The organism is Streptomyces sp. NPDC043427 (assembly GCF_056436655.1).
Genome location: NZ_JBWKCC010000024.1, coordinates 115428 through 157303, shown reverse-complemented (window position 1 = coordinate 157303; position 41876 = coordinate 115428). Strand labels below are relative to the sequence as shown.

Annotated in this window: 44 protein-coding genes (1 of these 44 only partly in view); 21 read left to right on the top strand and 23 right to left on the bottom strand. The window is 70.1% G+C overall.

Features of this window, described 5'->3' with window-relative positions; genetic code table 11:
* Positions 1-360 precede the first annotated feature (360 nt).
* Entirely contained in the window at positions 361-1002 is a 642-nt protein-coding gene (locus AC067M_RS31670) for a DNA-3-methyladenine glycosylase (protein ID WP_478700469.1), read from the bottom strand.
* A gap of 152 nt (positions 1003-1154) precedes the next feature.
* On the opposite strand from AC067M_RS31670, the gene AC067M_RS31665 reads away from it, so the two are divergent.
* From AC067M_RS31665 to AC067M_RS31655, 3 genes are all read left to right on the top strand, one after another.
* A complete protein-coding gene (locus tag AC067M_RS31665; RefSeq protein WP_478700468.1) occupies positions 1155-1937 on the top strand; it encodes a sporulation protein in 783 nt (260 codons plus the stop codon).
* Between the two features lie 42 nt (positions 1938-1979).
* Positions 1980-2519, top strand: a complete 540-nt coding sequence (locus AC067M_RS31660) for a YbhB/YbcL family Raf kinase inhibitor-like protein (protein ID WP_478700467.1) — start codon at positions 1980-1982, stop codon at positions 2517-2519.
* Between the two features lie 195 nt (positions 2520-2714).
* Positions 2715-3221: an HNH endonuclease gene (locus AC067M_RS31655; RefSeq protein WP_478700466.1), complete on the top strand. Its 507-nt coding sequence runs from the start codon at positions 2715-2717 to the stop codon at positions 3219-3221.
* Between the two features lie 88 nt (positions 3222-3309).
* On the opposite strand, the gene AC067M_RS31650 is transcribed toward AC067M_RS31655, so the two are convergent.
* The 3 genes from AC067M_RS31650 to AC067M_RS31640 all read right to left on the bottom strand — a co-directional run bounded on the left by AC067M_RS31650 (position 3310) and on the right by AC067M_RS31640 (position 5705).
* Positions 3310-4248 carry an SPFH domain-containing protein gene (locus AC067M_RS31650; protein WP_478700465.1) on the bottom strand — a complete coding sequence of 313 codons (939 nt, stop codon included), beginning with the start codon at positions 4246-4248 and terminating at the stop codon, positions 3310-3312.
* Between the two features lie 132 nt (positions 4249-4380).
* On the bottom strand, positions 4381-4812 hold the full coding sequence (locus AC067M_RS31645) for an NfeD family protein (protein WP_478700464.1): 432 nt from the start codon (positions 4810-4812) through the stop codon (positions 4381-4383).
* 95 nt (positions 4813-4907) lie between these two features.
* The gene (locus AC067M_RS31640; protein ID WP_478700463.1) at positions 4908-5705 is read right to left on the bottom strand and encodes an ABC transporter ATP-binding protein; all 798 of its coding nucleotides are present in this window, start codon (positions 5703-5705) and stop codon (positions 4908-4910) included.
* A gap of 151 nt (positions 5706-5856) precedes the next feature.
* On the opposite strand from AC067M_RS31640, the gene AC067M_RS31635 reads away from it, so the two are divergent.
* Positions 5857-6639, top strand: a complete 783-nt coding sequence (locus AC067M_RS31635) for a hypothetical protein (protein ID WP_478700462.1) — start codon at positions 5857-5859, stop codon at positions 6637-6639.
* Positions 6640-6820: 181 nt separating this feature from the next.
* Here the strand turns inward: AC067M_RS31635 and AC067M_RS31630 are convergent, their stop codons facing one another.
* The 3 genes from AC067M_RS31630 to AC067M_RS31620 form a co-directional block, all read right to left on the bottom strand.
* Positions 6821-7069: a chaplin gene (locus AC067M_RS31630; protein ID WP_478700461.1), complete on the bottom strand. Its 249-nt coding sequence runs from the start codon at positions 7067-7069 to the stop codon at positions 6821-6823.
* A gap of 139 nt (positions 7070-7208) precedes the next feature.
* Positions 7209-7850: a response regulator gene (locus tag AC067M_RS31625; RefSeq protein ID WP_478700460.1), complete on the bottom strand. Its 642-nt coding sequence runs from the start codon at positions 7848-7850 to the stop codon at positions 7209-7211.
* The gene (locus AC067M_RS31620; RefSeq protein ID WP_478700459.1) at positions 7843-8988 is read right to left on the bottom strand and encodes a GAF domain-containing sensor histidine kinase; all 1146 of its coding nucleotides are present in this window, start codon (positions 8986-8988) and stop codon (positions 7843-7845) included. The genes AC067M_RS31625 and AC067M_RS31620 overlap by 8 nt, the downstream gene beginning before the upstream one ends.
* Before the next feature lie 215 nt (positions 8989-9203).
* Between AC067M_RS31620 and AC067M_RS31615 the strand changes: the two genes are divergently transcribed.
* From AC067M_RS31615 to AC067M_RS31605, 3 genes are all read left to right on the top strand, one after another.
* Positions 9204-9902: an SDR family NAD(P)-dependent oxidoreductase gene (locus AC067M_RS31615; protein ID WP_478700458.1), complete on the top strand. Its 699-nt coding sequence runs from the start codon at positions 9204-9206 to the stop codon at positions 9900-9902.
* Positions 9899-10978 carry an S-adenosylmethionine:tRNA ribosyltransferase-isomerase gene (locus AC067M_RS31610; RefSeq protein WP_478700457.1) on the top strand — a complete coding sequence of 360 codons (1080 nt, stop codon included), beginning with the start codon at positions 9899-9901 and terminating at the stop codon, positions 10976-10978. The genes AC067M_RS31615 and AC067M_RS31610 overlap by 4 nt, the downstream gene beginning before the upstream one ends.
* A 304-nt stretch (positions 10979-11282) precedes the next feature.
* Positions 11283-12068 (top strand): transglycosylase SLT domain-containing protein, encoded by a 786-nt coding sequence (locus tag AC067M_RS31605; RefSeq protein WP_478700456.1) that lies wholly within the window; start codon positions 11283-11285, stop codon positions 12066-12068.
* An 84-nt stretch (positions 12069-12152) separates the two neighbouring features.
* On the opposite strand, the gene AC067M_RS31600 is transcribed toward AC067M_RS31605, so the two are convergent.
* Positions 12153-14696: an FHA domain-containing protein gene (locus AC067M_RS31600; protein WP_478700455.1), complete on the bottom strand. Its 2544-nt coding sequence runs from the start codon at positions 14694-14696 to the stop codon at positions 12153-12155.
* A gap of 246 nt (positions 14697-14942) precedes the next feature.
* Here AC067M_RS31600 and AC067M_RS31595 point away from each other — a divergent pair, with 246 nt between their 5' ends.
* Both AC067M_RS31595 and serB read left to right on the top strand, forming a co-directional pair.
* Positions 14943-17192, top strand: coding sequence for a streptophobe family protein (locus tag AC067M_RS31595; RefSeq protein ID WP_478700454.1), 2250 nt, complete (start codon positions 14943-14945; stop codon positions 17190-17192).
* Between the two features lie 444 nt (positions 17193-17636).
* The gene (gene serB, locus AC067M_RS31590; protein WP_478700453.1) at positions 17637-18863 is read left to right on the top strand and encodes a phosphoserine phosphatase SerB; all 1227 of its coding nucleotides are present in this window, start codon (positions 17637-17639) and stop codon (positions 18861-18863) included.
* 72 nt (positions 18864-18935) lie between these two features.
* On the opposite strand, the gene AC067M_RS31585 is transcribed toward serB, so the two are convergent.
* The 4 genes from AC067M_RS31585 to AC067M_RS31570 form a co-directional block, all read right to left on the bottom strand.
* A complete protein-coding gene (locus tag AC067M_RS31585; RefSeq protein ID WP_478700452.1) occupies positions 18936-19454 on the bottom strand; it encodes a SixA phosphatase family protein in 519 nt (172 codons plus the stop codon).
* A gap of 65 nt (positions 19455-19519) precedes the next feature.
* Positions 19520-19726 (bottom strand): hypothetical protein, encoded by a 207-nt coding sequence (locus AC067M_RS31580; protein WP_478700451.1) that lies wholly within the window; start codon positions 19724-19726, stop codon positions 19520-19522.
* A 257-nt stretch (positions 19727-19983) separates the two neighbouring features.
* Entirely contained in the window at positions 19984-20100 is a 117-nt protein-coding gene (locus AC067M_RS31575; RefSeq protein WP_478700450.1) for an SGM_5486 family transporter-associated protein, read from the bottom strand.
* 48 nt (positions 20101-20148) lie between these two features.
* Entirely contained in the window at positions 20149-21453 is a 1305-nt protein-coding gene (locus AC067M_RS31570; protein ID WP_478700449.1) for a CynX/NimT family MFS transporter, read from the bottom strand.
* An 81-nt stretch (positions 21454-21534) separates the two neighbouring features.
* Between AC067M_RS31570 and AC067M_RS31565 the strand changes: the two genes are divergently transcribed.
* Positions 21535-22224: a FadR/GntR family transcriptional regulator gene (locus tag AC067M_RS31565; RefSeq protein WP_478700448.1), complete on the top strand. Its 690-nt coding sequence runs from the start codon at positions 21535-21537 to the stop codon at positions 22222-22224.
* Here the strand turns inward: AC067M_RS31565 and AC067M_RS31560 are convergent.
* The 7 genes from AC067M_RS31560 to AC067M_RS31530 all read right to left on the bottom strand — a co-directional run bounded on the left by AC067M_RS31560 (position 22205) and on the right by AC067M_RS31530 (position 27081).
* Complete coding sequence (locus AC067M_RS31560) at positions 22205-22558, bottom strand: hypothetical protein (protein ID WP_478700447.1); 354 nt, start codon at positions 22556-22558, stop codon at positions 22205-22207. The two genes, AC067M_RS31565 and AC067M_RS31560, sit on opposite strands and share 20 nt — an antisense overlap.
* Positions 22559-22737: 179 nt before the next feature.
* On the bottom strand, positions 22738-23505 hold the full coding sequence (gene fabI, locus AC067M_RS31555; RefSeq protein ID WP_478700446.1) for an enoyl-ACP reductase FabI: 768 nt from the start codon (positions 23503-23505) through the stop codon (positions 22738-22740).
* Between the two features lie 5 nt (positions 23506-23510).
* Positions 23511-24215, bottom strand: coding sequence for a 3-oxoacyl-[acyl-carrier-protein] reductase (gene fabG / locus AC067M_RS31550; RefSeq protein WP_478700445.1), 705 nt, complete (start codon positions 24213-24215; stop codon positions 23511-23513).
* 173 nt (positions 24216-24388) lie between these two features.
* Positions 24389-24784, bottom strand: a complete 396-nt coding sequence (locus AC067M_RS31545; protein ID WP_478700444.1) for a type II toxin-antitoxin system VapC family toxin — start codon at positions 24782-24784, stop codon at positions 24389-24391.
* On the bottom strand, positions 24781-25065 hold the full coding sequence (locus AC067M_RS31540) for a type II toxin-antitoxin system Phd/YefM family antitoxin (RefSeq protein ID WP_478700443.1): 285 nt from the start codon (positions 25063-25065) through the stop codon (positions 24781-24783). The genes AC067M_RS31545 and AC067M_RS31540 overlap by 4 nt, the downstream gene beginning before the upstream one ends.
* 93 nt (positions 25066-25158) lie before the next feature.
* Positions 25159-26319, bottom strand: coding sequence for an SEC-C metal-binding domain-containing protein (locus tag AC067M_RS31535; RefSeq protein WP_478700442.1), 1161 nt, complete (start codon positions 26317-26319; stop codon positions 25159-25161).
* Between the two features lie 228 nt (positions 26320-26547).
* On the bottom strand, positions 26548-27081 hold the full coding sequence (locus AC067M_RS31530; protein WP_478700441.1) for an ATP-binding protein: 534 nt from the start codon (positions 27079-27081) through the stop codon (positions 26548-26550).
* Between the two features lie 167 nt (positions 27082-27248).
* Here AC067M_RS31530 and AC067M_RS31525 point away from each other — a divergent pair, with 167 nt between their 5' ends.
* The 5 genes from AC067M_RS31525 to tyrS all read left to right on the top strand — a co-directional run bounded on the left by AC067M_RS31525 (position 27249) and on the right by tyrS (position 32696).
* A complete protein-coding gene (locus AC067M_RS31525; RefSeq protein ID WP_478700474.1) occupies positions 27249-28103 on the top strand; it encodes a helix-turn-helix domain-containing protein in 855 nt (284 codons plus the stop codon).
* Complete coding sequence (locus tag AC067M_RS31520; RefSeq protein ID WP_478700440.1) at positions 28100-28300, top strand: DUF397 domain-containing protein; 201 nt, start codon at positions 28100-28102, stop codon at positions 28298-28300. Before AC067M_RS31525 ends, AC067M_RS31520 begins: the two co-directional genes overlap by 4 nt.
* A gap of 132 nt (positions 28301-28432) precedes the next feature.
* A complete protein-coding gene (locus AC067M_RS31515) occupies positions 28433-29956 on the top strand; it encodes a TldD/PmbA family protein (RefSeq protein WP_478700439.1) in 1524 nt (507 codons plus the stop codon).
* Positions 29953-31371: a metallopeptidase TldD-related protein gene (locus AC067M_RS31510; RefSeq protein ID WP_478700438.1), complete on the top strand. Its 1419-nt coding sequence runs from the start codon at positions 29953-29955 to the stop codon at positions 31369-31371. Before AC067M_RS31515 ends, AC067M_RS31510 begins: the two co-directional genes overlap by 4 nt.
* A gap of 56 nt (positions 31372-31427) precedes the next feature.
* The gene (gene tyrS / locus AC067M_RS31505) at positions 31428-32696 is read left to right on the top strand and encodes a tyrosine--tRNA ligase (RefSeq protein ID WP_478700437.1); all 1269 of its coding nucleotides are present in this window, start codon (positions 31428-31430) and stop codon (positions 32694-32696) included.
* A gap of 68 nt (positions 32697-32764) precedes the next feature.
* Here the strand turns inward: tyrS and AC067M_RS31500 are convergent, their stop codons facing one another.
* A complete protein-coding gene (locus AC067M_RS31500; protein WP_478700436.1) occupies positions 32765-33049 on the bottom strand; it encodes a GlsB/YeaQ/YmgE family stress response membrane protein in 285 nt (94 codons plus the stop codon).
* A gap of 50 nt (positions 33050-33099) precedes the next feature.
* Between AC067M_RS31500 and AC067M_RS31495 the strand changes: the two genes are divergently transcribed.
* Positions 33100-33633, top strand: coding sequence for a DUF3099 domain-containing protein (locus AC067M_RS31495; protein WP_478700435.1), 534 nt, complete (start codon positions 33100-33102; stop codon positions 33631-33633).
* A 178-nt stretch (positions 33634-33811) separates the two neighbouring features.
* Positions 33812-34036 (top strand): hypothetical protein, encoded by a 225-nt coding sequence (locus tag AC067M_RS31490; RefSeq protein ID WP_478700434.1) that lies wholly within the window; start codon positions 33812-33814, stop codon positions 34034-34036.
* Positions 34037-34091: 55 nt separating this feature from the next.
* On the opposite strand, the gene moaA is transcribed toward AC067M_RS31490, so the two are convergent.
* The 3 genes from moaA to AC067M_RS31475 all read right to left on the bottom strand — a co-directional run bounded on the left by moaA (position 34092) and on the right by AC067M_RS31475 (position 37226).
* Positions 34092-35081: a GTP 3',8-cyclase MoaA gene (gene moaA, locus AC067M_RS31485; RefSeq protein WP_478700433.1), complete on the bottom strand. Its 990-nt coding sequence runs from the start codon at positions 35079-35081 to the stop codon at positions 34092-34094.
* A 166-nt stretch (positions 35082-35247) separates the two neighbouring features.
* On the bottom strand, positions 35248-36873 hold the full coding sequence (locus AC067M_RS31480; RefSeq protein ID WP_478700432.1) for a solute symporter family protein: 1626 nt from the start codon (positions 36871-36873) through the stop codon (positions 35248-35250).
* Entirely contained in the window at positions 36870-37226 is a 357-nt protein-coding gene (locus AC067M_RS31475; protein ID WP_478700431.1) for a DUF485 domain-containing protein, read from the bottom strand. Before AC067M_RS31475 ends, AC067M_RS31480 begins: the two co-directional genes overlap by 4 nt.
* Before the next feature lie 248 nt (positions 37227-37474).
* On the opposite strand from AC067M_RS31475, the gene AC067M_RS31470 reads away from it, so the two are divergent.
* The 4 genes from AC067M_RS31470 to AC067M_RS31455 all read left to right on the top strand — a co-directional run.
* The gene (locus AC067M_RS31470) at positions 37475-39004 is read left to right on the top strand and encodes a S8 family serine peptidase (RefSeq protein WP_478700430.1); all 1530 of its coding nucleotides are present in this window, start codon (positions 37475-37477) and stop codon (positions 39002-39004) included.
* A 90-nt stretch (positions 39005-39094) separates the two neighbouring features.
* Positions 39095-40621, top strand: coding sequence for a S8 family peptidase (locus tag AC067M_RS31465; protein WP_478700429.1), 1527 nt, complete (start codon positions 39095-39097; stop codon positions 40619-40621).
* Between the two features lie 75 nt (positions 40622-40696).
* Positions 40697-41242, top strand: coding sequence for a hypothetical protein (locus tag AC067M_RS31460; protein WP_478700428.1), 546 nt, complete (start codon positions 40697-40699; stop codon positions 41240-41242).
* Positions 41243-41249: 7 nt separating this feature from the next.
* Positions 41250-41876, top strand: the 5' portion of a protein-coding gene (locus tag AC067M_RS31455; protein WP_478700427.1) for a CoA transferase. It continues 741 nt past the right edge of the window; the window shows 627 of its 1368 coding nt (coding positions 1-627); it begins with the start codon at positions 41250-41252; the stop codon falls past the right edge of the window.

Genomic DNA, 41876 nt, shown 5'->3' with positions numbered 1-41876 from the left:
GGAACGGACGCTTCCTTTGTACTCACCCGAGAGACTCTCTCAGGCTTTCCTCCGGGCGCTTCCCTTCGGTCTTGCGTTTCCGACTCTATCAGATCCTTTTTCGATCCGATTCCCTGTCGGCGGGATGTGTCTGAGGCTTTGGGCTTTCGCCCGGCGGCCTTTCGACATTCACTACGTTAGCCGATTCCCTCGGCAACTCATAATCGAGTTCCTGCGAGACTGAATTCGGGCATGCGGGCACGCCGAATTCGCTCCCGCTGAGGGGCGTCGTAGGTAGTGGGTTGGCCGCTCTCGGCTGCTGGCGATCGCCGTAACCGGTTCAAGCGGCTCGGACTACATTACGCACCTTGGCAAGGCGAGTCAACTTCGGCGGCGCCTAGGCACATGGGCCCGATAGGGGCTCACCGTCGGGTCGTTGGCGACCCAGAAGCGCCAGGGGTGGACGCCCCCGTCGCCGGCCACTCCGGTGCGCGGACCGTTGAGTACCTGGTCGGACGGGACAGCGGTGCCCGTAAGGATGCGTAGCGGAGTCTCCTCCTGGGTACAGGCGTCCGTGCCGTCGAGGGAGCGGTCGACGCCCAGGGCCGTGGCCAGGCGGGCGGGGCCTTTGGCCAGTTCCTTGTCGTTTCGGGCCGAGAGTCGACGTTTGCGGGCCAGTTCGGCGCCCTCGACGATCTCGCCGGCGCGGAGCAGGACCGCGCTCGCCGTGCCCTCGGGGCCGCACACGAGGTTCATGCAGAACCACATGCCGTAGGTGAAGTAGACGTACACATGGCCTGGCGGACCGAACATCACGTCGTTGCGGGCCGTGCGGCCGCGATAGGCGTGCGATCCGGGGTCGTTCGGGCCGTCGTAGGCCTCGACCTCCGTCAGGCGCAGGGCGATCGGACCGTCCGGGGTGGTGCGCACGAGGATGCGGCCGAGGAGGTCGGGGGCGACGTCCAGGACAGGGCGGTCGAAGAAGTTCCTTGGCAGGGGCGTACGGTCGGGGGTCGCGATCATGCCCTCCGAGCGTAGTGCAGTCGGGTGGGTGCGTCGGGGTGGCCGCGGAGCGTCCGGCTTGCCAGGGTGTGAGCGGAACCGGTCGCGGCCGGATCGCGTTTGTAGGGATCAGGGATCAAGCACCAGGGATCCACTCGTAACGAGGGAGAGTCATGGCGTTCAAGAAGCTGCTCGCGAGTCTGGGAGCCGGCGGGGCTTCGGTCGAGACCGAGCTGACCGAGTTCAACGTCGTGCCGGGCGGCGTCGTCCAGGGTGAGGTGCGGATCCAGGGCGGGTCCGTCAACCAGCAGATCGAGGGGCTGTCGGTCGGGCTGCAGGCCCAGGTCGAGGTCGAGGGCCAGGACTCGGAGTACAAGCAGAACATCGAGTTCACCAAGCTGCGGCTCGGGGGTGCGTTCGAGCTTCAGGCGAACGCGGTGCACGCCGTGCCGTTCGGGCTGGAGATCCCGTGGGAGACGCCGATCACGACGATCGACGGTCAGACGCTGCGTGGGATGCACATCGGTGTGACCACGGAGCTGGAGATCGCGCGGGCCGTGGACTCCGGTGACCTGGACCCGATCAACGTGCACCCGCTGCCGGCGCAGAAGGCGATCCTGGACGCGTTCATCCAGCTGGGCTTCCGGTTCAAGAGCGCGGACATGGAGCGCGGGCACATCCGGGGGACGCGCCAGAAGCTGCCGTTCTACCAGGAGATCGAGTTCTTCCCGCCGTCGCAGTACCGGGGTCTCAACCAGGTCGAGCTGAGCTTCGTCGCCGACGACCAGGCCATGGACGTCGTCCTGGAGATGGACAAGAAGCCGGGACTGTTCAGCGAGGGCAGTGACACGTTCCGCTCCTTCCAGGTCGGTCTGCACGACTACCAGGGGACCGACTGGGCGGCTTACCTCAACCAGTGGCTGTCCGAGGTCGGCAGCAAGCGCAACTGGTTCTAGGCTCGGAATCACTGACTCCAGAACCGATCAGGAGGTATTGAGGTGACCGAGCTCAAGAGGCGGCCGCTCCCCCACGACTTCCATCCGCCCGTGCCGTCGTTCACGGTCACGAGCGAGGATGTGCGGGAGGGGGCGACGCTCAAGGACGCTCAGGTCCACGCGGCCGGCAACACCTCGCCGCAGCTGCGATGGGAGGGCTTTCCGCCCGAGACCAAGAGTTTCGCCGTGACCTGCTACGACCCCGACGCCCCCACGGGCAGCGGGTTCTGGCACTGGGTCCTGTTCGACATCCCGGCCTCCGTGACGGAGCTGCCCGCGGGTGCGGGCGGCGGCAAGTTCGAGGGGCTGCCGGAGGGTGCCGTACACGCGCGGAACGACTACGGGTCGAAGGAATTCGGTGGTGCCGCGCCGCCGCCCGGCGACGGGCCGCACCGGTACGTCTTCACGGTGTACGCGGTGGATCAGGAGAAGCTCGGTCCGGGTTCCGACGCTTCGCCTGCCGCCGTCGGCTTCAACCTGCGGTTCCACGCGATCGCTCGTGCTCAGCTGATCGGTGAGTACGAGGTTCCCGCGCAGGGCTGAGTGAGCTCATCGTTCATTCAACGTTTGTCCGCCCCTGGTCTTGGAATTGATCAGGGGCGGGCATTTTTGTTGCCGGGGGTCGCGGGGGTCACCCCCCGTGAGAGCAGCAGATATTGCGTTGTCCATCTCGGCGTGCCCGGCCAGAGTTGATCCCAGCCCGCCAGGGGGTGGGCCGGTGCACGGGAGGTGGGCTGGATGCGGGACACGCTGGTACTGAACGCGAGCTTTGAGCCGCTGTCGACGGTGACGTTGAACCGAGCCGTCGTGCTGGTGCTCCAGGACAAGGCCGTCGTCGAGCAGGCCCACCCCGAACTGCGGATGCGTGGAGCCGCCGTCGACATACCGGCGCCTCGGGTGATCAGGCTGTGCAGGTACGTACGGGTGCCCTTCCGAAGACAAGCTCCGTGGTCGAGGCGGGGTGTTCTGGTGCGTGACCGGCACAGGTGCGCGTACTGCGGGAGACGGGCGACGACCGTGGACCATGTGGTGCCGCGGTCGCAGGGTGGTCAGGACACCTGGTTGAACACGGTGGCCTCGTGTGCGCAGGACAACCACCGTAAGGCGAACCGGACTCCGGAGGAGGCGGGGATGCCGTTGCTTCGGGAGCCGTTCGAGCCGACGCCCGCGGATGCGATGTTGCTGGCGCTGGCCCAGGAGGATTTGGCTGTATTGCCGGGGTGGTTGGCTTTGGATGCGGCTTAGTTCTTCGGCTGCGGGTTGTGTGTGGCTGGTCGCGCAGTTCCCCGCGCCCCTTTAGGGCGCGGGGGTGCTCTGCGTTCTGAAGCGTCTCTCAGTCGATCTTGGGCGTCTCTCGGCGTTCCGTGCCGTTGTTGCCCTTCGAGCCGTTGCCGCCCATGGAGCCGAAGTTGCCCATGGCGCCGGAGAGGCCCTTGAGGGCGTCGCCGATTTCGCTGGGGACGATCCAGAGCTTGTTGGCGTCGCCTTCGGCGATCTTCGGGAGCATCTGGAGGTACTGGTAGCTGAGGAGCTTCTGGTCCGGGTCGCCGGCGTGGATCGCCTCGAAGACAGTACGGACGGCCTGGGCCTCGCCCTCGGCGCGCAGGGCGGCGGCCTTGGCCTCACCCTCGGCGCGCAGGATCTGGGACTGCTTCTCGCCCTCGGCGGTGAGGATGGCGGCCTGGCGCGTACCTTCGGCAGTGAGGATGGCGGCGCGCTTGTCACGGTCGGCGCGCATCTGCTTCTCCATCGAGTCCTGGATGGAGGTGGGCGGTTCGATCGCCTTGAGTTCGACGCGGTTGACGCGGATGCCCCACTTGCCGGTGGCCTCGTCGAGGACGCCGCGCAGGGCCGCGTTGATCTCCTCGCGGGAGGTCAGGGTCCGCTCCAGATCCATGCCACCGATGATGTTGCGCAGGGTGGTGACCGTCAGCTGCTCGATCGCCTGGATGTAGCTGGCGACTTCGTAGGTGGCGGCCCGTGCGTCGGTCACCTGGTAGTAGATGACGGTGTCGATGTTGACGACCAGGTTGTCCTGGGTGATCACCGGCTGGGGCGGGAACGGCACGACCTGTTCGCGCAGGTCGATGCGGTTGCGGATGGTGTCGATGAACGGGACGACGATGTTGAGGCCCGCGTTGAGTGTCCGCGTGTAGCGGCCGAAGCGCTCGACGATCGCGGCGCTTGCCTGCGGGATGACTTGGATCGTCTTGATCAGGGCGATGAAGACCAACACCACCAGAATGATCAAGACGATGATGACCGGTTCCATCGTCGGCTCCCCGTACCCTTCTCCGCCTCGGCGTTTTCGGAAGATCTTATGGTTGTTGAAGATCTTGCTGCTCGAGTCTGACAGACCGTCGCGTAAGTCGTGGCTCGTTCGCTTCAGTTGCGTAGTACGAGGTCACATGATGATCGCCGTGGCTCCCTCGATGTCCACGACGTCGACTTCCTGGCCTACCTCGTAGGCCCGGTCGGTGTCGAGAGCGCGGGCCGTCCAGACCTCTCCGGCGAGCTTGATTCGGCCGCCGGAGCCGTCGACGCGTTCCAGGACGACGGCCTGCTTGCCCTTCAACGCGTCGATGCCCGTGACGAGTTGGGGCCGCTGCGTGCGATGGCGTGCCGCGATGGGGCGTACGACGGCGATGAGGGCGACCGAGACGGCGGCGAAGACGAGGACCTGGAGGACGATGCCACCGCCGAAACCGGCGACGCCCGCGGCGGCGACGGCGCCCACGGCGAGCATCCCGAACTCCGGCATCGCGGTCACCACGAGCGGGATTCCGAGCGCGGCCGCGCCGACCAGCCACCACACCCATGCGTCGATGTCGTTCACAGGGCCATCGTAGGTCCGCGGGTCCTGCCGCGGACAGGGCGCCGATCTGGATGAAGGAGGCTTCTTAGCCGGGTCTTTGCGCCCCCTTCACGCCGTCAGGACAGTGGGAGGCCCTGGGCGGTCCAGCGGTCGCCGACCTGTTCGACGACGAGCGGGAGGCCGAAGCAGAGGGAGAGGTTGCGGGAGGTGAGTTCGAGTTCCAGGGGACCCGCGGCGAGAACCCTGCCCTGGCGGATCATGAGGACGTGGGTGAAGCCGGGGGCGATCTCCTCGACGTGGTGGGTGACCATGAGCATCGAGGGGGCGATCGGGTCGCGCGCGAGGCGGCCGAGGCGGCGTACGAGGTCCTCGCGGCCGCCGAGGTCGAGGCCGGCGGCGGGCTCGTCGAGGAGGAGCAGTTCGGGGTCGGTCATCAGGGCGCGGGCGATGAGGGTGCGCTTGCGCTCGCCCTCGGAGAGGGTGCCGAACTTCCGCTCGAGGTACTCGCTCATGCCGAGGCGGTCGAGGAAGGCGCGGGCGCGCTGCTCGTCGATCTCCTCGTAGTCCTCCTGCCAGGTGGCCGTCATGCCGTACGCGGCCGTGAGGACCGTCTCGAGGACGGTCTGGCGCTTGGGCAGCTTGTCGGCCATGGCGAGGCCTGCCATGCCGATGCGCGGGCGCAGCTCGAAGACGTCGGTGCCGGGCTTGCCGAGGGTCTCGCCGAGGATGGTGGCGGTGCCCTGGCTGGGGTAGAGGTAGCTGGAGGCGACGTTCAGGAGGGTGGTCTTGCCGGCGCCGTTCGGGCCGAGGATGACCCAGCGCTCGCCCTCCTTGACCGACCAGGAGACCTGGTCCACCAGAGCCCGGCCCTCGCGGACCACGGATACGTCCTGAAGCTCCAGAACATCGCTCATGAGCGCGTTGTCTCCCCTTGCAGTGTGGCCGGTCTCGGCTGTCGCGTTCGCCTGTGGCTCGGTCCGCCGCGCCGGTGGGCGCAGCCCTCTAGGAAATCTACGCCACGGGTGGGCCCGGACATTCCATCGGTCCGGTCCTTAGGGTGGGGGCATGCTCACGGAACCGCGCTCTGGACGCCTTACCGCTTGGGGAAACGCCCTTTTGGCCGGATTTGCCTCTCCGGATGACGCCGTACTCGCCATCGTCGGCGAGGACGCGGTGCACCGGGTGGAGGGGCTGCCCAATGAGTCTGGGCCCGTCGGGCTCACGCTCGCGCTGGGGCGGCTGCGGGCGCTGGGGGTGAGCGGGCTGCGGGTGGCGTTGCCCGCGCCGGGTCATCCGCTGGGGCTGAGCGGGCCGCCGGAGTTCAATGCGCGGGCGATGGAGGCCGAGGAGGCGGTGGTCTGCCACGGGGCGGCGCTGGGGCTGGTGCCGGAGGTGTTCGAGGCGGGGCCCTCGGGTGATGTGCATGTCGAGGTGACCTGGCGGTGCCTGGCGGTGCGGGAGGCTCCGCCGGCCGATGTGCCGTCGTTGGGTGAGGCGGAGCGGGAGCTGGCGGAGGCGCTCAGGGAGGCGACGCAGGTGCTGACGCGGCTGGATGTGGCGGGGTCGGGGCCGGTGGCCGAGGCGGCGCTCGACGCGTATCGGGCGCGGGCCGAGCGGGGGCGGGAGGCGTTGGCGCCGGGGTATCCGCCGCGGGCGGTGCGGGTGCTGGAGTTGGCGCAGCGGGTGGGGTTGTTGGTGTCCCTTGCCTATGAGAACGGGCATGGGGGTGCGGTGAGTGCGTCGGAGATGGCGGCTCGGGGGGAGGCGTTGCGGCCGGTGGAGCGGACGGCTAGGCGGGCGCAGGTCGCGGCGTACAACTCCGTTGTGGAGGAGCGGGAGCGGCGGTGAGAAGTGCTTCGCGCGGGGGCCGGGTTGGTGTGGGCGTGTCTGGGGTCTCTGCCCCCAGGCCCTCGTTTCGGCCTGAACCGCCTCGTCCTCGAGCGCCGGACGGGCTGGTCGTCGCTGGTCTGCGCCGCGAAGGCCCCGTGAGCATCCTGGCGCTCTCGGGGCCTTTGGGTGTTGCTGGGCCTCAGTGGTTGACGGCCACGTTGCCGAACGCCGGGTTCAGGGCGCCGATCACGTTGACGCTGTTGCCGGAGACGTTCACCGGGACGTGGACCGGGGCCTGGACGACGTTGCCCGAGCCGACGCCCGGGGAGCCGACGGCCGTGCCGTGGGCCCAGGCGCCGCCGTCGGTGGCGGACGCCATGCCGGCACCGGCGGCGACCAGCCCGCCGGCCACCATCGCCACGGCCGCTGCCTTCTTCAGGTTCTTCACTTCTGACCCCTCCTGGTGATCGCTGCGGCAGTCGCCGCAGTACGCACTGGAGAACGGTGGAGATCCTCGAAGGGTGCGCCGTCCGGGGGACATTCCCACGACGGTATGAATCTCGGACTGGAGCGGAACCTTCCGCGTTTCAGCCGGTCACGCCATGACGTACGGCCCACAGGGCGGCCTGGGTGCGGTCCGCGAGGTCGAGCTTCATCAGGATGTTCGAGACGTGCGTCTTGACGGTCTTCTCGGAGAGGACCAGGGCCCGGGCGATCTCGCGGTTGGAGCGGCCGTCCGCTATCAGGCCGAGCACCTCGCGCTCGCGATCGGTGAGCGAGCCTCCCCTGCCCTGTCCCGGGCCGGTCTCCTCCTGCGCCAACAGGGCGCCCGCGACCTCGGGCTGGAGCAGGATGTGGCCGGCGTGGACGGAGCGGATGGCGCCGGCCAGCGCGTCGGGGTCAACGTCCTTGTACACGTACCCGGCGGCGCCGGCGCGCAGGGCCGGGACCACCGTGCGCTGTTCGGTGAAGCTGGTGACGATCAGCACGCGTGCGTGGTTGCCCAGTTCGCGGAGCCTGCGCAGGGCCTCCACGCCGTCCATGCCGGGCATCTTGACGTCCATCAGGACGATGTCGGGCTTCAACTCCTCGGCGCGGTCGACTCCTTCGGCGCCGTCGGCGGCCTCGCCCACGACCTCGATGTCGTCCTGCACTTCCAGGAAGGTGCGCAGGCCCCGGCGGACCACCTGGTGGTCGTCGACGAGCAGCACCCTGATTGCGTCAGCCACCGGGGACCTCCATCTCGATCGTGGTGCCCTTGCCGGGCGCCGATTCCACCGTCAGGGCGCCGCCGACGCCGCTCGCCCGGTCCCGCATGGAGACCAGGCCGAGGTGGCGTCCGTCCCTGCGTATCGACGGCGGGTCAAAGCCGGTGCCGTCGTCCGTGACGCGCAGGACGGCGCCGCCGGCACGCTTCTCCAGGGTCACGTCGACCCGGAACGCGCCGGAGTGGCGCAGTGCGTTGTGCAGCGCCTCCTGGGCGACCCGCAGGACGGCCTCCTCCTGGGCGGCGGGCAGGGCGCGGACGCCGCAGCTGGCGAAGGTGACGCGCGCGCCGTGGGCGCGGTCGAGGACCTGGACGTGGGTGCGGAGGGTGGCGACGAGGCCGTCCTCGTCCAGCGCGGCCGGCCGCAACTCGACGACAGCGGCGCGCAGTTCGTCCGCGGCTTCGGCGGCGAGGGCGGCCACCTGGTGCAGCTCGCCCTTGGCGCGGGAGGGGTCACGGTCGACCAGGGCGGCCGCGGCCTGAGCCGTGAGGCGCAGGGAGAACAGCTTCTGGCTGACCGCGTCGTGCAGTTCGTGGGCGAGGCGGGAGCGTTCCTCGGCGATGGTCAGTTCGCGGCTGCGTTCGTACAGGCGGGCGTTGGTGAGGGCGATGGCCGCGTGCTGGGCGAGGATGGCGAGCAGGTCCTCGTCGTCCTCGGTGAAGCCGCAACCGCCTTGGGGTTTCGTGCAGTTCTTGTTGGCCAGGAAGAGGGCGCCGATGACCTCGTCGCCGTCGCGGATCGGCAGGCCCAGGAAGTCGGACATCTCGGGGTGGGCGGAGGGCCAGCCCTCGAAGCGGGGGTCCTCGCGCACGTCGGCGAGGCGTTCGGGCTTGGCCTCCTGGAGCATGGCCGCGAGGATGCCGTGCTGGCGCGGGAGGGGGCCGATGGCCCGCCACTGCTCCTCGCTGACGCCGTCGACGACGAACTGGGCGAAGCCGCCGTGGTCGTCGGGGACGCCGAGGGCCGCGTACTGCGCATCGAGCAACTCACGGGCCGAGGCGACGATCGTCTTGAGGACGTCGCGCACCTCGAGGTGCCTGCTCATGGCCAGCAGCGCGGAGCTCACCGCGGCGAGGCCGGACCTGGGGCCTTGACTCATGCCCTCACGGTACCGGCGGGGTGGGACAGCGCGGATCGGACGTCCGGCGGCCGGCACCTAGGGCGGCGGACCTAGGCCGCGAGTCCCGGAGCGGTGGCTTAGGTCGAAGGGACCCGCTGCTCTGCGGCCCTCGTCCGACGCGGAGCGGGCGGCCCGGTTCCTACGTTGAGGGCATCGCCGGTCGGAGGCGGTCGAAGGACGAGGGGACGGTTGTCATGCCGGTAGCGATCATCACGGGAGCCTCGAAGGGACTGGGGCGAGCGCTCGCCGGGGCGCTGGCCGCGCGGGGCTGGGATCTGGTGCTGGACGCCAGGACGGCGTACGCCCTGAAGGAGACGCAGACGGCGCTCGTGGCGCACGGGACGCGGGTGACGGCCCTGCCCGGCGATGTCACGGATGCCGCGCATCGGTCGGAGCTGGTGGCGGCGGCCCGGAGGCTGGGCGGGGTCGACCTGGTGGTGAACAACGCGAGCGCGCTGGGCGCCGAGCCGCTGGTACGGCTTGAGGAGCTGCCCCTGGACGGGCTGCGACGGGCGCTGGAGGTGAACGTGGTGGCCGCTCTGGGCCTGGTCCAGGAGGCGCTGCCGCTGCTGCGGGCGTCGCGGGTCGGCGCGGTGATCGCGGTCAGCTCGGACGCGGCCGCCGAGGCGTACGAGACGTGGGGCGGCTACGGGGCGTCGAAGGCGGCTTTGGACCACGTGGCGGCGGTGCTCGGTGAGGAGGAGCCGGGGCTGCGGGTGTGGGCGGTCGATCCCGGGGACATGGCCACGGACCTGTACGCGGCGGCCGTACCGGAGGACGACGGTCCACGGCCGGACCCGGACAGCGTGGTGCCCGCGTTCCTGCGGCTGCTGGACGAGCGTCCGGCGAGCGGGCGCTACGGGGCGCCGTCGTTGCTGGAGGGGCGGCGATGACGCTCACGGTGAGGGTGCCGGAGGGGCTGTCCGCGCGCGTGCCGGCCGAGCAGCGCGGGCCCGGCCTCGACCGGGACGCCGTACGGCTGCTGGTGTCGCGGGGGACGGAGGTGTCGCATCACGCGTTCGTGGAGCTGCCGCGGCTGCTGCGGGCCGGGGACCTGCTGGTGGTGAACACCTCGCCGACGCTGGCCGCCGCGGTGGACGGCCGGGTGGGGCACACGCGCGTGGTGGTGCATTTCTCCACGCGCGGGGACGACGGGCGGTGGGCCGTCGAGCTGCGTGACCCTGACGGGAAGGGCACCACACGCGCGCGTGCGGGCGGGCCCGCGGGGACTGTGGTGCGGCTGCCCGGGGGCGTACGGCTGGTGCTGGAGGAGGCGCTGAGCGGGCCCAGCGGGCGGCTGTGGTGGGCTCGGGTGGCCACGGGGGTGGTGGGCGGGCTGTTGCGGGAGTACGGGCGGCCCATTCGCTACTCCTACACGGAGCGGGATCAGCCGCTGTCCGTGTACCAGACGGTGTTCGCGCTGCCGGGCGCCTGCGGGGAGGGCAGCGCGGAGATGCCTAGCGCCGCGCGGCCCTTCACGGCGCGGCTGGTGACGGAGCTGGTGAGCCGGGGGGTGCAGTTCGCGCCGGTCACGCTGCACACCGGGGTGGCTTCGGCCGAGGCGCACGAGCCGCCGTACCCGGAGCGGTTCGCGGTGCCGGAGGCGTCGGCTCGGCTGATCAACGCCGTGCGGGCCGGTGACGGGCGGGTTGTCGCGGTGGGGACGACGGCGGTGCGGGCCGTGGAGTCGGCCACGGGGGCCGACGGGGTGGTCCGGGCGGCCGAGGGGTGGACGGATCTGGTGGTGACGCCCGAGCGGGGCGTGCGGGCGGTGGACGGGCTGCTGACGGGGCTGCACGAGCCGGAAGCCTCGCATCTGCTGATGCTGGAGGCGGTCGCGGGGCGGGCGGCGATCGGCCGCGGTTACGAGGAAGCCGTGAGCGGGGGCTACCTGTGGCACGAATTCGGGGACGTGCATCTCGTGCTGCGACAGGAGAGCCCTCACACAGAGCATTGCTCCAGCAACTAGTGGTGAGACTGGGGCGGGACCGATGTGACCCCGCACATAGGGCGCAGGTCACGTACGAAAGTGCCTAGGAGATACAAACCCCCCAAATGAACGGGACAGACGGTCTGGTCTGTCCCGTTTTGCCCTTCCCCGATCCACTACCCGGCTTCGTACGTCACACCTTTGCCACCGGATTTTGCGGCCGCTAAGAATTGCTCTCGTCGCTCAGCGCCGCGGGTTCGCACCGCGGCGTTCGTGCAGGAAGCACCCCTGTCCCCGACGGACAAAGAGCGACCTCCGCGCTATTCGAAGAGGTCCACCTGCCATGCCCAAGAACTTCCTTACTCGTGTCAACAGTCCCGCGCTGACCATGCACCACAAGATCGCGTTCGCCGGAGTCGCCACCCTCGGTGCCGCCGCCCTCGCCTTCTCGGTGGTACCGGCCGACGCCCGGACGACGAGCGAGGCCGTCTCCTCGGGACAGGTGGTCCACAGCATCGAGAAGCCCAGGGACGTCAAGGCCGGCCTCACCGGCCAGCACGCGGGCGAGACCGCGAAGGTCGACGCCATCGAGGCGCAGAAGAAGGCCCAGGAGAAGGCCGCCGCGGAGGCCGCGGCCAAGAAGAAGGCCGCCGCCGACGCCGCCGCCAAGGCCGCCGCGGCCAAGAAGAAGGCGGCCGCCGAGGCCGCCGCCAAGAAGAAGGCCGAGGCCGCGCGCAAGGCCAAGGAGGCCGCGAGCCGCTCCGCCAAGCGCGTCGCCGTCAAGCAGGTCGCCGCCAAGAAGTCCTACAGCAACAACCTCGACGGCTGGATCCGCGAGTCGCTCGACATCATGAAGAAGCACGACATCCCGGGCTCCTACAACGGCATCAAGCGCAACATCATGCGCGAGTCCTCGGGCAACCCGAAGGCCATCAACAACTGGGACATCAACGCCATCAACGGCGTCCCGTCCAAGGGCCTGCTCCAGGTGATCCCGCCGACCTTCGCCGCGTACCACGTCGCCGGCACGTCCTGGGACATCTACAACCCGGTCGCCAACATCACCGCCGCCTGCAACTACGCGGCCGACAAGTACGGCTCCATGGACAACGTCAACAGCGCGTACTGAGGCAGACGCGGACCTCAGCCCGTGAACACCGAAGGGCGGCACCCACCTGACAGGGGTGCCGCCCTTCGGGACGTACGGAGGCGACTACTTGCGCATGACCTCGGGCTCGTGGCGGCGCAGGAAGCGGGCCACGAAGAAGCCGCAGACCACGCCGAGTGCGATCAGGGCGGCCATGTCCATGCCCCAGGCACCGACGGTGTGGTCCCACAGCGGGTCGTTGTCGCCGGCCGTCTCGGGCGGGCTGATCTTGTTGAAGTCCAGCGTGGCGCCCGCGGCGGCGACCGCCCAGCGCGACGGCATCAGGTACGAGAACTCGTTGACGCCGATCGAGCCGTGCAGGGTGAACAGGCAGCCGGTGAAGACGACCTGGATGATCGCGAACATGACCAGCAGCGGCATCGTCTTCTCGGCGGTCTTCACCAGCGAGGAGATGATCAGGCCGAACATCATCGAGGTGAAGCCCAGCGCCATGATCGGGATGGAGAGCTCGATCATGGTGGCGCCGCCGAGGACCAGTCCCTCCTCCGGGATCTCCCGGCTGGCGAAACCGATCACGCCGACCAGCAGGCCCTGGAACACGGTGATCATGCCGAGCACGAACACCTTGGACATCAGGTACGCGGACCGTGACAGGCCGGTCGCGCGCTCCCGCTCGTAGATGACCCGTTCCTTGATCAGCTCACGGACGGAGTTCGCGGCGCCGGCGAAGCAGGCGCCGACCGCGAGGATCAGCAGGACCGTGGTGGCGGTGCCGTTCGGGATGATGCGGCCCGCCGCGTTGGGCGGGTTGGGCAGCAGGCCCTTGTCCGCGTCGATGAGCAGGCTCACCGCGCCGAGGACGGCCGGCAGGATCACCATCAGGGCCAGGAAGCCCTTGTCGGAGGCGATCACCGAGACGTAGCGGCGCACCAGGGTGACGAACTGGGACATCCAGCCCTGGGGCTTCGGCGGCTTCATCGCCTGCATCGGCGGCACCTGTACGGACTGTGGTGCGACGGCGTCGATGTCCGCGGCGTACATCTGGTAGTGCTGCGAGCCCTTCCAGCGGCCCGCCCAGTCGTAGTCGCGGTAGTTCTCGAAGGCGGAGAAGACGTCGGCCCAGGTGTCGTAGCCGAAGAAGTTCAGCGCCTCCTCGGGCGGGCCGAAGTAGGCGACGCTGCCGCCGGGCGCCATCACGAGCAGCTTGTCGCAGATCGCGAGTTCGGCCACCGAGTGCGTGACCACCAGGACCGTACGGCCGTCGTCGGCGAGGCCGCGCAGCAGCTGCATGACGTCGCGGTCCATGCCCGGGTCGAGTCCGGAAGTCGGCTCGTCCAGGAAGATCAGCGACGGCTTGGTGAGCAGCTCCAGGGCCACGGAGACACGCTTGCGCTGGCCGCCGGAGAGGGAGGTGACCTTCTTCTCCTTGTGGATGTCCAGCTTCAGCTCGCGCAGCACCTCGTCGATGCGGGCCTCGCGCTCGGCGCCGGTGGTGTCGGCGGGAAAGCGCAGCTTGGCCGCGTACTTGAGGGCCTTCTTGACGGTCAGCTCCTTGTGCAGGATGTCGTCCTGCGGGACCAGACCGATGCGCTGGCGCAGCTCGGCGAACTGCTTGTACAGGTTGCGGTTGTCGTAGAGGACGTCGCCCTGGTTGGCGGGACGGTAACCCGTCAGCGCCTTGAGCAGCGTCGACTTGCCGGAACCGGACGGGCCGATGACCGCGATCAGCGACTTCTCCGGGACGCCGAAGGAGACGTCCTTGAGGATCTGCTTGCCGCCGTCGACCGTGACGGTCAGGTGGCGGGCGGAGAAGGAGACCTCACCGGTGTCGACGAACTCCTCGAGCCGGTCGCCGACGATCCGGAACGTCGAGTGGCCGACGCCCACGATGTCGGTCGGGCCCAGCTGCACCGAGCCGCCCTTGGGGATGGGCTGGCCGTTGACGTAGGTGCCGTTGTGCGAGCCGAGGTCGCGGATCTCCATGCGACCGTCGGGCGTCGAGTGGAACTCGGCGTGGTTGCGGGAGACCTGCAGGTCGGAGACGACCAGGTCGTTCTCCAGGGCACGGCCGATGCGCATCACGCGGCCGAAGGAGAACTGGTGGAACGTGGTCGGGCTGCGGTCGCCGTAGACCGGCGGCGCCCCCGCGCCACCACCGGGCACCTTCTGCACGTACGGCTCGTTGGGTCCCTGCTGCTGCGGGACGTGCGGCGCGGCCTGCTGCGGCTGCTGCCAGCCGGCCTGCGCGGCCTGCTGCGGCGCCTGCTGAGGCGGGGCCTGCTGTGCCCAGCCGGCGCTCGCGGCCTGTGCCGCGTACGGCTGTTGTGGCTGGGCCTGGGGCGTGGCCACGGCGGCCGCGGCGCCGGAGAGGTTCACTCGCGGTCCGTCGGTCGCGTTGCCCAGGTGCACCGTCGAGCCCGGGCCGATCTCCAACTGCTGGATCCGCCGGCCCTGCGCGTACGTGCCGTTGGTGCTTCCGTGGTCCTCGATGACCCAACTACGGCCGTTGAAGCTGACCGTGGCGTGGCGCCAGGACACCCTGGCGTCGTCGAGCACGATGTCACCCTGCGGATCACGTCCGAGGGTGTAGGGCCTGGACGGGTCGAGCGTCCAGGTCCGTCCATTCAATTCCAGTACGAGTTCCGGCACTCCATGCCCCACTGAGTAGTCCCCCGAGTTACCCCCATCACAGGGAGTCTAGGGATGTCGAACATCGTCGGGAACTATTCCAGGCGCGGCCCCATGACCGAAAGTCGGGCCTTGTGAAGACAGCGTACGGGCACCTCGACCGATTCCGTTGACGGGGTTGAAACCGGGCCGGAGAGTGGTAAAGGCACGCGAGGGGGACATGCGCGGCAACCGCGTCGCGTCGGGCTGCGGATCGGGGGGTCTGCCATGGGCTCGTCCAGGGGTGTGGAGAGCGCCGGGTACGAGGGGCGGGGCACGAGGGTCCCGTGGGGGGACGCGCTGCTGTCCGGGATCGCCGCCGTGAGCTGGGCGTTGATCGGGATGGCGGGTACAGCGGCGCTCGGTCTGCATCTGCTGGAGGCCGACTCGGCGGGTTCGCTCGGGCCGATGACCGCGGCGGTGGTGGCTCTTGGGGCGGGTGGTTCGGTCACCCCGTCCGGGGACGTGTCCGCTTTCGGGTTGAAAGGCGCGGAGGCCCATACGGCCATCGAGATCACGCCACTGGGCGTGAGCCTGGTCGGAGCGCTGCTTCTGTCATGGTTCTTCCTACGGTCCCTGCGGGGGGCCGGAGTTGTGATCGCACCCGCCGAACTCCTCGCGCGCGCGGGCGCGGTGGTCGCGCTGTTCGTCGCGATGCTGGGCGGGCTGACCTGGGCGGGGCACGACGTCATCACGTTCGACGGGGGCTCGCTGGGGTTGAACGGCTTGACCGGTGGGGGTGGGTCCGGGGGCGGGTCCGGAGGTCTTGAGATTCCGGGGCTCGGCGATGTCGGGGACATCGGGGGGCTGTTGCCGGACCGGCTCGGAGATCTCGTCGACGCGAAGGCGGCGGTGGGGTTCACCGTCGACACGGCGCCCACCCTGCTCGGCGGGCTGTTCTGGTCGGCCGGGATCCTGCTGATCGCGCTGCTGGCCTCGCGCCGCACGCCGTTGCCGCGTGGCTGGGAAGCCGTGCATCGGGTCGTACGGCCGGCCGCGTCGGCCCTCGTCACCGTGCTGCTGATGTCGGTCGCCGCGGGGTTCGCCGCGGCCGGCTTCGCGGCGCTCTCCGACGACCACCCCCAGCGCATCGCGGGCGCGGCCCTGCTCGGCGCCCCCAACGGCACCTGGCTCGGCATCCCGATCGGCCTGCTCGTCCCGTGGGACGGCCGAGCGACAGGCCAGCTCGTGACCGTCCTGCCGGATCCGCTGGACGACCTGCTCCGCGTGTGGTCCGACCAGCCCGTGACGCTGGGCCGGCTGGCCGAGCTGGACGGGCGGGTGTGGCTGCTGGGGGTGGCTGCGGCGCTGATGATGTTGCTGGCGGGGGTGTTGGTGGGGGTGCGGACGCCGGTGGGGGGTGGGGTGTCCCGGGTTGGGGGCGGGGGTGTGCCTCGGGTGAGTGCTGGGGGTGGGTCCCGGGCCAGTGATGGGGGTGGGCCCCGGCTGGGGCACGGGGCTGGGGAGCAGGGAGTGCGAGGGGCGGAGGCGACGGGGTGGGGTGCGCCGGAACGGGGGGCGGGGGGCGCGGGAGCGGGATGGGGGCCGGGGCGAGCTGGGTGGGAGCCCGGTGTGGGTGGAAGCGGTGACGGAGGCGGGGCGGGGGTGGGGCAGTCGGGGGGCACTGGGGTGGGGCCGGGGTCCGGTGTGGGGGGAAGCGGGGCGGGCGTGGGACAGGCCGGGGACACTGGGGTGGCCTGGGGGCCCGGCGTGGGGGGAAGCGGGGCGGGTGCGGGCGAGGCGGGCTCCGGTGGAGGCGGGGCGGGTGTCGGTGGCGGTGGGGCGGGTGTCGGGGGCGGCGGGCAGGAGTCGGGGGCGCTGGGGTTTGCCGGGCGGTGTGGGCTGCGGCTGGGGATCGCGACCGCGCTGACGCTTCCGTTGCTCGCCTGGCTGACGGAGGTGTCCGTGAACGCCTCGCTGTCCGTGCTCGGCTTCGACGCGTTCGGCGCCGGGATCGCACTGCACGGGCACCTCGGCATGGCGCTGCTCCTCGGTGCCCTGTGGGGCGCGGGCGCGGGGGCCGCCGGTGCGCTGCTGGCGTACGCGAGCGGGGCGGCGGGGCGAGGGGCGGCGCCGCTTGCGGTGCGGGGTGTGCCGGAGGGGGCATCGGCTGAGGCCGCGGGGGCGGCGCGGCACGCCGGGGACTGGTCCGGCCCGTACACGCAGGGCAGGTCGTACCGGCCACCCAACCCGGACACCAACCCGTACCTGCGGGTGCCCCAGGAACTGCGCGAGCCGGAGGACACGCGGCCGCCGGGGTACTCCGGGGGTCCGCCCGCGCCGCCTGCCGACGGTTCGCCGCCGAAGGACGTCCACGGCGCCCCCACGGTCGTCCGCCCCATCGGCCCACCTCCGCCGCGGTCACCCGGACGGCCCTCCGGCCCCCGCCCCGGCAACCGGCCGACGCCACCGCCGGACGAGGGCCCTCCCCCACCACCGCCCCTCCCACCCCGGGGGGAGCCGATGGGCCCCCGGTAACCGGCCCGCCTCACAGCCAATCCAGCGATGCCACCGACCAGCCGGGGCGCCCCGCCAGCAGGCCCAGGGGGACAACCGACCACCCCGGGGCAATCGCCCGCCGACCATGGACGACCACCGCCCGGCCCCGGAAACGCCGACCAGCCCAAGGCAACCACCCATCGACCACGAGCAATCGCCGACCGGATCGCGGCAACCACCGCCGCCCCAGACCCCACCGCCCGTTAGCCCACCAGCCCTCAGCAACCACTAACCGGCTCAGCGCCACCACCCCCCAGCCCGGAGCAACCTCCCACCGCCCCAGACCCACCCCCTAGCCCACATGTGCCTCGGTGAACCCGCATGCGTAACGTTCGCTTCATCTGTTCGTCGGCCAGTGTTCCGTGTCCGCCAGGCGGACCTCAGGGGCGCCGTGCGCAGGGCGCCGGATACGGTGGACACACCATGAGCGCTTCGCAGACCCCGACCTCTGACGTGACCTCTGACGTCCCCACTCTCCTGGTCAAGATCTTCGGCAAGGACAGGCCGGGCATCACGGCCGGCCTCTTCGACACCCTTGCCGCCTACGCCGTCGACGTGGTCGACATCGAGCAGGTCGTCACGCGTGGCCGCATCGTGCTGTGCGCGCTGGTGACCGAGCCGCCGCGAGGCGTGGAGGGGAATCTGCGGGCGACCGTCCACAGCTGGGCGGAGTCGATGAAGCTGCAGGCGGAGATCATCTCCGGGCTCGGCGACAACCGGCCGCGAGGCCTCGGCCGCTCGCTGGTCACCGTGCTGGGGCATCCGCTCACCGCGGAGGCGACCGCGTCCATCGCCGCGAAGATCACCAAGGCGGGCGGCAACATCGACCGTATCTTCCGGTTGGCCAAGTACCCGGTGACCGCGGTCGAGTTCGCCGTGTCCGGTGTGGAGACGGAGCCCCTGCGCACCGCCCTGGTGATGGACGCCGCCGCGCTCGGCGTCGACATCGCGGTCGTCGCGGCGGGCCTGCACCGGCGGGCCCAGCGGCTGGTGGTCATGGACGTGGACTCCACGCTCATCCAGGACGAGGTGATCGAGCTCTTCGCCGCGCACGCCGGCTGCGAGGACAAGGTCGCCGAGGTCACGGCGGCCGCGATGCGCGGGGAGCTGGACTTCGAGCAGTCGCTGCACGCGCGCGTGGCCCTGTTGGAGGGGCTGGACGCGTCGGTCGTGGAGAAGGTGCGCAGCGAGGTACGGCTGACGCCGGGCGCGCGCACGCTGATCCGGACGCTGAAGCGGCTCGGGTACCAAGTGGGCGTCGTCTCGGGTGGGTTCACCCAGGTCACCGACGATCTGAAGGAGAGGCTGGGGCTGGACTTCGCCCAGGCCAACACGCTGGAGATCGTCGACGGCCGGCTGACGGGCAGGGTCACCGGCGAGATCGTCGACCGGGCGGGCAAGGCGCGGCTGCTGCGCCGGTTCGCCGCCGAGGCGGGTGTACCGCTGTCGCAGACCGTGGCGATCGGTGACGGCGCGAACGACCTGGACATGCTGAACGCGGCCGGTCTCGGTGTCGCCTTCAACGCGAAACCGGTGGTGCGGGAGGCGGCGCACACCGCGGTGAACGTGCCGTTCCTGGACACGGTCCTGTATCTGCTGGGTGTCACCCGCGAAGAGGTCGAGGCGGCGGACACGGTCGTGGAGCACTGAGCCGCCGCTCCGCCGAAAAGGCCAGGGGGACAGCCCGGCATCCCCAGCGATGCCGGACCCTCCCCCGTCACCTCACTCGGTCGGCGCCCAGTAGTCCAGCAGCGTGGCCACTCCCGGTTCCAGGCCCTTCCACGCGCCGTCGAAGGACAGCACGCAGAACGCGGCGGCCGGGAAGCCGCGGCCGTTCATCCGTTCGCGGGCGTCCTCCTCGGCGGAGCCGGCGAGGATCTCGGTCAGGGCCTGCACTCCGGGGTTGTGACCGATCAGGAGGACGTTCTGCGCGTCGTCGGGGACTTCGTTGAGCAGCGCGATCAGCTCGCCGGGCGAGGCCTCGTAGATCCGCTCCTCGTAGACGGTTTTCGGCCGGTGCGGGAACTCATGGACGGCGAGCTTCCAGGTCTCACGGGTGCGGATCGCGGTCGAGCACAGGGCCAGATCGAAGGGGATACCGGTGTCGGCCAGCTTGCGTCCGGCGACTGCGGCGTCCTTTCGGCCCCGCTCAGCGAGCGGGCGCTCGTGGTCGGTCACCTGTGGCCAGTCGGCTTTCGCATGCCGGAAGAGGACAATCCTGCGGGGTTCTGCGACGCTCATGTCACCCAGCTTCGCATGAAACAGGCCATGGGGCGCAGGGAGTTGACGAGCGGTTTTGCCGGTGTTCAGCGCGCCATCAGCTGCTGTACCCGCTCGACGAGGTGGGTGATCGCGGGGTCGCCGGTTGCCGCTTGCGCGTCCGCCGGGTTCAGTATCAGCAGCAGAAGGGTGACGAAGGCGAGCAGCGGCAGGGCGAGCGCCCACCAGGGCAGCCGGATGTCGACGCGGCCGCTGGTCGCCGGGTGGGGGCGGGTGTGCGTAGGGGCCGGCATCTGTGCCTCCGCGGGTCTTCGAGTGGTCCGTGGTCCGCCTTTCGCGGCCACATCTCGAAGTTACGGAACGCGCGGCCCCCAACCCATCCGGTGATCCACCCAGTTGACCCTGACACTCGCCCCCTAGGGGATGGGGGTGCTAGCCCCACCATCGGTCACGAAAGAGCGACCGTCACCAGAATGCGATCACCGGGTGCAAGCAACCGTCACGAAGAAGCGATCGTCACGGGGAAGCAACCGTCAGGGGGAAGCGATCGTCACGGAGAAGCGATCGTCGCGATGATGGCGATGATCACGAAGATGGCGAAGAACGAGCAGAAGACGAGCAGCATCTTCTTCTGCCCGTTCTGAGGGTTCGGATCGAGCACTGGCATACGGCCAGTCTCGCACCCCTCTCCCACGCCCGGCGCCCGGGGGCGAGGTCAGCGCCGTGCCTCGTCCTCGACCGTGCGGTCGAGTCCCGCCAGGACGCCCACGACCATCTGCGGGACCATGAGGGCGCTCATGAGCGCGATCGGCAGGCCCCAGCCGCCACTGTGCTGGTAGAGCACACCCACGAGGAGCGGCCCCGGGATGGAGATCAGGTACCCGGCGCTCTGCGCGAAGGCCGACAGCTGGGCGACTCCGGCGCCGGTCCTGGCGCGCATGCCGACCATGGTGAGGGCGAGCGGGAAGGCACAGTTGGCGACCCCCAGGAGCACGGCCCAGGCCCAGGCGCCGTCGGCCGGGGCGAGGTAGAGCCCGGCGTATCCGGCGAGCCCGCAGGCGCCGAGGACGAGCACGATGGGGCCCTGGTGGGGCAGCCGGGCGGCCACGCGCGGGATGACGAAGGCCAGGGGCACGCCCATCACCATGGTGACGGCGAGGAGCAGTCCCGCCGTCCCGGCGGGCACACCGGCGTCGCGGAAGATCTGTGCCATCCAGCCCATGGTGATGTAGGCGGCGGTGGCCTGGAGGCCGAAGAAGACGGCCAGCGCCCAGGCGGTACGGCTACGGGTGACGCGCAGGCCTGCCGACGGCTCCTCCCGCGCGGGGGCCCGGGTCGCGGGCTCCGCCCCCCGCTGCCGTACGAACGGGACCCAGGGCGCCACGGCCAGCGCGGCCAGGGCCGCCCACACGGCGAGTCCCGGCTGCCAGCCGCCGCCCAGGGCCTGCGTCAGGGGCACGGTGGCCGCGGCCGCGGCCGAGGTGCCGAGGGCCAGCGCCATCGAGTACAGGCCGGTCATGGAGCCGACCCGGTCCGGGAACCAGCGCTTGACGATGACGGGCATCAGGACGTTGCTGACCGCGATGCCCATGAGGGCGAGGGCGCTGGCGGCGAGCAAGCCTGCCGTGCCGCCGGCGTAGGGGCGTATGAGCAGGCCCGCGGTGATGGCGACCATGCCGGCGCACACCACCGCCCCCGGGCCGAAGCGGCGGGCGAGGCGGGGTGCGGTGACGCCGAAGACGGCGAAGCAGAGCGGGGGCACCGAGGTCAGGAGGCCGGCCACGCTGCCGCTCATGCCGAGGCCGTCGCGGACCTCTTCGAGGAGGGCGCCGAGGCTGGTGATGGCGGGGCGGAGGTTGAGGGCGGACAGCACGATGCCGATGACGAGCAGACGCGTCGTCCACGCGCGCGTGGCGGATGGGGCGCCCGTGTGGGGCGCGTGGGTCGTGGAGGGCTGGGAACTGCGTTCGGTCAGAGGTGGCGTTGTCGGTGGTGTGGTCCGGGTTTCCTCGCGCGCCATGCCTCCATCATAGAATCATAGGATGATTGGTTGTCCATCCCCGGGGCGTCCTCCCCGGCCCGTTCCGTGCGAAGGTGTGCCATGCCCCTGAGCCATCCGCGTCGCTCGGCACTGTCCGAGCAGGTCATCGCCGCGCTGCGCACCCAGATCACCTCGGGCGAGTGGCCGGTGGGTTCACGCATCCCGACCGAGCCCGAGCTGGTCGAGCAGCTGGGCGTGGCCCGCAACACGGTCCGCGAGGCGGTCCGCGCCCTCGCGCACAACGGCCTGCTGGACATCCGGCAGGGTTCGGGCACGTACGTCGTGGCGACCAGTGAGCTGGCCGGCGTGATGCACCGCCGTTTCGCGGGCACGGACCCCCGCCACATCGCCGAGCTGCGCTCCACCCTGGAGTCGGGCGCCGCCAAGCTGGCCGCCGAGCGGCGCACGGAGAAGGACCTCAAGCAGCTGGACGCGCTGCTGCTGCGCCGCGAGGAGGCGTGGGAGTCGGGCGACACGGAGGCCTTCGTGACGGCGGACTCGACGTTCCACATGGCGGTCGTGGCCGCGTCCCACAACGACGTGATGACGGCGATGTACGCCGACCTGGGCGAGGTGCTGCGGGACTGGCTGCGCGAGGACGTCGGCGAGAAGCTGACGCCGGGGTCGTACATGGACCACACCCGGCTGGTGGACGCGATCCGCGCGGGCGACGCGGAGACGGCGGCGGCCGAGGCGGCGGGCTACCCGATCCAGTGCCGGCCCGGACGGTTCACCCCTTCTGGTGGCTGACCCACGCCGAGCCCACTTCCTTCCAGCAACGGCCGCTGAGCCGTACCGTCATCGCGGGGTCCACCTCGGCCGGGGCGCTGTCGGTGTCGAGGTCCCACCACCGGTCGCACTCGATGTGCAGGCGCACGCGGTCGATGTCGACGTAGGGGTTGTGGCAGGAGGCGACCACGTGGGAGCCGCGGACGTTCGTCCGGCACTCCGCGCCGAACGGCTCCGGCTTCGCGGGCTGCCGTACCTCCACACGCGCGTGGGGCATCGCCTCGTACGGCAGGCACATGACGAGGGCGACGGCGAGAGCCGCGGTCACTGGGGCCAGGCTGCTGGACAGGCGCACAAGGGGGACCTCCTCGGCCGGGCTGGGGAGGGAAAACGCGAGGTGGACGCGTATTCCAGAGTGCCCGGTGGTCCCCGGTACCCGCCCGGCCGGGTGCGCTGAACGAGTGAGGGCACGTATGCCGAGGGCCCCCACCCGTTCGGGTGAGGGCCCGCCTGCCGCCGGTCAGGTGGCGGCGATCACGCGCCGATGGCGTGCAGCCCGCCGTCCACGTGGACGATCTCGCCCGTGGTCTTCGGGAACCAGTCGCTCAGCAGGGCGACGACACCGCGGCCGGCCGGCTCCGGGTCCTTGAGGTCCCACTCCAGGGGCGCACGGGTGTCCCACACGGACGCCAGCTCCGCGAAGCCCGGGATGGACTTGGCGGCCATGGAGCCGATCGGGCCGGCGGAGACCAGGTTGCAGCGGATGTTCTGCTTGCCCAGGTCGCGCGCCATGTAGCGGCTGGTGGCCTCCAGGGCGGCCTTGGCCGGGCCCATCCAGTCGTACTGCGGCCAGGCGTACTGCGCGTCGAAGGTCAGGCCGACGACCGAGCCGCCGTTCTGCATCAGCGGCAGGCAGGCCATGGTGAGCGACTTCAGGGAGTACGCCGAGACGTGCATGGCCGTGGCGACCGACTCGAACGGGGTGTTGAGGAAGTTGCCGCCGAGGGCGTCCTGCGGCGCGAAGCCGATGGAGTGCACGACGCCGTCGAGGCCGCCGAGCTCCTCGCCGACGATGTCGGCCAGGCGGCCGAGGTGCTCGTCGTTGGTGACGTCGAGCTCGATCACCTTGGTCGGCTTGGGCAGCTTCTTGGCGATGCGCTCGGTCAGGGTGGGCCGCGGGAACGCGGTCAGGATGATCTCCGCGCCCTGCTCCTGGGCCAGCTTGGCGGTGTGGAAGGCGATGGAGGACTCCATCAGCACACCGGTGATCAGGACGCGCTTGCCCTCGAGAATTCCGCTCATGGTGATCAGTGACCCATTCCCAGTCCGCCGTCAACGGGAATGACGGCTCCAGTGATGTACGAGGCGTCGTCCGAGGCGAGGAACCGCACCGTCGCGGCGATCTCCTCCGGCTGCGCGTACCGGCCGAGCGGCACCTGGGACACGATGCCCGCGCGCTGCTCGTCGTTGAGCACCTTGGTCATGTCGGTGTCGACGAAGCCGGGCGCGACGACGTTGAAAGTGATGTTGCGGGAGCCGAGCTCACGGGCGAGGGAGCGCGCGAAGCCGACGAGAGCGGCCTTGGAGGCGGCGTAGTTCGCCTGGCCGGGCGAGCCGTACAGGCCGACCACCGACGAGATGAGGACGACACGTCCCTTCTTGGCGCGCAGCATGGCACGGTTGGCGCGCTTGACCACACGGAAGGTGCCGGTGAGGTTGGTGTCGATGACCGAGGTGAAGTCCTCCTCGGACATGCGCATCAGGAGCTGGTCCTTGGTGATGCCGGCGTTGGCCACGAGCACCTCGACCGGGCCGTGCTGGGCCTCGATCTCCTTGTAGGCCTGCTCCACCTGCTCGTGGTCGGTGATGTCGCACTTGACGGCCAGGAAGCCCGACGGCGGCTCACCCGAGCGGTACGTGATCGCGACCTTGTCGCCGGCGTCGGCGAAAGCGCGGGCGATGGCGAGGCCGATGCCCCGGTTGCCTCCGGTGACGAGAACCGAGCGGCTCAACGGATCACCCTTTCGATAGGGGTCTGACACGTCCGCCCGACACCTGGGACGGCAGGCGGCTACCCGGAAAACCTATCGGTCCGGCTCCCTCGGGGGACATTCGGGCACCGACAGTGGCTCCGCCCGCCTCCTGTCGAGTCTCTACAGTTGGCCCGTCCTGGAGGCGCCCTGGCTCAGTCCGCCATTCCAGGGGCGTGAGCGGACAGCCCCTCGGCGCGAGCCGTCTCGAGCATCCTGCGGTCGTACGTCACCAACGCGGTCAGATCGTCCCGCAGCGACAGTGCGCTGGCCACATGGATCGCGTCCAGCGTCCTCAAGCGCCCGACCAGTGCAGCCGCCCCGTCACGCACCTCACGGGTGAGGAGGATCTCGGTGATCCGGGCATCCAGATCCTCCATCGCCTTCGGAAAGTGCCCCATGAGGTCCAGGGTCCGTACGGTCTCCACGAAGCCGAGCGTGCTGGTGGCGAGAGGCTCCGTGACTCGCTGCTGAAGGAAGGCGTCCAGCTCTGTCCAGTGGCTGCGGCGGGTCATCCATGTGACCAACGCCGATGTGTCCATGTAGATCATCGGTCGTCGTCCTCGCGCTCGGCCAGAAGCAGCGCGAGGGGGTCGACGTTCTCGGGAACTTCGTAGTGCGGCATGCTGTGCCGGTCGGCAGCCGTGACCGGCTTCAGCTTGATCTTCCCTTGTGCCACCAAGTGCGCGTACCGCTCCATGGGCCCGCCGGCCGGCGACAGTATGGCGATCACATTGCCATGCCGCGTGACCTGGATCGCTTCCCCCTTCTCGACGCGGGCGAAGACGGCACTCGGGTTGTACGAGAACTCACGCACGGAGATGGTGCTCATGGCCGGCTCCCTCACTGCCAGAGATTGCGCCTACATCTCTTCAACTGTACCTACATTCGAGGGGTCCCTTACCGGGGTCCCTTACCTTTGCATTCACCCGAACGCGGGATTTCCGCAGCACTTCTTGTACTTGCGCTCCGAGCCGCACCAGCAGGGGCCGTTACGCGGCGGCGGCCATGTGACCGCCTGCCCCCTACGGGCGAGTTCGGCGGCGTACGCGGATCGGGTGGACGCAGTGTCGGGTGATCCGCCGTCTCCCTCCCCGTGTGCCTCAAGGCCGGCCAGCGTGGCATGGCCGACCGCGAGATGCGTTCCGCCGTCGTCGGATACCTGCCGCAACGTGCGCTCGACCTGCCGCCGGTGGTCGGCATGGTCGCTTCCGTAGGCGTCCGTGGTCTTCGGCCAACGGGACAGAAGCCGGGTGAACTCGTCCGCCGGCCAGTACAGGACACACGTGCCTGTCAGGCCGCCACCCGCCGACCGGCTCCGGGACGGCGGCTCGTCCAGCACTGCCCCGATCCGCTCCTCCAGAGCGTCCGGGCCGCCTTCGGCGATCCGATTGAGGAAGTGCGGATCGTGCATCTCGTCCAGCGGCCGCACCCGGCCGAGGAAGGGAGCGGCACGCTGTTCGTGCACCGTGTCGGCCACCTCGTCCCAATCGTCGTGCTGCTCTCCGAGCAGCCGCCGCACCCGGTGACGTCCGATGACGAGCGTCTCGACGTCATACGGGTGCGGGTGCGCCCACACCCTGTCCACCGTCACCGGCTCACCTGCGCCGAGTGCGTGCGTGACGCCGGCCGTGAACCACTCGGCGGCCGCGGCCGTCTCCCCGCGCGCCTCGAATGCCTCCGCGACAAAGTTCCAGGCACCCGCGTCTCTGGGGTGACGCCTACGGAAGGCGAAGGCTGCCGCACGGGCCTCCTCGTCCCGTCCGGCGTCCCACAGGGTGCCGATACGGAAGGCGTCCACCAGGTCCGGCTCCGCGCAGCCTCCGCTCTCCGCTTCCAGCAGCCGTTCGTACAGGGCGATCGCCCGGCCGTACTCACCCGCGTCGCTCCACGCGTCGGCGGCTTCCAGGAGCAGCTTTTCGCGGTCTTCGGGGTGCAGCTCCGCCAGTTCTTCGCACTCCTGCGCCGCCTTGGCGTTATCGATCGCAGAAGGCGGTGCGGTGACCCAGGGGGTGGGCGCGGGCCTGCCGCCGTGCGCCTTCTTGTTCCTGCTGTGCTTGCCGCCGGTACGGCGCTTGCCAGACATGAAATCCACCGTAGTGCGGGCGGAGTCGGCGGCGCCGGGAAAGCCCGTGGGATCACCGCCCCGCAGCCGGCTCGCGTCGTCCTGCGTGAGGCACTCCTGGAAGACCATGCCGGCCTGGGGTGCGTCCTTCCGCAGGACGGCGGCGGCGGTGTGCGGGGCTCGGACGCAGGGTACGAGGTGGCGGCCGACGCACGGCAGGGGCGCGGGCGCAGCCAGGAGCGACCGGGCTCAGTCCAGGCCGACCGAGGTGATCGGCGTGAGCAGCCGCTGGACGGTCTCGTGCTCCTGGTCCCGGCCGTCCCCGGTCTCGGCGGCGGACATGGGCAGTGCACACTCGGCCCACACCGTCTTACCCGGTCCCGTTCGTTCGTCCACGCCCCAGCGCGCGGCGACGGCCTCCACAAGAAGCAGGCCCCTGCCGCTGTCGGCGTCCGCTGGGTCCTGGGAGGCCGGCTCGGGCAGCCCCGGGCGCGCCGGATGAGTGTCGGACACCTCGACGCGGACGAGACCGGCGGTCCGGTCGTACTTCAGCCGCAGCTCGAAGTCGCGGCCGGGGACGCGGCCGTGAAGGACCGCGTTGGCCGCGAGTTCGGCCACGACGAGGGCGATGGTGTCGGAGGCCGGGCTGCCGTACGGCACGTGCCACAGGTCGAGCCGGTGCGTGGCGAGTCTGCGGGCGAGGCGCGCGCCTCGGCGCGTGGCGGAGAACCGCTGAACGAACACACTTACGGTGACGGCCTCTTGGGCCCGTGGTGCTGGCATGCGCTCAGCGTTCCGGCGCCTTCCGCCCCGCCAACAGGTACGACACCCATACAGACGCGGTTGTACCCGTGCACACGCTGGACTGGGTGGGTAACTCCCCGTGACCCTGGGTGGGTTGGGCGGGGTTGGGTGAGGCGTGGAAACGTGAGCACGGGAGGCGCGCGGCAATGAGGGCGGACCACGGCGGAGGCGGCGGTACGAACAGCACTGAAGCGGAACTCTCCGACAGTCTCAAGACCTTCGGAGTGGTCCTGAAGGCGCTGCGGGAGGAATCCGGCCTGACACAGGAGGAGTTCGCGGTGCGAGTACGGTACTCGGCTGCCTACGTCGCCAAGATCGAGCAGGGGAAGCGGTTCCCGCCGGCGGATCTGCCCGCGCGGGCGGAGGAGGTACTGGGGCCGGTCGCGCTCAAGGTCCTCACGGCGGCGGCGAAGAGTCTGACGAGGAGGGCGGGGCTGGCGTCGTGGTTTCGGCAGTGGGCGGGGATCGAGGAGGAGGCGATCTCCTTGTACGCGTATGAGTGTCGGGCGGTTCCGGGGTTGTTGCAGCCGGAGGGGTACGCGCGGGCGGTGTTCGAGCGTCAGCTCCCGCCGTGGTCGGAAGAGCAGATCAGCCACAAGGTGGCGGCACGGCTTGAGCGCCAGGCTCTGCTCACCGAGCGGCCGAACACTGCCTTTACGTTCATCATCGAGCAGGCCATCCTGGAACGCGGCGTCGGCGGCGCATCGGTCACCAGGGCTGTCATCGACCAGCTGCTGAGCATGGGCGACCGGACCAACGTCGAGATCCAGATCATGCCCCTGCACCAGGAAGACCACTGCGGAGTCGATGGTCAGCTGTACATGGCCGAGACACCGGGACACCAGTGGTTCGGATACACCGAGGGGCATCGGTCGAGCAGTCTGATCGCTGATCCCGGAGAGGTCAGCGTCCTCCATCAGCGCTATGGCAAGCTGCGTTCCCAGGCCCTGGACTGCCGGGCTACGGTGAACCTCCTGGAACGGATGCGAGGAGCGCTATGAGCACCACCCCTGAGCTGGACTGGTTCAAGAGCAGTTACAGCGGCGGAGACGGGGACAACTGCGTCGAGGTCGCCGTACGCACCGAGGCAGTCCACATCCGTGACTCCAAGGACAAACGCATCCGTCCTCTCGTCGTCACGCCGACCGCCTGGGCGCCGTTCACGGCACTTGCCGCGGGCTCGTCGCTGGACGGCTGAATCCGCCTCGTACGCGATGTGCACGGGCGGGCACGGTAGTCGGCGTCTTTTTTCCTGGGGATCCGAGGAGCGAGACATGATTCACTGCCTCGGACGGTCACCACAGGCAAGCGCCCGAAGGGATCCCCACCCGTGCTCCATGAAGTCGATCAGTCATTCCTGGCGCTCCCCCTACGCGCCCTGGCCGACGCAGCCCTGGCACGCGCCCGTGCCCTGGGCGCCGAGCACGCGGACTTCCGGTTCGAGCGGGTGCGCAGCGCCTCGTGGCGGCTGCGGGACGCCAAGCCGTCGGGTTCGTCGGACACCACCGACCTCGGGTACGCGGTACGGGTCGTGCACGGCGGTACGTGGGGCTTCGCGTCGGGGGTGGACCTCTCTCTGGACGCCGCCGCCAAGGTCGCCTCGCAGGCGGTGGCGATGGCGAAGCTCTCCGCCCAGGTGATCAAGGCCGCCGGGTCCACGGAGCGGGTCGAGCTCGCCGACGAGCCCGTGCACGCCGAGAAGACGTGGGTCTCGTCGTACGAGATCGACCCGTTCACCGTGCCCGACGAGGAGAAGTCGGCGCTGCTCGCGGACTGGAGCGCGCGGCTGCTCGCGGCCGGAGCGATCAACCACGTCGACGCCTCGCTGCTCACCGTGCACGAGAACAAGTTCTACGCCGACACGGCCGGGACCGTGACCACGCAGCAGCGGGTCCGGCTGCACCCGCAGCTGACCGCGGTGTCGGTGGACGAGTCGAGCGGCGAGTTCGACTCGATGCGCACCATCGCGCCGCCGGTCGGGCGCGGCTGGGAGTACCTCACGGGCACCGGCTGGGACTGGGACGCCGAGCTGGAGCAGATCCCGGAGCTGCTCGCCGAGAAGATGCGGGCGCCGAGCGTCGATCCTGGCCTGTACGACCTGGTCGTCGACCCCTCCAACCTGTGGCTGACCATCCACGAGTCCATCGGCCACGCCACGGAGCTGGACCGGGCGCTGGGCTACGAGGCCGCCTACGCCGGTACCTCCTTCGCCACGTTCGACCAGCTCGGCAAGTTGAAGTACGGCTCCGAGCTGATGAACGTCACCGGCGACCGCACGGCCGAGCACGGCCTGGCGACCATCGGGTACGACGACGAGGGTGTCGCGGGGCAGAGCTGGGACCTGGTCAAGGACGGCAGGCTCGTCGGCTACCAGCTCGACCGGCGCATCGCGAGGCTGACCGGCTTCGAGCGCTCCAACGGGTGCGCGTTCGCCGACTCCCCCGGACGTGTGCCGGTGCAGCGCATGGCCAACGTGTCGCTCCGGCCGGACCCGGCCGGGATGTCCACGGAGGACCTGATCGGGAGCGTGGACCGCGGTATCTACGTCGTCGGGGACCGGTCCTGGTCGATCGACATGCAGCGCTACAACTTCCAGTTCACCGGGCAGCGGTTCTTCAGGATCGAGAACGGGCGGATCACCGGGCAGCTTCGGGACGTGGCCTACCAGGCGACCACGACCGACTTCTGGGGCTCCATGGCCGCGGTGGGCGGCCCGCAGACGTACGTCCTCGGGGGCGCCTTCAACTGCGGCAAGGCCCAGCCGGGCCAGGTGGCGGCGGTCTCGCACGGCTGCCCGTCGGCCCTGTTCAAGGGCGTCAACATTCTGAACACCACCCAGGAGGCCGGTCGATGAGCGCCCGTGTGCCCAACGGCATTACTTCGTTGACGAACAAGCCGTACGAGATCGTCGAGCGCGCCCTCGAGCTGTCCCGGGCCGACGGGTGCGTGGTCATCGCCGACGAGCAGTCGACCGCCAACCTGCGCTGGGCGGGCAACGCGCTCACCACGAACGGTGTCACGCGCGGGCGCACGCTCACCGTCATCGCGACGGTCGACGGCAAGGAGGGAACCGCCTCCGGGGTCGTTTCGCGCTCCGCGGTGACCGTGGACGAGCTGGAGTCGCTGGTCCGGGCCGCCGAGGCCGCCGCGCGCGGGGCCGGGCCCGCCGAGGACGCGCAGCCGCTGATCACGGACGTGCCCGAGTCGCCCGACTTCACCGACGCGCCCGCCGAGACCAACTCCGCCGTGTTCGCCGACTTCGCGCCGGCCCTCGGGGAGTCCTTCGCACGCGCGCGTGCGGGCGGCCGCGAGCTGTACGGTTTCGCCAATCACGAGCTGGTCTCCAGCTATCTCGGCACCTCGACGGGGCTGCGGCTGCGGCACGACCAGCCCAACGGGACGCTGGAGCTGAACGCCAAGTCCCCGGACCGTACGCGCTCGGCGTGGGCGGGCCGCTCCACCCGGGACTTCAAGGACGTCGACCCGGCGGCGCTCGACGCGGAGCTGGCCGTACGCCTCGGCTGGGCCGAGCGGCGCGTCGAGCTGCCCGCCGGGCGGTACGAGACGCTGCTGCCGCCGACGGCCGTCGCGGACCTGCTGATCTACCAGATGTGGTCGTCGTCGGGCCGGGACGCGGCCGAGGGCCGCACGGTGTTCTCCAAGCCCGGCGGGGGCACCCGCCTCGGCGAGAAGCTGACCGAGCTGCCGCTGACGCTGCGCAGCGACCCGTACGAGCCGGGCCTGGAGTCCGCGCCGTTCGTGCTCGCGCACTCCTCCGGGGGCGATCAGTCGGTGTTCGACAACGGGCTGCCGATGGCCGCCACGGAGTGGATCCGCGACGGCGAGCTGCGTCAGCTGCTGACCAGTCGGCACAGCGCGGCCCTGACCGGGCTGCCCCTGGCGCCGGGGATCGACAACCTGATCCTCGACGGGGGCGAGGACCGCTCCCTGGAGGAGATGGTCGCGAGCACCGAGCGCGGGCTGTTGCTGACCTGCCTGTGGTACATCCGCGAGGTCGACCCGGCCACGCTGCTGCTCACCGGCCTGACCCGGGACGGCGTCTACCTCGTGGAGAACGGCGAGGTGACCGGCGAGGTGAACAACTTCCGGTTCAACGAGTCACCGGTGAACCTGCTGGGGCGGGCCGTCGAGGCCGGCCGCACGGAGAAGACGCTGCCGCGGGAGTGGAGCGACTGGTTCACCCGGGCCGCGATGCCCGCGCTGCGCATCCCCGATTTCAATATGAGCTCTGTCAGTCAGGGCGTATAACCTCGTAGGCGGCTGTCACTCGACCGCCCCAGGATCATCCAAGGAGTACGAGAACCGTGACGGACATCGTCGACGAGCTGAAGTGGCGCGGGCTGTTCGCCCTGTCCACTGACGAGGACGCTTTGCGCAAGGCGCTCGCGGACGGTCCCGTCACGTTCTATTGCGGCTTCGACCCGACCGCGCCGTCCCTGCACGTGGGGCATCTGGTGCAGGTGCTCACCGTGCGTCGGCTCCAGCAGGCCGGGCACCGGCCGCTGGCGCTGGTCGGCGGGGCCACGGGCCTGATCGGCGACCCGCGCCCGACCGCGGAGCGCACGCTGAACGACCCGGAGACGGTCCGCGGCTGGGTCGACAAGCTGCGCGGCCAGATCGAGCCGTTCCTCGATTTCGAGGGTGAGAACGCGGCCGTGATGGTCAACAACCTCGACTGGACCGAGGGCCTGTCCGCGATCGAGTTCCTGCGCGACATCGGCAAGCACTTCCGCGTCAACAAGATGCTTACGAAAGACTCGGTCGCCCGCCGCCTGGAGTCCTCCGAGGGCATCAGCTACACGGAGTTCAGCTACCAGCTCCTGCAGGGCATGGACTTCCTCCAGCTCTACCGGAGGTACGGCTGCACGCTCCAGCAGGGCGGCAGCGACCAGTGGGGCAACCTCACGGCCGGCCTGGACCTGATCCACCGGCTGGAGCCGCACGCCGACGTGCACGCGCTGGCGACGCCGCTGATGACCAAGGCGGACGGCACCAAGTTCGGCAAGACCGAGGGCGGCGCCGTCTGGCTCGACCCGGAGATGACGACGCCGTACGCGTTCTACCAGTTCTGGCTGAACGTGGACGACCGGGACATCTCCACGTACCTGCGGATCCTGTCCTTCAAGTCCCGCGAGGAGCTGGAGGAGCTGGAGAAGCAGACCGAGGAGCGTCCCCAGGCCCGGGCGGCTCAGCGCGCGCTGGCCGAGGAGCTGACGACCCTGGTGCACGGCGCCGACCAGACGGCCGCGGTGATCGCCGCGTCGAGGGCCCTCTTCGGCCAGGGCGAGCTGGCGGACCTCGACGACCGGACGCTGGCCGCGGCCCTGTCCGAGGTGCCGCACATCCAGGTCGCCGAGCTCGGCCCGGTCGTGGACCTGTTCGCCGAGGTCGGCCTGGTCGCCAGCAAGTCCGCCGCGCGACGGACCGTGAAGGAGGGCGGGGCGTACGTGAACAACGTGAAGGTCACCGCCGAGGACGCGGTCCCCGCCAAGGAGGACCTGCTGCACGGCCGCTGGCTGGTGCTGCGCCGGGGCAAGAAGAACCTGGCGGCGGTCGAGGTCACGGGCGGCTGAGCGGATGAGCACGGCGAAGGGGGCGGCGCCGCTTCGGCACCGCCCCCTTCGGCGTTCAGGGCCTGCGCTCAGGCACTTCGCTGCATCTTTTTGTTGCCCCACAACTGCATGTACAGCGCGTCACCGGCCGCGACGATCACGATCGCGGCGATCAGCTGGAAGATGTGACGGCTCCAGTCGATGCCGGACGTCTCCTCGACATCGAACCCGCGGGCCATCGCGTTGCCGACGACGGCGCCGAGCATGCCGAAGATGGTGGTCAGCCAGAGAGGGCTGTGCTGCTTGCCCGGGATGATCGCCTTGGCGATCAGACCCAGCACGAATCCCACGATGATGGCCCAGAACCAGCCCATGGCTGCCTCCTCGTACGCCTCGACGTGAGCACTGCACCCAGTCTCGGCCCGTGGGGCGTACGGCGCATGTCGGGTGCGGCCCTACGTGGTGCGGCGCAGGGCGTTCGCACGGACGGGAGCCGACCCGGCCTCGAAGGCGGCCCGGGCGCGGCGTACCGTGGGATCCAGGGTTTCCATGCGAGCGGCGTGTAGGCGGATGGTGGAATGTGATGCGGAAGCAGCATGGCGGCAGCAGCCAGGTGTTCCGGATCACCGGAGCCCGGCAGGGCCTCCAGGACGATGTACGCGGCAGGCAGCGACGGTACGTCATCTCGATGTCGATCCGTACGGTGGCGGTGGTCCTCGCGGCGGTGCTCTGGAACGTGGAACGGCACGTCGCGATCGTGGCGCTGGTGCTGGGCGCGGCGCTCCCCTATATCGCGGTGGTGATCGCCAACGCCGGGCGGGAGAACGCGCCGGGGCTTCCGTCGACGTTCGTGACGACGCCGATGCGGCCGATGATCAGCCCGGGGCGTGAGGCGGAGGGGGCGGCGGAATCCGTCCCGGACGACAGCGTGGGTGAGGCGGCTGAGCATCGGCCATGAGTGTGCTGTGCGCCAAGCTCAAGAAAAGCTCAGATCAATCATGTTGTTCCAGTGCCCGGGGACGGGTGACCCGTGACATACTTCGTACGCGCTCCGCATCCCCCGTCGGAGCGACGGACCGACGCCGGGCAGCTCCCCCCGTGGCTGCTCGGCGTCGCCTTTTTGTGAGACTGAGTTCGTGACTGAAGCTGCTGTTGAGACGCCTGTTTGTTCCGCCAAGGGGTGCCGCGAGGATGCGGTGTGGGTGTTGGCGTGGAACAACCCGAAGATTCATACGCCGGAGCGGCGGAAGACGTGGCTCGCGTGCGAGGAGCATCGTGAGCATTTGTCGGAGTTTCTTGGGGTGCGGGGATTTTTGAAGAACGTGGTTCTTCTGAAGGACTGGGAAGCACCGGACGTCTGAGGTTTTCGGCTGCGGGTCCGTGGGCGCTGGGCGCGCAGTTCCCCGCGCCCCTTGATCAGCCGCCGATTGCTGACATCGGGCGGTCCGGTTGCACGAACGACGGGTCGTCCAAGCCTGCGCCCGCCTTCTTGCCCCACATCGCCAGGCGCCAGATGCGGGCGATCTCCTCGTCGGGGGCGTCGGAGCGCAGGGCCGCTCGGAGGTCTGTCTCCTCGGTGGCGAAGAGGCAGGTGCGTATCTGGCCGTCGGCGGTGAGGCGGGTGCGGTCGCAGGCCGAGCAGAACGGGCGGGTGACGGAGGCGATGACGCCGACTCGGTGGGGGCCGCCGTCGACCACCCAGCGTTCCGCCGGGGCGGAGCCGCGTTCGTCCTCGCCCTCGGGGGTCAGGTCGAAGCGGGTGCGCAGGGAGGTGAGGATGTCGCCGGCCGTCACCATGCCCTCGCGCTTCCAGCCGTGCTGGGCGTCCAGGGGCATCTGCTCGATGAAGCGCAGTTCGTAGTCGTGCTCGACGGCCCAGGCCAGAAGGTCGGGGGCCTCGTCGTCGTTGAGGCCCGGCATCAGGACCGTGTTGACCTTGACGGGGGTCAGGTCAGCTTCGCGGGCGGCCTGGAGGCCTTCGAGGACGTCCTTGTGGCGGTCGCGGCGGGTGAGGGCCTTGAAGACCGCCGGGCGGAGGGTGTCCAGGGAGACGTTGACGCGGTCCAGACCCGCCGCCTTCAGGGCGGTCGCGGTGCGCTTGAGGCCGATGCCGTTGGTGGTGAGGGACATCTGGGGGCGGGGGGTGAGGGCCGCGACACGCTCGACGATGCCGACCAGGCCGGGGCGCAGCAGGGGCTCGCCGCCGGTGAAGCGGACCTCCTCGATGCCGAGGGAGGTGACCGCGATGTCGATCAGGCGGACGATCTCGTCGTCCGTGAGGAGGTCGGGCTTGGCCAGCCACTGCAGGCCCTCCTCGGGCATGCAGTACGTACAGCGCAGGTTGCACCGGTCGGTCAGCGAGACCCTCAGGTCGGTGGCCACCCGGCCGTAGGTGTCGATGAGCACGTGGGCCCCCTCCCTCGTCGCGGATTCAATCTTGTTCCGTCACCTGCGAGCCTACGCGACCGCACTGACAACGGCGGCGGTCCGATCCCACGAGGTACGACGCGGCCGCGTCGTAGGGTTCCACGATCCCCACGACGCGGCCGTCGAGTCGGTGGTGCTCAGCCGGTCAGTGCGCGCCGGTGCCGGTCAGCGACCGTACCTCCAGCTCCGCGTACTTGCCCTCGTCCGGCTTCTCCTTGGACAGCAGGGTGCCGAGGATGCCCAGCAGGAAGCCGACCGGGATCGAGATGATGCCCGGATTCTCCAGCGGGAACCAGTGGAAGTCGACGTCCGGGAACATCGAGGTGGGCTTACCGGAGACGACCGGCGAGAACAGCACCAGGCCGACTGCCGTGACCAGACCGCCGTAGATCGACCACAGGGCTCCGGAGGTGGTGAACCGCTTCCAGAAGAGGCTGTAGATGATCGTCGGCAGGTTGGCGGAGGCGGCGACCGCGAAGGCGAGGGCCACCAGGCCGGCGACGTTCAGGTCGCGGGCGAGAGCGCCGAGGACGATGGAGACGGCGCCGATGCCGACGGTCGCCCAGCGGGCCGCGCGGATCTCCTCCTTCTCCGTGGCCGCGCCCTTCTTGATGACGTTGGCGTAGATGTCGTGGGCGAACGACGAGGACGAGGCCAGGGTCAGGCCGGCGACGACCGCGAGGATCGTGGCGAAGGCGACCGCGGAGATGGTGGCGAGCAGGATGGCGCCCCAGTTGGAGTCGACCCCGCCGAGGTGGAGCGCGAGCAGGGGTGCCGCGGTGTTGCCCGCCTTGTTGGAGGCGATGATCTCGTCGGGCTTGATGAGCGCGGCGGCGCCGAAGCCGAGGGCGAGGGTCATCAGGTAGAAGGCGCCGATCAGGCCGATGGCCCAGATGACCGACTTACGGGCGGCCTTGGCGGTGGGCACCGTGTAGAAGCGGATCAGGATGTGCGGCAGGCCGGCCGTGCCGAGGACCAGGGCGATGCCGAGGGAGATGAAGTCCAGCTTGGTGGTGCCGGTGACGCCGTACTTCAGGCCGGGCTCCAGGAAGGCGGCGCCCTTGCCGCTGTTGTCGGCGGCGGAGCCGAGCAGGTCGGAGACGTTGAAGTCGAACTTCAGCAGCACCAGGAAGGTCAGCAGCAGGGCGCCGGCGATGAGCAGCACCGCCTTGACCATCTGGACCCAGGTGGTGCCCTTCATGCCGCCGATGGTGACGTACACGATCATCAGGACGCCGACCAGCGCCACGATGCCGATCTTGCCGCCGTCGCTGGTGATGCCCAGCAGGAGGGAGACCAGGACGCCCGCGCCCGCCATCTGGGCCAGCAGGTAGAAGATCGAGACCACGATCGTGGAGGTGCCGGCCGCCGTACGGACCGGGCGCTGGCGCATGCGGTAGGCCAGCACGTCGCCCATGGTGTAGCGGCCGGAGTTGCGCAGCGGCTCGGCGACCAGGAGCAGGGCGACGAGCCAGGCGACCAGGAAGCCGATGGAGTAGAGGAAGCCGTCGTAACCGAAGAGGGCGATGGCGCCCGCGATGCCGAGGAAGGACGCGGCGGACATGTAGTCGCCGGAGACGGCGAGGCCGTTCTGGAAGCCGGTGAACTGCCGTCCGCCCGCGTAGAAGTCGGCGGCGTCCTTGGTCTGGCGGCCGGCCCAGACGGTGATGACGAGGGTCGCGACGACGAACACCGCGAAGAGGCTGATGATCAGCGGCCGGTGCTCGCTGGCCTCGCCGGCCGCCAGCACGCTCTGCTGCGCGATGCTCATGCGCCGCCCTCCATCCGGGACTTGATCGCCTCGGCCTTGGGGTCGAACTTGGCCGCGGCGATGCGCGAGTACCACCAGGCGATGAGGAACGTGGTGAGGAACTGGGCGAGACCGAGGACGAGGGCCACGTTGATGTTGCCGACGACCTTGGTGCCCATGAAGTCGCCCGCGTAGTTCGACAACAGGACGTACAGCAGGTACCAGGCGATGAAGGCGACGGTCAGCGGGAAGGCGAAGGAGCGGTAGGAGCGGCGCAGTTCACCGAACTCCGCGCTCTCCGAGACCGCGACGAACTCCTCGGTGGAAGGGAGTTGGGCTGGGGTTTTCGAGGGGGGCGATGTCTCGGTGGCCACGGATTCTCCTCGGTGACGGGTGGGGCGACAACAGACGGGGGCGAGTGTCCTCGCGCTCCCTGTTCAACGTCACGGCGCCGCGCTAGGAGCGGTTCAACTCCGCTGGTCTCTTTCCGAAGTCGCCTCGATCAAGCATTGCTGGCCAGGGACTTCGGGAGATAGCTTCGGCCTGCACCACCCGTCATGTACCTGCCCGATCACCACCTGTGTCTCGGGCCGGTCTCGTTTCCGGATGATGTGGAGATCCCATGGCTCATCTGCGCTCCAGACACCGTCTCGCCCTCGCCGTGCCCGTCGTGCTGTCGCTGACCGCCTCGCTCGGCTTCCTGCCGGCGGCGGCCTCGGCCGCGCCGCTCGCTCAGTCCTCCGCGCAGACGGCGGACGCGCCGAACCTTGCGTACGTCGTCAACACCAGGACGGACCACCGCACGATCGCGTCGGTGAAGAAGGCGATCGGCAAGGCCGACGGCACCGTCGTCGCCACGTACGCCAAGATCGGCGTGATCGTCGTCCACTCCGCGAACCCCGACTTCGGCAAGCAGATACGCGCCGTACGTGGCGTGCAGTCGGCCGGTGCGACGCGGACCACGCCGCTCGTCGCGGCCGGGACGACGGACGAGGGCGCCGCCGACTACCTGACGGCCGCGGAGGCCGCCAAGGTGAAGGCCGCCTCGGCGGACACGCCGGGCAGCGAGCCTCTTGAGGCCGACCAGTGGGATCTGCGCGCCATCGGCGCCGACAAGGCCGCGACGATCAACCCGGGCAGCAAGAGGGTCACCGTCGGCGTCATCGACACGGGCGTCGACGACACCCACCCCGACCTCGCCGCGAACTTCTCCGCGTCCCAGTCGGCCAACTGCGTGGGCGGCGTCGCCGACACCAGCGAGGGCGCCTGGCGTCCGTACACCGCCGAGGACTACCACGGCACGCATGTCGCCGGTGAGATCGCCGCGGCCCGCAACGGCATCGGCGTGGCCGGTGTCGCGCCGGGCGTGAAGGTCTCCGGCATCAAGGTGAGCGACCCGAACAACGGCCTCTTCTACCCCGAGAGCGTCGTGTGCGCCTTCGTGTTCGCCGCCGACCACGGCGTCGAGATCACGAACAACAGCTACTACGTGGACCCGTGGCTCTACAACTGCATGGACGACCCCGACCAGAGGGCGATCGTCGACGCGGTCAACCGGGCCCAGCTGTACGCCCAGAAGAAGGGCACCCTGAACCTGGCGTCGGCCGGCAACTCCAACCACGACCTGGACTCGGACGCCATCGTCGACAACACCAGCCCCGACGACTCCACTCCGGTCGAGCGGACCATCGACCCGCACGAGTGCTTCGACGTGCCGACCCAGCTGCCGGGCGTGGTCACCGTGAGCGCGACGGGCGTCCAGAACCTCAAGTCGTACTACTCCACGTACGGCAAGGGTGTCGTCGACATCGCGGCGCCGGGCGGCGACCGGAAGTACCAGCTTCCGGACACCCCGTCGAAGGACGGCCGCATCCTGTCGACCATGCCGAACAACCAGTACGCCTTCCTGCAGGGCACGTCGATGGCCTCGCCGCACGCCGCGGGCGTCGCCGCGCTGCTGAAGTCCACGCACCCGTGGGCGGGCCCGGCCCAGCTGCAGGCGCTGCTGAAGGCGCAGGCCGACAAGACCGCCTGCCCCGAGTCCTACGACCAGGACGGTGACGGCACCCAGGACGCCACCTGCGTGGGCGGCAAGCGCGTCAACGGCTTCTACGGCTTCGGCATCGTCAACGCGCTGCGCGCCGTCAAGTAGCCCGCAGTCATGGTGACTTCCCGCACGCACAGCCTGTCGCCGGCCGGCACGGTCCGCGCGTACCGCGAACGAGACTGGAGAGACTGACACATGACAGTGCCTCACCCGCGCTACCGCCGTGCCCTGGCGATCCCGGTCGGGACGGCTCTGGCGACGGCACTCGCGTTCCTGCCGAACGTCTCGGCCTCGGCCGCTGACCAGGACGCCCCGCGGGCCACGACGGCCGCGGACGCGACCGCGCTCAGCTACGTCGTCAACGTCCACCCCGGGCACGGCGTTCCCCGGCACGTGAAGAAGGCGATAGCGAAGGCCGGCGGCACGATCGTGACGTCGTACGACCGGATCGGCGTGATCGTCGTCCACTCGTCGAACCCCGACTTCGCGAGGAGCATCCGCAAGGTGCCCGGGGTCGACTCGGCCGGCAACACGCGCAACGCGCCGCTGCCCGCGCAGTCGACCGGGGACCTGGGCGCGCCGAAGGTGCTCAGCGCCGCGGAGGTGGCCGCCGCCGAGGCGGCCGACGGCAAGGATCCGCTGGAGCCGTTGCAGTGGGACCTGCCCGCCATCAAGGCGGACAAGGCGCACGAGAAGACGCTGGGCAGTTCGAAGGTCACGGTCGCCGTGATCGACACCGGTGTCGACGACACCCACCCGGACATCGCGCCGAACTTCGACCGGGCCGCGTCGGTCAACTGTGTGACCGGCAAGCCGGACACCGCCGACGGGGCGTGGCGGCCGAGCGCGGCGGAGAGCCCGCACGGCACGCACGTGGCCGGTGAGATCGCGGCCGCGAAGAACGGGGTCGGCATGACGGGCGTGGCGCCCGGTGTGAAGGTCGCCGGCATCAAGGTGTCCACGACCGCCGGCTACTTCTACACGGAGGCCGTGGTCTGCGGCTTCATGTGGGCGGCCGAGCACGGCGTCGATGTGACGAACAACAGCTATTACACCGACCCGTGGTACTTCAACTGCAAGGACGACCCGGACCAGAAGGCGCTGGTGGACGCCGTCGCCCGGGCCTCGCGGTACGCGGAGAAGAAGGGCGCGGTCAACGTCGCGGCGGCCGGCAACGAGAGCTACGACCTCGCGGCCGACGAGATCACCGACCCGGTCTCACCGAACGACGGCACCCCGTCGGAGCGGGTCGTCGATCCGTCCGAGTGCTACGACATCCCGACCCAGCTGCCGGGTGTCGTGACGGTCGCGTCGACCGGGGCGAAGGGCGTCAAGTCGTCCTTCTCCAACTACGGTCTGGGTGTCGTCGACATCGCCGCACCCGGCGGCGACTCGACGAGCCTGCAGCCCCCGGCCCCGCCGGCCACCAGCGGTCTGATCCTGGGCACGCTGCCCGGCGGCAAGTGGGGCTACATGGCCGGTACGTCGATGGCGACCCCGCATGTCGCGGGCGTGGCCGCGCTGATCAAGTCGACGCACCAGCACGCCTCCCCGGCCCTGGTGAAGGCGCTGCTGTACGCCGAGGCGGACCGCGCGGCGTGCACGGATCCGTACGACCTCGACGGCGACGGCAAGGCCGACGCGGTGTGCGAGGGGCCGAAGAACTACAACGGCTTCTACGGCTGGGGCACCGCGGACGCGTTGGACGCGGTGACCAGGTAGGGCTTTTGTGAAGACGGACCGGAGCGGGCGGGGCCACCCGCCCGCTCCGGCCGTCCGCACGGCATGATCACTGTCATGCTCGAGTACGAAGATCCCGCGACCTGGGGGCCCGAACCGGTCCGCTCCCGTCGGCGGTTGACGATGCGTTTCCTCGCGACCGTGGTGTGCTTTCCGGTGCTGTGTGTGCTGGGCCTCGTAACCTTGCTGGTGTTCCTCGCGCTGGGCCTGCTGACCGAGGTGATCGCCGCGGTCAGCACGCGCTACGAGCGCGGCTTCCTGGCGATGATGGACGCGGCCCTGGACCGGATCCGCCGCCTGGGCTCGTGGTTCGTGACCTGGCCGCAGATGCGGCACGAGGGCGACACGGCCTACTACCGGGCGCGCGTCGAGAAAGCGGTCGCGAAGTGGACGGCGCGGGCCTCGGCTCCGCCTCGGCCGAACCAGGCGAGGCCGCCGGTGGAGTGCGCGATACCGCTTTCCGTCTATCGAGGTGTGGGCGGGTGGTACGTCGCCGAGGTCGCTCTCGCCCAGGGGTGGGAGCTGCGGCCGACGGACGTGCGCAAGGAGGTGCGGCTGTGGTGGACGGCCGCGTCCCACATTGATCGAGTCAATACTGCATAGTGCAGTCATGACTGACATCGAGGTGGCATGGTCTGCGCTGGATGGCGATCCCGCACTGCTCTCCCGCGTGTCGACCGTCACGCGCGGGGATGCCCTCATGGGTCGCCTTCCGGTACGGGAGCTCGCGCGGGCCTGCGTCGGCGCGTGCGCGCTGGCCGCCGCCGAGCTGGGGGCGCGGCGGGCCGGGCGCGGGCAGGTCCCCGAAGTGCGGGTGGACGACGGGGCCGTAGCGACGGCGTTCGTCAGTGAACGGCATCTGCTGGTCGACGGGCGGGCGCCTGTCACCTTCGCGCCGCTGTCGCGGTTCTGGCGGACAGCGGACGGCTGGGTGCGCACCCACGCCAACTATCCGCACCACCGGGCCCAGTTGCTCCGCGCCCTGGATGTACCGGAGGACGTGGCCGCCGTCGAGTCGGCCCTCGCCGAACGGTCCGCCGTGGAGGTCGAGGAGGCCGTGTACGCGGCCGGGGGCCTGGCCGTGGCGCTGCGTACACCCGAGGAGTGGGCCGCGCACCCGCAGGGCGCGGCGGTGGCCGCGCGTCCCCTGGTCGAGCACGAGCGGCTGGACACGGCACGCGCGCGTGTACTGCCGCCGCTCGATAGCTCGCCTCTGTTGCCCGCCGCCGGACTGCGC

Coding starts and splice junctions, on each gene's coding strand:
- AC067M_RS31670 (WP_478700469.1), bottom strand. CDS start 1,002: ATGATCGCGACCCCCGACCGTACGCCCCTGCCAAGGAACTTCTTCGAC.
- AC067M_RS31665 (WP_478700468.1), top strand. CDS start 1,155: ATGGCGTTCAAGAAGCTGCTCGCGAGTCTGGGAGCCGGCGGGGCTTCG.
- AC067M_RS31655 (WP_478700466.1), top strand. CDS start 2,715: ATGCGGGACACGCTGGTACTGAACGCGAGCTTTGAGCCGCTGTCGACG.
- AC067M_RS31650 (WP_478700465.1), bottom strand. CDS start 4,248: ATGGAACCGGTCATCATCGTCTTGATCATTCTGGTGGTGTTGGTCTTC.
- AC067M_RS31640 (WP_478700463.1), bottom strand. CDS start 5,705: ATGAGCGATGTTCTGGAGCTTCAGGACGTATCCGTGGTCCGCGAGGGC.
- AC067M_RS31635 (WP_478700462.1), top strand. CDS start 5,857: ATGCTCACGGAACCGCGCTCTGGACGCCTTACCGCTTGGGGAAACGCC.
- AC067M_RS31620 (WP_478700459.1), bottom strand. CDS start 8,988: ATGAGTCAAGGCCCCAGGTCCGGCCTCGCCGCGGTGAGCTCCGCGCTG.
- AC067M_RS31615 (WP_478700458.1), top strand. CDS start 9,204: ATGCCGGTAGCGATCATCACGGGAGCCTCGAAGGGACTGGGGCGAGCG.
- AC067M_RS31610 (WP_478700457.1), top strand. CDS start 9,899: ATGACGCTCACGGTGAGGGTGCCGGAGGGGCTGTCCGCGCGCGTGCCG.
- AC067M_RS31605 (WP_478700456.1), top strand. CDS start 11,283: ATGCCCAAGAACTTCCTTACTCGTGTCAACAGTCCCGCGCTGACCATG.
- AC067M_RS31595 (WP_478700454.1), top strand. CDS start 14,943: ATGGGCTCGTCCAGGGGTGTGGAGAGCGCCGGGTACGAGGGGCGGGGC.
- serB (WP_478700453.1), top strand. CDS start 17,637: ATGAGCGCTTCGCAGACCCCGACCTCTGACGTGACCTCTGACGTCCCC.
- AC067M_RS31585 (WP_478700452.1), bottom strand. CDS start 19,454: ATGAGCGTCGCAGAACCCCGCAGGATTGTCCTCTTCCGGCATGCGAAA.
- AC067M_RS31580 (WP_478700451.1), bottom strand. CDS start 19,726: ATGCCGGCCCCTACGCACACCCGCCCCCACCCGGCGACCAGCGGCCGC.
- AC067M_RS31575 (WP_478700450.1), bottom strand. CDS start 20,100: ATGCCAGTGCTCGATCCGAACCCTCAGAACGGGCAGAAGAAGATGCTG.
- AC067M_RS31570 (WP_478700449.1), bottom strand. CDS start 21,453: ATGGCGCGCGAGGAAACCCGGACCACACCACCGACAACGCCACCTCTG.
- AC067M_RS31565 (WP_478700448.1), top strand. CDS start 21,535: ATGCCCCTGAGCCATCCGCGTCGCTCGGCACTGTCCGAGCAGGTCATC.
- fabI (WP_478700446.1), bottom strand. CDS start 23,505: ATGAGCGGAATTCTCGAGGGCAAGCGCGTCCTGATCACCGGTGTGCTG.
- AC067M_RS31545 (WP_478700444.1), bottom strand. CDS start 24,784: ATGATCTACATGGACACATCGGCGTTGGTCACATGGATGACCCGCCGC.
- AC067M_RS31540 (WP_478700443.1), bottom strand. CDS start 25,065: ATGAGCACCATCTCCGTGCGTGAGTTCTCGTACAACCCGAGTGCCGTC.
- AC067M_RS31535 (WP_478700442.1), bottom strand. CDS start 26,319: ATGTCTGGCAAGCGCCGTACCGGCGGCAAGCACAGCAGGAACAAGAAG.
- AC067M_RS31530 (WP_478700441.1), bottom strand. CDS start 27,081: ATGCCAGCACCACGGGCCCAAGAGGCCGTCACCGTAAGTGTGTTCGTT.
- AC067M_RS31525 (WP_478700474.1), top strand. CDS start 27,249: ATGAGGGCGGACCACGGCGGAGGCGGCGGTACGAACAGCACTGAAGCG.
- AC067M_RS31520 (WP_478700440.1), top strand. CDS start 28,100: ATGAGCACCACCCCTGAGCTGGACTGGTTCAAGAGCAGTTACAGCGGC.
- AC067M_RS31510 (WP_478700438.1), top strand. CDS start 29,953: ATGAGCGCCCGTGTGCCCAACGGCATTACTTCGTTGACGAACAAGCCG.
- AC067M_RS31500 (WP_478700436.1), bottom strand. CDS start 33,049: ATGGGCTGGTTCTGGGCCATCATCGTGGGATTCGTGCTGGGTCTGATC.
- AC067M_RS31480 (WP_478700432.1), bottom strand. CDS start 36,873: ATGAGCATCGCGCAGCAGAGCGTGCTGGCGGCCGGCGAGGCCAGCGAG.
- AC067M_RS31470 (WP_478700430.1), top strand. CDS start 37,475: ATGGCTCATCTGCGCTCCAGACACCGTCTCGCCCTCGCCGTGCCCGTC.
- AC067M_RS31465 (WP_478700429.1), top strand. CDS start 39,095: ATGACAGTGCCTCACCCGCGCTACCGCCGTGCCCTGGCGATCCCGGTC.
- AC067M_RS31460 (WP_478700428.1), top strand. CDS start 40,697: ATGCTCGAGTACGAAGATCCCGCGACCTGGGGGCCCGAACCGGTCCGC.